Below are 57,187 nucleotides of genomic sequence, written 5' to 3'. Positions count from 1 at the left end.
CGTCGTCGCACAGGCCGGCCACTACGCCCATGTCGTGCGTGATCAGAATGATCGCCGTGCCGCGTTCGCGGTTCAGTTCGCGCAACAGTTCGATGATCTGCGCCTGCACGGTCACGTCGAGCGCGGTGGTGGGTTCGTCGGCAATCAGGATTTCGGGTTCGGAAAGCAAGGCCATTGCGATCATCACGCGTTGCCGCATGCCGCCGGAAAATTCGTGCGGATACATGTTGATGCGGCGCGCGGCATCCGGAATGCGCACTGATTCCAGCGTTTCGATCGCGCGGCGGCGCGCTTCGCGGCGCGACATCTTGCGGTGCAGTTCGAGCGTCTCGGTCATCTGCCGCTCGATCGTCAGGAACGGATTGAGCGAGGTCATCGGGTCCTGAAAGATCATGCCGATGCGGTCGCCGCGAATCCGGTTCAGCGCCGCTTCGTTCATGGCCAGCAGGTTTTCGCCGCGATAGGTCGCGCTGCCCGACACCTTGCCGTTGCCGGCGAGCAGCCCCAGTAATGCCATCACGGTCTGACTTTTCCCGGAACCCGATTCGCCGACAATGCCGAGCGTGCGGCCCGCTTCCAGCGAAAACGACACGCGTTGCACCGCGTCGACGGGTGCGCCTTCGCGGCGTGTAAAGCGCACGCTGAGGTCTTTGACTTCGAGTAGCGGCATGTCAACGGTCCTTCGGATCGAATGCATCGCGCAAACCGTCGCCGACGAAATTCACGCAATACAGCGTCACGCACAACATCACGGCGGGACACAGCAGCAGCCAGGGCATGGATTCGAGCTTCTGCGCGCCGTCCTGAATCAGCACGCCCCAGCTCGTCATCGGCTCCTGTACGCCGAGGCCGAGAAACGACAGCACCGATTCCGTCAGCACGATGTTCGGCACCGTCACGCTCGCGTACACCACGACCACGCCGAACAGATTCGGCACGATGTGACGCGCGATGATCGAACGCGAACTCACGCCGATCGCCTTCGCGGCGTCGATGAATTCGCGCGAGCGCAGCGACAGTGTCTGGCCGCGCACCACGCGCGCCATGTCGAGCCACGAGAACGCGCTGATGGTGAGCACGACCAGGTAGAACGCGCGGCCGAACATGGTCATCATCAGGATCGCGATCAGCATGTAGGGAATCGCGTACATCATGTCGACGATGCGCATCATCACCGCGTCGACGCGTCCGCCCAGATAACCGGCGGTCGCGCCGTACGCGACGCCGATCAGCCCCGACACGAGCGTGCCGAGCAGGCCGACCTCGAGCGAAACGCGGCCGCCTTGCAGCGTGCGCGCGAGCAGATCGCGGCCGAGCTCGTCGGTGCCGAACCAGTGCATGTTCTGCAAGGTGGGCGGCAGGCTGATCGCGCTCCAGTCGCTATCGATCGGATTGTTCGGCAGAAACCACGGGCCGGCTACGCAGGCGATCACGATCAGCATCAGCATCACGAAGCCGGCAAACGCGGCGCGGTTGCGCACGAAGCGCCACGCGGCGGTGGCGAGCGGGCCGCGCGAGCGCGGCGCTCTGGCGATGGCCGCGAGCGGGTCGAGCGCCGCGGCAGTCGATTGAATTGAGCGGGGCATGGATCAGTACCGGATGCGCGGATCGAGCCACGCGTACGCGAGGTCGACCAGCAGATTGAACAGCACGGCGATTGCGGTTGTCAGCACGACGAGGCCGAGCACGAGGGTGTAATCGCGATTGATCGCGCCGTTGACGACCAGCTGGCCGAGACCCGGCAGCGCGAACACCGATTCGGTGACGACCGCCGCGGTGATCGACGAGATGCAGATCGAGCCGAGCAGCGAGACGACCGGCATCAGCGCGGGTTTCATTGCGTGGCGCAGGACGATCGTGCGGCCCGGCAGGCCTTTGGCGCGCGCCGTGCGGATGAAGTTGCCCGACAGCACTTCGATCATGCTGCCGCGCATCACGCGGGCAATCGCGGCGACGTTGATGATGGTGAGCAGCACGATAGGCAGCACGCGATAGCGCCATTCGCCTTCGCCCCAGCCGCCGGCCGGCAGCCAGCCGTGTCCCGCGGACGTTTTCAGCAGGATCGCGAAGATCCACACCAGCACCGGACCCAGCACGAACGGCGGCACCACGTTGCCGATATTGCCGAGCACCATCACGAAGTGATCGGCGAAGCGGTCGCGCCGCACCGCGGCCACGGTGCCGAGCGCGACGCCGATCACGAGCGCGATCGGCACCGATACGCCGCCCACGCCGAGGCTCACCGGCAGCGCTTTCCACACGAGGTCGTTGACGGACCAGTCGGCGTAGCGGAACGACGGCCCGAGGTCGCCGTGCAGCAGTGAGCCGAGGTAGTGGAGATACTGCAGCCACAACGGTTCGTCGAGGTGATACCTGGCGTTGAGGTTCGCGAGCACGGCCGCCGAGAGTTGCTTCTCGGTGTCGAACGGGCCGCCCGGGGTGAGATGCAGCAGCAGATAGCACGCGGTGATCACGGCGAGAATGGTCGGGATCGCCCAAAGCGTGCGGCGCAGCGTATAGGCCAGCATGACGGTGCTCCCGCGCTCAGTGCTTGATCAGATACATGTCTTGCGTGGCGCGCTGGTCGACGTAGTTGGTCGACGTGTAGCCGCCCACGTACGGCTTCACCAGACGGTCCGCCGAGTACTGGAAGAGCGGCACCAGCGGATAGTCGTTCATCGCCAGATCGTGCGCCTGCGTGAGCAGGGCGGTGCGCTTCGCGTCGTCGAGTTGCTGGTTGGCCTGATCGACCAGTTTGTCCACTTGCGGGTTGCAGTAGCGCTGATCGTTCTGCACGCTATTGCAGCGGATCAGATCGAAATACGACATGGCGTCGTTATAGTCGACGAACCAGCCGTCGCGCGAGGCCTGCACCTTGCCGTCGTGGCGCTGCTTGAGCAGCACCTTGTATTCGACGTTCTCCAGTTTCGCGTTCACGCCGAGCTTGGTGCGCCATTCGGAGGTGGCGAAGAGCGCGACCTTCTTGTGCAGGTCGTTGGTGTTGTAGGTCAGCGTGAACGTGAGCGGCTTGGTCTCCGAATAACCGGCCTGCTTCAGCAGATCGCGGGCGTAGTCCACGCGTTTGGGCATCGGCCAGGTGGACCAGTCGGGCTTGAAGACGGCCGCGCCTTGCGTGCCTTTGGAAATCAGCCCATACATGGGCAGTTCGCCGTCCGCGGTAAGGCGCTGGGTCAGCAGGTCGCGGTCGAGCACCATCGAGAGGGCCTGGCGCACGCGCTTGTCCTTGAACAGTGGGTCTTCGTTATTCAGGCTGTAGTAGTAAGTGGCGATCTGCAGGCCGGTTTTCAGTTCGGAGCCGAACTGCCTGCTCACCTGCGCATAGATGCCGGAGGGGACCGAATACGTGTAGTCGAACTGGCCGGCCTGATACATACGCATGGCCGTTTCGTCGTTTTCGATCGGCAGGTAGGTCACTTTCGTGATCACGACCTTGCCGGCGTTCCAGTACGTCTTGCTCTTCGTGCCCACCAGCCGGTTGCTCGGCTGCCAGTCCGTCAGCGTGTAAGGCCCGTTGCCGATGAAGTTGCCCGGCCGCGTCCACTCGCCGCCGAACTTCGTCACGACGTCGCGGTTGACCGGCGCCATTGTCGGCATGGCGGCCAGTTGCGGGAAGAAGGCGGCGGGCACTTCGGTGGTGACTTCCAGCGTGTACGGGTCGACGGCGCGCGCGGCGAGGCTCGCGAGCGGCGCCTTGCCGGCGAGAATCGCCTTGGCGTTCTTCACGAATTCGACCAGCACGGTGTACTTCGAGCCGGTTTTCGGATCGAGCACGCGCTGCCATGCGTAGATGAAGTCCGCGGCCGTGACCGGCTGACCGTTGCTCCAGCGCGCATCGTGGCGCAGCTTGAACACCCACGTGTCGGGCCCGGTGCGCGTCCACGATTGCGCGACGCCCGGCACCACCGCGCCGGCCGCGTCGATGCGCGTCAGGCCTTCGAACAGATCGAGCGCGATCGTATTGCCGGTCCACGATTCGATATGCGCGGGGTCGAGCGATTCGGTTTCAGCCGGCACCTGCCGGGTGATTTCCTGGCTCGCGGCGAGTGTGACGCCAGCGGGTACGTTGACGGCAAAAGCGGACGGGGCAAACGTGAGGACGAGCGCGGTCAGCGCCGTCGCGTAGACGAACGGGGTTTTCATCGATTGAGATCGCAGGAAAGGTCGAGAGAGAAACGCACTGGCGCCGGGGCGCCGGTCTAGCTGCGTTGCTCGGGCCAGGGCGGCCCTTGTTGCTCGTGTTGGTAGCGCGACATGCAGGATTCCTTACATTGCGTAATGCAGGCAATCCCTGGCCGGCTCGACCGGATAAGGTGCCTGCTCTTCAGAACAGTCTTGGTGTGCCCACCCAGACGACCACCGACTCGATGCGCGCGGTGTTCACCCAGCTGTGCGGTACCGTCGATTCGTAATGCGCGCTGTCTCCCGCGTGCAACACGAACGTCTTGCCTTCCAGTGTCAACGACACTTCGCCGTCGATCACATACATAAACTCTTCTCCGGCATGCGTGGTGACTTCGGAGCGCTTCTGCCCGGGCGGCATCCTCACCAGGATCGCTTCGAGCTGACGGCCGCCCGTCACGTTGGTCAGCCGCGCAAACAGATTGGCCGAATCCGCAAAACCGAAAAACCTCAACTGATCGCCGCGGCTCACACAGCGTTCCTCGCTGGGTGTGTCGACGAAATACTGCACCGTGACCCCGAGTGCGTTTGCGATCCCCGCCAACGACGTGATGGACGGCGACGCGAGGCCGCGCTCCACCTGCGACAGAAACGGCTTGGAAATACCCGCCGCGGTTGCCGTGTCATCCAGCGTGCGCTTGAGGCGTTGCCGCAGCGCGCGGATCTTGCTGCCGATTTCTAGTGCCGGATTGCTCTTTTGAATTGTCGTGACCATAGCAGGAGGAAATTAGCCCGTCAAAATTTGTTTGATATATGTAAATATGTTTTGATTGCGGTCTGGACGGGGCAGCAGGTCTAATCTGCGCCGGGCGATGCAGGCGACCGCAATTCGAGATAACACTCTATGTTGCCAGAATCGAAACTAAACCCAGCCAAAATGACCGTTTATTTCGGAAAACGGCAGAGCAAATGCGGAAATGTCCGCAGTATGCATCGCGGTAAACGCATCTATGCAATTTGGATATCAGCAGGGTTAAAAGCATGACACTACAGACTATTTCCGGCCGCGGGCGCGAGTGCGGCAAAAACCCGGGTGCGTCCACGCCGACGCCCAGGCGCGACGCCGCAACCATTTGAACAAGAGGTACATGATGAATTCATCCAATCCGCCGGGTGCGCGCGTGTCGCAGACCCGTTCGTTTTCGACGGTCTTTCTGATCGAGATGTGGGAGCGCTTCGGCTACTACGGCATGGCCGCGCTGCTGGTCCTGTTCATGATCGACAAGCTGCAGTTCAGCGACAGCCATGCCACCCTCACGTGGGGCGCATTCACGGCGCTGGTGTATGCGTCGCCTTCGATCGGCGGCTGGATCGGCGACAGGATTCTCGGCGCGCGCCGCACCATGATCTTCGGCGCCGGCGTGCTGTCCGCCGGCTATTTCATGCTGGCGCTGCCGAACGACCAGCTTGCCTACATGTACGCGTCGCTCGGCGTGATCGTGGTGGGCAACGGCCTCTTCAAGGCCAATGCCGCGAATCTCGTGCGCCGTATCTATGAAGGCGACGACGCGCGCATCGACAGCGCGTTCACGATCTACTACATGGCGGTCAACATCGGCTCGACCGTGTCGATGCTCGCCACGCCGTGGATCAAGGACCATTGGGGCTGGCACACGGCGTTCGCCGTCTGCTGCGCGGGGATGCTGCTGTCGATGCTGAACTACGTCGTCATGTTCCGCACGCTCGCGCATATCGGCTCCGCGCCGGACGCCGAACCGGTGCGCTGGAAGCGCGTCGGCGCGGTCGCGCTGGGCGGCCTCGCGCTCGGCGCGGCGACCATGTTCGTGCTGCAGCACAAGGCGATCGCGGTGGCCTGCGTGTACACGGCGGGCGTCGCGATTCTGGCGATCTTCGGCTACATGCTGGTGAAGTGCGAACGTTCGGAGCGCTCGGGTCTGGTCGCCGCGCTGATCCTGACCGCGCAGGTGATCCTGTTCTTCGTGTTCTACGTGCAGATGTCGACCTCGCTCACGCTGTTCGCGCTGCGCAATGTCGATCCGCGTTTCATCCTGTTCGGCCAGACGTGGTTCACGTGGAGCGCCGCGCAGTTCCAGGCGCTCAACCCGATCTGGATCATGTTGCTGAGCCCGGTGCTCGCGCTGCTTTATACGAAGCTGGCGAAGAGCGGCAAGGACGTGCCTGTAGCGGTGAAATACGCATTCGGTTTCGCGGTGGTGGCGGCCGGCTTCTTCGTCTACGCGGCGAGCGGAAATTATGCGGTGAACGGGCGCGTATCGTCGTGGTTCATGGTGGGCGGCTACGGCCTGTATTCGCTCGGCGAATTGCTGGTGAGCGGTCTCGGGCTCGCCATGATCGCGCGCTACGTACCAGCGCGCATGAGCGGTTTCATGATGGGCGCGTACTTCGTCGCGACCGGCGTGTCGCAATATCTGGGCAGCGTGGTCGCGAATTTCGCGCAGATGCCGGCGGGCGACATGGATCCGCTCGAATCGCTGCCGCTCTATACGAGGCTGTTCACCGGTTTGGGCTGGCTGGCGGCGGTAGGCGCGCTGGTGGCCGTCCTGCTGTTGCCTTTGATGCGCAAGCTGTCGCGCGAACATCAGCGTTGCAGCGACGCAGCACGCGAGAGCGCGCGGCAAACCGCGGCACTCAATGGCGTGGTAGCGGAGTGATCCGCTGCAACGCCGGTTGCGGCGCGAAGGCGCCGCCGAACGGCGTGAGCCGCGCCTCCTCGTCGATGACCCCGCCGACCGCGGCGACAGGGGTAAGCTTACGATCGACAGTGGTCTTCCGAAACAACCGTTTGCCGGACACTCGAGGTAGTCACCCGGATGGAAATCCATATCGCGGTCGAAGGGCATCACGATCTCTCTGGACAGATCTATCGGCAGTTGCGCGCGGGCATCCTCGAAGGGCGGCTTGCCGGCGGCACGCGCCTGCCGTCCACGCGCGATCTCGCCACGCAACTGGGTGTTTCGCGCAAGACCACGCTCGACGTATTCGAGCGGCTGCTCTCTGAAGGCTATCTCAGCGCCCGCGCCGGCTCGGGCACTTTCGTCGCCGATGGCCTGGAACGTTTGCCGGTGGAGCGCTCCCCGCATGCGCGGGCGGTGGAGTCGTCGCGCGAGCGGCTCAGGGCGAAGGCCGCCGCGCGCGCCCAGCCGCTGTGGGAAGAAATGCCCGAGCGCCTCGCGTTGCCGCGGCCTTCGGCGCTGTTGCCGCAGGACTTCATAGGCGGCGCGACGGACAAGACGTTGTTTCCCTTCGAGGTCTGGCGCCGCTGCGTGAATCGTGCGTTGCGCGCGCAATCGCGCGGCCCCGGCGCGTATCGCGATGCGGCCGGCGAGCAGGAGTTGCGCCTCGCGATCTCGCGCTATCTGGCCTTCAATCGCGCCGTGGCGAGCAACTGGGAAGACGTGATCGTGACGCAGGGCGCACAGCACGCGCTCGATCTGCTGGCGCGCATCAGCTTGCGCGCCGGCGAAGTCGCGGCGATCGAGGACCCCGGTTATTCGCCCGCCCACGCGTGCCTGAAGGCCACCGGCGCGCGCGTGGTGCCCGTGCCGGTGGATGCGCAAGGCCTGATCGTCAGCAAGCTGCCGGACAAGGCGCGGCTCGTCTACGTGACGCCTTCGCACCAGTTTCCGCTCGGCATGCCGATGAGTCTGGAGCGCCGCGTCGAATTGCTCGAATGGGCGCAGAAACGCGGCGCGGTCATCATCGAGGACGACTACGACTGCGAGTACCGCTTCGAAGGCCGGGCGATGGAACCTCTGAAAAGCCTCGACCGCGCCGGCCTCGTGGCGTACGTGGGCACGTTTTCAAAGACGATCTTTCCCGAACTGCGAGTCGGCTACGTGGTGCCGCCGGCTTCGCTCTATGGTCCGCTGCTCAAGGCGCGCCAGATTACCGACTGGCACGGCTGCACGCTCACGCAAACCGCGCTCGCGTCTTTCATGCTCAACGGCGATTTCGCCAAGCACCTGCGGCGCATGCACAAGACCTATGCGGCGCGCCGCGCGATGCTGCTCGACCATCTGCATGGCGGCCTTGCGCCCTGGTTCGAACCGATCGTGCCCACGGCCGGCATCCATATGGCGGCGCATCTGAAAGCGCCGCTGACCGAGCAGGCCGTGGTGAGCGCGGCGCGTGAAGCATCGATCGGCTTATATGGGCTCGCGGCTTTTCATCTGCGCGTGAAGGCGCGGCCGGGTCTGATCTTCGGCTACGGCAATATCGCGGTCGAACAGATCGACGCCGCGCTCACGAAGCTCGCCGGCATCCTGCCGCGGCTCGCGCAGTAACACGCAAGGCACGCTCGGGCATCTGCTGTTGCGCGGACTGCCGCGCCTCGCGCGCGACGCAAGCGAGTACCTGGCTCACGTGAAGGAATGCGAACACGATCTGAAGCACGTCGCCGGCAGTAACCGCGCGTTGGAACGAGCCCGCGATTTTCTGCCGCAGGGCGAGATTGGTCGCCCCTTGCAGTGCTTTTCGCTGCACGGGGCGTGTTTTTCCGCTGCGCGAAAGAGGACGGCGAGGGCGCCGCGGCGTCTTTTTTGCGATGATCGGACGAGCCGGCGCCTGTTCTGCGGCGCAGAAAGTGCCGTTATTCATGCGTCGAAATGACTTGTAACGTACGTTACGCGTTGGTGTTGCCGGACCCCTCGACGCACGTTTACCCGCTAAAACAAGCATCAAAATGTGTTGTGCAGTCTGCGCCGCGCAACAAACCTTCGCCGTTATACATAAAAGAGTCGCGCAAATCGTATCAGCGCTTGTAGAATCCGGCGTTGAAGCGTGCGCATACCGTGAACGCTTCGTGCAATTCACTGACCACAACAGGTAGGAGAAACATGCCGACTTCCGCAAAAAAGGTGGCCAAGAAGGCTGCTGCCCCGGTACCGACCAAGAAGGTTGCTGCAAAGAAAGTTCCTGCGAAGAAAGCCGTCGCAGCTAAGAAGGTCGCCGTGAAGGCGTCCAGCGCTCCGTCGCCGATCAAGGACACCTTCACGAAGGCCTCGCTGGCTGCACACGTCGCTGAACGCGCCGCTGTGGAACCGAAGACCGCCAAGGCCGTTCTGGCCGCGCTCGAAGACACGATCCTCGGCGCAGTGCATAAGAAGGGCGCTGGCGAATTCACGCTGTCGGGTCTTCTGAAGATCGTCGTGCAAGCTGTGCCGGCGAAGAAGAAGCGCTTCGGCAAAGACCCGTTCTCGGGTGAAGAGCGTTGGTTCCCGGCCAAGCCGGCTAGCGTGCGCATCAAGGCACGTCCGCTGAAGAAGCTGAAAGACGCTGCTGCAGGCTGATCACGTTTCATGCGTCGGCGTTGTTTCTAACAATCGCTGACGTTTGAAATGCCCCGCAGGGAGTACCCTTCGGGGGCGATCCGCAGTGCACGTTGCCTGAATCCCCGTGGGTGCAAATCCACGGGGATTTTTCATGCGCGTTCATGGCGTGTTGCGAATGCGGGCGCGGTCATGAAAACTTTCCTCGCGCGCACCGCGGTGCTGCGTATGCACCGTACTAGCGCATCATGGGCCGCCGCAGTACGATGACAGCGGAGCCTTGCCGGCCGGGATGCGCTGTTCGCGTGCATGCACCGAGTTCAGTGCGCGAAAAGCTCAATGGCATAGCGCTTGCTTGATCGATTGTCGAACACCGAATGCGCAGCGCATTCGCCTTCTATCCGACAACAAGAGCGGGGCGTGACATGCGATGCTATGACGAGATGCGTCATCATGACGATGCCGTGCGGCCACACTACGCGCGCTTTGAGCGGTGGCTGGTGAAGCAGGGCAACGAGGCGATCGCACGCAAGCGTGCGGAAGCCGACCTGCTGTTTCGCCGGGTCGGCATTACCTTTGCGGTGAACGGCGACCTGTCCGGCACCGAGCGGCTCATCCCATTCGACCTGATTCCGCGCATCATTCCGCGCAGCGAATGGCAGACGCTGGAGGCCGGCTTGCGCCAGCGGGTGCAGGCGCTCAATCTGTTTATCCACGACGTCTATCACGATCGCAACATCGTGCGCGCCGGTATCGTGCCGGCCGAGCAGGTCTATACCAACGCGCAATACCGGCCTGAAATGCAGGGCGTGAATGTGCCGCTTGGTGTTTACGCGCATATCGCCGGTGTGGACGTAGTGCGCGCGGGCGACGAAGGCAAGTTCTACGTGCTCGAAGACAACCTGCGCGTGCCGTCGGGCGTGTCCTACATGCTCGAAAACCGCAAGATGATGATGCGGCTGTTCCCCGAACTGTTCGTGCAGAACCGCATTGCGCCGGTCGCGCATTATCCCGATCTGCTGCTCGATACGCTGCGCTCGGTCGCGCCCGAAGGCGTCGACGATCCGGTCGTGGTGGTGCTTACGCCGGGCATGTACAACTCCGCGTATTTCGAGCACACGTTCCTCGCGCAGCAGATGGGCGTGGAACTGGTGGAAGGCAAGGATCTGTTCGTCGACGACAACTATGTGTTCATGCGCACCACGCAGGGACCGAAGCGCGTCGACGTGATCTATCGCCGCGTCGACGACGATTTTCTCGACCCGCTCGCTTTCCGCAACGACTCGGCGCTCGGCGTGCCGGGTCTCTTGACCGCGTATCGCGCCGGCCGCGTGGCGCTCGCGAACGCAATGGGCACCGGCATCGCCGACGACAAATCGATCTACCCGTACGTGCCGGAAATGATCGAGTTTTATCTCGGCGAGAAGCCGATCCTCAACAACGTGCCCACGTTCCAGTGCCGCAAGCCCGACGATCTGGCGTACACGCTCGCGCATCTGCCGGAACTGGTGGTCAAGGAAGTGCACGGCGCGGGCGGCTACGGCATGCTGGTCGGACCGGCTTCGACGAAGGCCGAAATCGAAGCCTTCCGCGAGCGTCTGATCGCGCGTCCGGGCGGGTATATCGCGCAGCCCACGCTGGCGCTCTCGGCGTGTCCGACGTTCGTTGAAAGCGGCGTCGCGCCGCGCCATATCGACCTGCGGCCGTTCGTGCTGTCCGGCAAGACCGTCACGATGGTCGCCGGCGGCCTCACGCGCGTGGCGTTGCAGGAAGGCTCGCTCGTCGTCAATTCGTCGCAGGGAGGCGGGACCAAAGATACGTGGATGGTCGACTGACGCGGTTGCCGCTGCGGTTGCAAATGCTTCACGCAACCGCGCCTGCAACCCAACGCGCCGGGGCGGCACGTGATACGCAACACGCGCGCCACCGGCGCATACGGATAACCAGCGCGGGCCTTTTACTTCGACGAAGGCCTCGCGTCATCAGATACGGAACGCCGTCATGCTAAGCCGAACCGCCGATCACCTTTTCTGGATGGCCCGCTACATGGAGCGCGCGGAGAATACCGCCCGCATGCTCGATATCAACCTGAAGGCGCTGCTATTGCCGCAGACGCCCGAACAGGAAGCGCGCGCACAACGCTCGGTGCTGCGCATTTCCGAACTCGAAACCGCGTTCGCGCAGCGCTACGACGAACCGACCCGCGAACACGTGCTCGATTTCATGGTGGCGGACGCGACCAATCCGTCGAGCATTCACTCGTGTTTGCAGGCCGCGCGCGAAAACGCCCGCGCGGTGCGCGGTACCTTGACGACCGAGTGGTGGGAAACCATCAACGATACCTGGCTCGAATTCAACGAGCGCATTGCCACCGGACAGGCGGCGAACAATCCCGGCGCGCTGTTCGAATGGGTGAAGTTCCGCTCGCACCTCTCGCGTGGCGTGACGATCGGCACCGCGCTGCAGGACGACGCGTTCTTCTTCACGCAACTCGGCACGTATCTGGAGCGCGCCGACAACACCGCGCGGATTCTCGACGTGCGCTTTGCCGACGTCGAACCGAATTCACGCGACGCCGCGCGCCAGCTCGAAGATTTTTACTACTGGACCTCGATTCTGAGCTCGGTGTCGGCGCTGGAAATCTATCGCAAGGTGTATCGCGACGTCGTCACGCCCGCACGCGTGGTCGAACTGATGATCCTCAATCCGCAGATGCCGCGTTCGCTGCTGGCGTCGCTCGAAGGCGTGTGCGCGAATCTGGCGATGCTGCGCACCTCGGGTTCGAACCAGTGCGAGCGGTTTGCCGGCAAGCTGCGCGCCGAACTCGTGTATTCCGACATCCGGCAGATTTTCGAAGCCGGCCTGCACGCCTATCTGACGCAGTTCCTCGCTCGTGTGTTCGAGCTGGGCAATCTGGTTGCGCGCACCTATCTGATGCTGCCAGTCGCCTGACGGAGTTTCTTATGTACCTGACGATCCGCCACGACACGTCCTATCGCTACGAAGCGACTGTCCATTATTCGATCCAGCAACTGCGTCTGACGCCGTCGAGCGGCGCCTCGCAGGTGGTGCGGCGCTGGAGCATCGACGCGCCGGGCAAGCTCGACGCAACCTTCGACGCTTACGGCAACGTGCTGCACACACTGGTCATCAACAAGCCGCACAGCGAGATCCGCCTGCATGTGGCCGGCGAGGTGGACACGATCCCGCTGATCGACGGCTATCTGCCCGACCCCATCGGGCCGATTCCGCTAGAGCACTTCACCTGTTCGACGCGGCTTACCGAGGCCGATGCCGCGGTCCGCGAACTGGCCGAATCGGTGCCGAACCTGGCGAGCTCGGCGAACCTGATCGCGCTGTCCGAACAGATCGTGCAGCGCGTGAAGTACAACCCGGGCGTCACCGAAGTCACCAGCACGGCCGCCCAGGCGCTCGCGCTCGGCAACGGTGTGTGCCAGGACCATGCGCATCTGATGCTCGCGTGCTGCCGCGCGCGGGGCATTCCGGCGCGTTACGTGAGCGGCTATATCGAGCCGGGCGACGTGCCGCACGCTGCCAGCCACGCGTGGGTGGACGTATGGCTGGAGGGCACGGGCTGGATTTCCATCGACGTCACGCACGCCGCGTTCGCCAGTGAAATCTACTGCCGTCTCGCCGTCGCGCGGGACTATGAATCCGCCGCGCCGGTGCGCGGCCGGCGTATCGGCGGGCTGGAAGAACAGCTGAAGGTGTCCGTGATGGTCAGTGCGCAACAGCCGCAATAGCTGCGGGAAGAGGGCGACGGTTCGCAGCGGCCCGCTGGAGGCGCTAGTGAGCGCCAGCGCTCACAACCCATTCAGATTGGACCCGCAAAGGCCGTAATACGGAATAGGGACGCATGCGCGCGGCATTACAATAGCGCCACTCAGTGGTTTTTTTGCAGGTACCTTTCCTTATGACTTACTGTGTCGCGATGTCCGTCGACGACGGTCTCGTGTTCCTCTCGGACACGCGCACCAATGCGGGCGTCGATCACATCAGCACCGCGCGCAAGATGTCGGTGTTCGAGCAGCCGGGCGAGCGCATGCTCGTCCTGCTGGGCGCCGGCAATCTGTCGCTCACCCAGGCGGTGCTGCACGAGCTGTCGGAACCCGCGGATCCGTCCCAACCCACGCTCTGGAGCGCGCCCACAATGGCCGACGCGGCCCGCGTGATCGGCCGCGCGGTGCGTTGCGTGCATCAGCGCGAGGCTGAAGCGTTGCAGGAATTCGGCGTCGACTTCAATTGCAGCTTCATTCTCGGCGGGCAGATCGCGGGCAACCGGCCGCGCCTGTTCATGATCTACGCGGCGGGCAATTTCATCGAGGCGTCGGCGGTGAACCCGTATTTCCAGATCGGCGAGGCGAAGTACGGCAAGCCGATCATCGACCGCGTGCTCACGCCGTCCACGCCGCTCGACGAAGCCGCCAAGTGCGCGCTGGTCTCTATGGACTCCACGCTGCGCTCGAACCTGTCGGTCGGGTTGCCGCTAGATCTGCTGGTCTATCAGAAGGATGCGCTGCGCGTCACGCGCTTCGTCTCGATCGATCACGACAACGCGTACTTCGAGATGATTCACCGTACCTGGGGCGAGCGGCTGCGCCAGGTGTTCGGCGAGATTCCCGACCCGGACTGGCAGGATTCGCCTAACGTGCCGCTGCTGCAGCGCGAGCGGGCACTGGTGCTGTATCGTGCTCCGGTCGGCGCGGATGGCATCGAGCATGAACTCGACGCGAGGCCCGCGCAAACGCTGGCGCAGGCGGAGCGGGGGAAATCGCAGCGCAAGTAGCTGTGCCGGCCAGGGCGTCAGGCCGCCCCTTCCGTGATGAAGACGCAGCCGTAAGCAACCGACAGGCAACCGCAGCACAACAAGGTCGTCAGGAGCCCAAACCGGGTTGCTGGCGGCCTTTTTTTGCGTCATCCAATGGCAATGGATCGGCCGCGTCTGGCGAGCGAAGCGCCTGCGAGTGGCAGCGCGCTGCCCGGACGCGGGGCGCGGGCATCGCAGAAGCCCGGACGAAAAAAAACCAGCCACAGGCTTCTCGCCCGTGGCTGGTCTTCAACTGCGTGTTGCTTCAGCAGTCCGTCAAGTCAGATTAGAACTTGTGGCGGATGCCCAGGCTGACCAGTTCTTGCGAGCTGGAAGCCGAGTTGTAGCCGTACGAACCGATTGCTGCGCCTGCGTTGACCAGCGTGCCGTCTGCACCGCGTTGCTGGCCGCTTGCGTGCTGATAGGCGCCAATCAGGTAGATGTCCGTGCGCTTCGACAGGTTGTAGTCGCCGCCCAGGGAAACCTGGTGATACGTTGCGCTCGAATCGCCGCTAGCCTTGGTGTAGATGTAGCCCACGCCAACCAGCATTGCCGGCGTTGCCTGGTAACCCAGGTATGCGCCGCCGATGTTGTACTTCTCGGTCGAACCGAAGCCCGAGAACGCGTCCGGCTTGTACTGCGCATTGCTGTAGCGCAGGTTGGCCGTGAACGGGCCTGCAACATACTGCACAGCGACCGAAGCGATACCGATCGACTTGGCTGCCGCGTAGGCGCCGTTGACCTGGTTGTCGAACGTGCCGTCCGACGTGCTGCCGTTCCAGCCCGTTGCGCCTGCTGCCGTGCGGCTAGCCAGCGTGTTGCCGTTGTCTGCGCGGAAGTAGCCGGCAGCCACGCTGAACGGACCCGTTGCGTACGTTGCAGCGCCCGACCACGTTTGGCCCGAACCCGTCTGGCCAGCCACGCCGCCCAGAGCGTACATGCCTTCGAACTGGAAGCCGCCCCACACCGGCGAGGTGTACTTGATGGCGTTGTTCGTGCGCGAGGAGTTGTCGTTGTTGTCGACGTCGCCCGGCGTGGCGAAGGTCGAACCGAAGTAGTTGTCAGCCGTCAGCGGCTGAACCAGGTCGACCAGCGGATCGTATTGACGACCCAGCGTGAACGTACCCCATTGATCGCCCGTCAGGCCGACGTAGGCTTGGCGACCGAACATCTTGCCGCCCTGACCCAGCTTGCCGGTGTTGAGGTCAAAGCCGTTTTCCAACTGGAAGATAGCCTTCAGGCCGCCGCCGAGATCTTCGGTGCCCTTCAAGCCCCAACGATCGCCTTGCAGGTTGCCGCCGACCAGACCGACCTGATTCGAGTTCTTGCCGGTAGAGTCGACCGTGTTGTGGGCGAACTGAACCGATTCATCGATCAAGCCGTACAGGGTAACGCTGCTTTGAGCATGGGCGACGCTAGTGACGCCGAGGAGCGCCAGCGAGAGGGTAGACAGTGCGATTCGTTTCATCCATTTCTCCACGCAGATGATTAGTTTGTTGTTGCGGGAAGGAGAATAGCGCAGAGGTCTATCGGCTAGAACTGGAAAAAAAAGACTGTCTCCAAAAACTGACAACCGACGCAAAGCCTTGTATTTAAAGCGCGTTAACGATTATTCCTGTTTCAGCAACATTTATTCCCTCGCTACGCATTATTGTTGTTTTGTTGACAGTGACGACTGTCGCACCTTCACTTTCGACACTTTCTTGAAGGCGCTTCGTAATCAAGTCGTCTAGCTTTTTTGGCCGTTTTGCAGGAGTTGCATAAAAATCGCGATGCGTTTTGCTTGACGCAGCCGCTGGACAGCTTGCTCATGCTGTGGTCACGCGGGTCCATCCTGGTGCATCGGCGCAGCCAGACGGGTCCCCTTGAAACGCGAGGCGTCAGGAATCGGGCTTACTGTCGGTGTCGCGGGCATTGTGGGCATTGCGGCGCGCCACGGTCGCCGCGGCCAGCCCGGCAGCCGCCGCCAGCAGCACCGAAGGCCACGGGTGGCGCCGCACGTAGCGATCTGCCGCCACGGCTTTGCGGCTTGCCTCGATCAGCGTGTCGGCGGCGATGCGGGTTGCTTGCGCTTCGGCCGAGACGACGCTGCGGGCGAGTTTGACCGCCGTCGCTCGCGCCGACGCTGTGTTGCCGGATTGCTCCCGCAAAGCCGCCGCCGCCGCGCCGCCCTGCGCGCTTGCCGTTGCGTCGCGCCCGGTGGCGGTGAGCGCGCTGTCGCTCGCAGCCGTGAGCGCCGGTGCGACCATGTGCGGCGCGGCGTCCGCGCCGACCGTCGATGCCGCCAGCACCGACGCGAGCTTGGCGCGGCTGCCGGGCGGCGTGTCGTCCTGCATGCCCCAGCCTCCGCGCGGGTCATGTATACGCCCGCGCGCTGCCGAAAACTCCGCGCCGAGCAGCAGTACGGCGGCCGAGAAGTACAGCCACATCAGCAGCACGGCGAGCGAGCCGGCCGCGCCGAACGAACTGGCCATCCCGGCGTGCGCGATATAAAGGGCGAACAGCTTCTTGCCCGCCGAGAACAGCACGGCGGCGACAATCCCGCCGACAAAGGCATCGAGCCAGCGCACGCGAGCGTCCGGCAGAAACTTGAGCAGGCCGGCGAACGCACAGGCCAGCACGAGCAAGCCGACGCCGAGTTGCAACAGGTTGCCGATCACGACATACGGCGAGTCGCCCCAGAGCCATTTGCCGACGAAGGTGATGATCGTATCGAGTACCAGCGAAACGATCAGCAGGAACGCGACGCCGAGCACCAGGCCGAACGAGATCAGGCGCACGCGCACCAGCGCGATCACGCTCGACGACCGCGGCCCCGTATACGGCCACACTATATTGAGTGCGCTATTGAGCGAGGAGAAAGTGGCCGAAGCGCCGATCGCCAGCATCGAGAACGAAATGATCGCCGCGATGCCGCCGGCGCTGCCGCTGTGATGGGCGTTCTCGACGATGGTCTGCACGCCCGCGGCGGCCTGGTCGCCGAGCAACCCGTGAATGTGGTCGAACAACTCGCCGCGCGCGGCTTCCGCGCCGAAGACCCAGCCGGCCACGGCGATCACCATGACCAGTGTGGGCGCGAGAGAAAACGCGGCATAGAAGGCGATGCTCGCGGCCATTGCCGCGCAGCGGTCTTCGGCAAACTGTCTGAAGGCGCCGATGGCCCAATTGGCCTGCTTGCGGGCCGCCAGTTGCAGGTTTTCGGCGGAAAGCGTGTCCATGTCCATGATCGTGTTTCTCGAGAGGGGCTGACGCCGTGCGGGCAAGGCGATTGTGCGGGCGAACCGCGGGGTGAAGCCATCGACGCAGCCTTGACGCAGTCTTCGCATGAAAGCTTTCGCAAACCTTGTGCCTGTCACTATAACAAGCGAGACCGGGGCGCGCGGCGCCCGCGCACCCCGGCTTGGGTGTGCCGTTAGAATGCCGGGGGATCCTCATACACTTTTTGCCCGCCATGCACTCGCACGAACTCATACAGCAGTTGGATGTCATTCCGACGGAACAATTGCCCGCCCATTTGCCCGCGCATGTCGTCGGGCAGTTGCCGGCGCAAGGCGTGACGGTTTTCTCCGTCTCCGGCGACGCTTCGGATACCGCCGAATTCAGCGCGCGTTACGGTTTCGGTCTGGAAGACTGCGCGAACACCATCGTGATCCGCTACAGGAAGGAGGGCGCCGAGCATTACGCGGCGCTGGTCTCGCTGGGTTCGCTGCGCCTCGACATCAACGGCGCGGTGAAGGCGGCCCTGGGCGCGCAACGGCTTTCGTTCGCGAAGCGGGAAGCGGCCGTGGAGCATAGCGGCATGGAGTTCGGCGGAATCACCGCCTTCGGCTTGCCGGCCGACTGGCGCATTCTCGTCGACGCGGCCGTCATGGCGCGGCCCCAGATCGTCATGGGCGCGGGCGTGCGAGCCGCCAAGCTGCTGCTGGCGCCGGACGTGTTGCGTCAGTGGCCGCGCTGCGAGGTCGCCTCGCTCACGTTGCCGTCCGAGTGACGCATCGCCCGGGCTGAGTGCGCAAAATCCGCTTGCGAGAAGGCTCCGCCATGTCGGCCGCGCCGTGAGCCGCGCCGGCCAGGCCCATGCGCTGTCCGGGCGCCTGCGACTGATCGCGCCGGGCCCTGAAGTTTTTTCCCGTTCCGCCGTTAATCCTGAAGATGGACATGAACCGCCTGGGCGCCCGCCCTGGCGGCGCGTCGACGACAAGTACAAAGGGATACGGAGATGGAACGGTTTCGCCTGAAGGTGCGGCTCTGGCTCGCGCTGGCAGTAATGTGCATGGGTATTCTGGCAATTGGCCTATGGGGTGCGTTCAAGACACGCGACACGATGATCGCCGATCGCCAGGCCGAACTGAAGAGCGTGGTCAGCGTCGCGTATAGCGTGCTGGATCGCTATAACGGCCTGGTCGCCTCGGGCGCCATGCCGCTCGCCGACGCGCAGCGCACGGCGATGGCCGATCTGCGCGCCATGCGCTACAACGGCGCCGGTGGCTACCTCGTGATCGAGGACGCGCAGGCCCGCGTTCTCATGCACGGCGTTCGGGCCGACCTGGAAGGCAAGGACATGAGCGGCTTCACCGACCCGCAAGGGCGCCACGTGTTCAAGGACGGCTCCGATCTCGCCGAGCGCGAAGGCGAAGGCTTCATCCATTTGCAGTTTCCGAAGCCCGGCTCCAATGAAATGGCGCCGAAGATCAACTTCGTGCGGCTGTACAAACCGTGGGACTGGACGATCGTCACCGGCGTGTTCACCGACGATATCGACGCCGCGTTTTACACGACGCTCATCCAGTACGTGGGCGCCGCGCTGATGCTGTGTGTGGTGGTGTCGCTCGTGATCGGCGTGATCCTGCGCAGCATTCTGCGGCAACTCGGCGGCGAACCGGCGTACGCGGCGCAGATCGCTGCCCGCATTGCCGACGGCGAACTCGACCTGATCGTGGAAACGAAGGCGGGCGACGAAACCAGCCTGCTCGCGGCGATGCGGCGCATGCAGCAGCGCCTCGCGCAGGCGATCGCGCAGATTCGCGGCGGCGCGACGCTGATCTCGACGGTATCGAACGAAATTGCCGCCGGCAACGCGGACCTGTCGCGCCGCACCGAACAGCAGGCCACGGCGCTCGGCGAAACCGCGTCGAGCATGGAGCAGATCACCGCGACCGTGAAGCAGAACGCCGACAACGCGAGGCAGGCCAGCCAGCTGGCGCATAACGCGTCCGAAACGGCGGCGCGCGGCGGCGAAGTGGTCGGCCAGGTGGTCGAGACGATGCGCGGCATTTCGCAGTCGTCGCACCGGATCGGCGACATCATCGGGGTGATCGAAGGCATTGCGTTCCAGACCAACATTCTCGCCTTGAACGCGGCAGTCGAAGCGGCGCGCGCCGGCGAGGAAGGACGCGGCTTCGCGGTGGTGGCGGGCGAAGTGCGCAGCCTCGCGCAACGCAGCGCGGCGGCGGCCAAGGAGATCAAGACGCTGATCGAGGAGTCCGCGGCGCAGATCGAAGGCGGCTCGCAGTATGTGAGCCGCGCCGGCGAAACCATGCAGGAAGTCGTGCAGGCGGTGCGCCGCGTGACGGACATCATGGGCGAGATCAGCGCGGCTTCGGTGGAGCAAAGCTCGGGCATCGAGCAGGTCAACATCGCGGTGGCGAGCATGGATCAGACCACCCAGCAGAACGCGGCACTGGTGGAAGAGGCGAGCGCCTCGGCGGATGTGCTGAAAGCGCAGACCGGCCAGCTCAGCGCGGCGATTGCTGTGTTCACGCTGCCGGAAGGCCGCTGACCCGCGGCACGTCGCTGCGCGAAGCGCGCGGGCCGCAATGAACGAAGCGCGCATGCCGCGCAGCCGGCCGGGCGGCTGCGCGGCATCGAGCGAACGCTCAGATCATCAGGCGCGAGACTTTGGTGCCTTCGAGCGATACGCCGGCCATCAGACCGCCGTTCGTCAGGACAAAGGCTTCGACCGGACTGGTGGCGGTGGAGGTGTCGACCGCGCCGTTCGCGCCGACCTTCAGCACCGCGACGGTCGCGTCCGCTCCGGCTGCCCACCCCTGGCTGCCGAGGAATTTATCGAGCGCCTCTTGCGTCATGAAGAGGAATACGAGGGCCTTGGATTGCGCGCCGATCTGCAAACCGAACGAGCCCGCCACGGTGCTGTAATAGCCCGCCGTGCGGCCGGCCACGCGCAACGCGCCTTCGCCGTACTGGCCGCCGACCCAGAAGCCCGCCGAGATCACGGACGGGAACACCAGAACGCCGCGTGCTTTTGCCACCAGTTCGCGCGAACCGCTGACGTTCGCGTAGAGACGCGAGAGCGTGGAATCGACTCCCGCATTGATCGTGTCGCGCTTGCCGGCGTTGGCTGAAGACGACGCGCTCGAAGATGGCGACGTGGTCGTGCAGCCGGCGAGGCCAAGGCCCGCCGTGGCGAGGGCGGCGCTGGTGGTCATGATGAATTGTCGTCTGCGCATGTTGTTTTCCTTGTGCGTTATTAAGTTATGAAGGCTGCGTTTCTCGTTTCCAGGCGAGCAATCGTACCGTGACGCAGGTGAACCGTGCGTCGATTGCTAACCAGCATTTGGCGTGCCTGGCCCCCGCGGCTGCGTGCGTATCGGCGGGCCGGGCCCGCCGGCGCGGGAACGGGCGCGCGGATCTCGCACCGTTCCCGTGCTTTTATGACTACACCGACGGCCGGATGTTCTGGTTGCAGCGGAACAGGTTGCGCGGATCGTAGCGGTTTTTTACAGCGACCAGCCGTTCGTAGTTTGGCCCGTAGGCGTCGGCGACGCGGCCGCCTTCTTCCTGCGTCATGAAGTTGACGTAGACGCTGCCCAGCGCGAAGGGTGCCGCCGCGTCGAAGAACGCGCGAGCCCATGCGATGCAGCGCTCGTCGTCGCTTGCGTCGTCCCACCGGCCGTGCACGTTCATCGCGTACAGCGTGTCGCGGCTCGAGTACGCGGTGGCTTCCACGGGCACGCGCTGCGTTTGCGCGCCGATCTGTCCGAAGAAAATCTCGCATTGCGGTGACGGCAGCTTATCGATCGCGCTGAGCAGCGCGTCGATGAGCCCGTCCTGGATCTCGCCCAGGTTGTGCGATTTCCAGTAATTGCGCGCGCCTGGCGTGAGTAGCGGGTCGAACGCCTGCTGCCACGCGACAAACGGCATCGGGCCCAGATGTTCACCAACCGGCGTGCCGAATGCCCGTACGAATTCCACCGCGGACGGCCCGTTTTCGATGGGCCCTGTATAGCACATCGCGAACACGATCACCGGTTTGCCGTGCACTTCGGGCGGCAGGAACGGCAGCGGCGGCGCGAGCCGCAGCACGGCCCACACACTCAGTTCCTCCGGCATGGCGGCGTTCGCCGCGCGGTATTTGAGCAGGGCGTCCCGCGCCTGCGCGAGCGGCAGGACGACGAGGCCGCCATATACCAGCGGTCCGACCGGATGCAGAGCGAACTCGAATCGCGTGACGACGCCGAAATTGCCGCCGCCGCCGCGAATCGCCCAGAACAGATCTTCGTGCGAGTCGGCGCTCGTGTTGAGGAGTTCGCCCTCGGCGGTCACGACATCGGCGGAGACCAGATTGTCTATCGTCATGCCATATCTGCGGCTCAGCCAGCCAAAGCCGCCGCCGAGCGTCAGGCCCGCGACGCCGGTAGTCGAATTGATGCCGAGCGGAGTGGCAAGACCGAATGCCTGCGCTTCATGGTCGAAATCGTGCAGCGTTGCGCCCGGTTCGACATAGGCGCGCCGTGCCGCGGGATCGATATGCACTGATTTCATCTGCGACAGATCGAGCACTACGCCGTCGTCGCACAATGCGCTGCCCCCAATGTTGTGGCCGCCGCCGCGAATCGCCAGCGGCAGGCCGTTGTCGCGCGCGAAAGCCACGCCCTGGCGCACGTCGGCTGCGCCCGCGCAACGCAAAATGATTGCCGGATGCCGGTCGATCATCGCGTTCCAGATACTGCGTGCCTGCTCGAAGCTGGCGTCGCCGGGCAGCAGAACCTGTCCCCGGACGGCGGTTTTCAATTCGTCGACGGCGTTGCTGGACACATTGACCATGGTTCATCTCCTGAGATAGTGGAACACGCTCGCAGAACACTATTCAGCTGACCAGAGCAAATCGGAAGTGTCCTGAAAGGTTGTTTTGCGTCCAGTAAACGAGCCTGCTTCGCGAAGTCAAACAGAGGTAAACCCGCGTTTTTTACCGGCTGTGCGCGAGAGCTCGCGCGACAGGCATCCGCGGGCCGGGCCGGTGACGATGACTCGTCCAGCTGCCGCGGATGGTGGAAATGCTTCGGAAAAAGACCCCGCCAGGAAGTGTTGGTTATGCCGCGGTGTGGTGGTTGCGCAGCGACACTTCGAGGTTTGACTCGCGCCGGCGTGCGCGAGTCGATATGTGACTGGACGCGTTTGCTATTGGGATGGTGGGTCGCGGCTGCGCGCGTGATTGTTTGCCTGAAGCGGCGGTGCACGGTTCTCGTCTTTTGTTGCGAGACTCGTTTTTTTGCTCTTGTGATAGCTCGCGACTGCGCTCGTTTATTGACTCGACGTTTTTGTGTCTTACTGAATCACCAAGGAGCGATGATTCAGAGTAGCAACTCCTGAGTTGCGCTGTCTGTGTGATTGCGCTCACTCCCATCCCGACAGTCGCTTTTTTATGTTCGGAGAAACACATGGCGTTTCCTTTTCGCTATGTGACGGCAACGACGATATCAACATGATGCATCCCACGAGGTTTTGACGTCATTGCAGATTTAATAGTTTGGAGTGCGTATCTAAAGGGAGTATTTTCCGGATTTTGAAGAAACGGTAATTGACGATCTCTGACAGTTCGGGTGTGCAATTAATCGCTAAAGACGCTGGCGATGTCGCATTGCGTGGGCTAGCGCACGGTCACTGAATGGCGCTACGCATAACTTCAGTGTCCATCAGGCCCAGCTGTGTCCATTTAAAAATCAGTTCGTGCACAGCCAATCGTTTTTCTCGAATCACGTTGAATCGGACCGGGGTTTTCCGCGAGAGAAATGCCGGACGTCATGCGGTTTTGCGTGACGCGCGGCAAAGACGACTGGGTGTTGAAGTTTCATTTTTAACAGTGAACAGAGAGTCACTTGTTATCCAGGCCGGTCTTTCAGGGCATATAGTTAGGAGAATGAAATGAAAAAGAGAAACGGGGACGCGCTGGCGTTGGGGACGCGCCGGGCGGTATTTGCAGTTGCCGTGAGTTTGTATGCGGCGATGGCGGGTGCGCAAACGAATCAGGCGCCGTCTGCGGCGCCGTCGGTCAGTCCATCGAGGATGATGGTTGCGCAAGCGCTGCCGATTGATTGTCCGTCGTTCGACGCGCCTGGCTGCAAGCGGGAGAGCGATGACCTGGTGACGGCCGGCGGAATTGGAGTTGCTGCGGCTGCGGGTGGGTTGGGATCGTTATCGGCTGGGGGATCGGAAAGCGGCAGCGGCAACGGGACTTCGTCGACCGGGGCGGCCGCCGCGGGTAGCGGCGGCGGGAATAGTGGGACGAACTCCGGCTCGGCGGGACTTGGTGCCGGAAGTACGGGCAATGGTGGCGATGGGAAGGGAGGCGCGGGAGCGGGTAGTGGTGGCGGGACTGGTGGTGGTGGGACTGGCGGTGGCGGGACTGGTGGTGGTGGGACTGGTGGTGGCGGGACTGGTGGTGGTGGGACTGCCGGTGGTGGGACTGGTGGTGGCGGGACTGGTGGTGGGACTGGTGGTGGGACTGGTGGTGGTGGGACTGGCGGTGGCGGGACTGGCGGTGGTGGGACTGGTGGTGGTGGAACCGGCGGTGGAGGGGACGGCGGGAATGGCGGCGGGACCGGTGGCGACGGCGGTCATGGTAATGGCGGCCACGGCGATGGCGGTCACGGCGACGGTGGCCACGGCGGTCATGGTGACGGTGGCCACGGCGACGGCGGTCATGGTGACGGCGGCCACGGCGATGGCGGTCATGGTGACGGCGGTCACGGTGACGGTGGCCACGGCGACGGCGGTCATGGTGACGGCGGCCACGGCGACGGCGGTCATGGTGACGGTGGCCACGGCGACGGCGGTCATGGTGACGGCGGCCACGGCGATGGCGGTCATGGTGACGGCGGCCACGGCGACGGCGGTCATGGTGACGGTGGTCACGGCGACGGCGGTCATGGTGACGGTGGTCACGGCGACGGCGGTCATGGTGACGGCGGCCACGGTGATGGCGGTCACGGCGACGGTGGCCACGGCAATGGTGGCCACGGCGACGGCGGCAAGGGCGGAAACGGCCCTGGCGCAGGCGGCTTCGGCAACGGCGGCCACGGCGATGGTGGTCATGGCGACGGTGGCAAGGGCGGAAACGGCCCTGGCGCAGGCGGCTTCGGCAGCGGCGGCCACGGCGATGGCGGTCACGGAGACGGCGGCAAGGGCGGAAGCGGTCCGGGCGCAGGCGGTTCCGGCAACGGCGGCTTCGGCAACTCCGGCAACGGCGGCCACGGCGACGGTGGCAAGGGCGGAAACGGCCCTGGCGCAGGCGGCTTCGGCAGCGGCGGCCACGGCGATGGTGGCCACGGAGACGGCGGCAAGGGCGGAAACGGTCCGGGCGCAGGCGGTTCCGGCAACGGCGGCTTCGGCAACTCCGGCAACGGCGGCCACGGCGACGGTGGCAAGGGCGGAAACGGCCCTGGCGCAGGCGGCTTCGGCAGCGGCGGTCACGGCGATGGCGGTCACGGAGACGGCGGCAAGGGCGGAAGCGGTCCGGGCGCAGGCGGTTCCGGCAACGGCGGCTTCGGCAACTCCGGCAACGGTGGCCACGGAGACGGCGGCAAGGGCGGAAGCGGTCCGGGCGCAGGCGGTTCCGGTAACGGCGGCTTCGGCAGCTCCGGCAACGGTGGCCACGGCGGCGGTTTCGGTGGCGGTTTTGGCTCAGGCCACGGTGGCGGCTTCGGCGGCGGCTTTGGCTCAGGTGGCCACGGCGGCGGCTTTGGCTCAGGTGGCCACGGCGGCGGTTTCGGCTCAGGTGGCCACGGCGGCGGTTTCGGCTCAGGTGGCCACGGCGGCGGTTTCGGCTCAGGCGGCCACGGCGGCGGCTATGGCGGAGGTCACGGCGGCGGCAACGGCGGTGGTGGTGGTGGCGGCGGTGGCGGGGGCGGCCACTAACAGGCCAACTTTCCCCCATCGCAGGGAGGCCGGCAGACCGGCCTCCCTTCCGATGCCAGGCGGAGCGAGCGAACGAACACCGTCCGCTCGCTCCAGCCACCAACCTCCACGAGCCACAATCTCAACAAACTCAACAAACCAGAACCCAACCCCTCATCGCGCCACTTCGATCACCCTTTCCTGCACCACCAGAAAAACCTTCTCATCGGCCACACGGCCATCCTCACGCGCCCCACCCGTAAAGCTCCCGAACGCAGGCAACACGCCACAGTTCACACCGAACCTGAAACACGGAACCCGTACCGAATCGTTGCGCGTCGCAATCCGATACACGGGATGCACGTGCCCCGCGAGCGCATACGCACCCTCGACCGTCTGAGGGTGATGACACAACGCCCACGGCCCGAGCCGCCAGGGCTCATCGACATACTCGACGCCGAGCGTCGCGGGCAGCGGTCCTGCATGCACATCGTGATTCCCTTCGACGAGCACCACCCGCAACCCGGCATGCCGCGCGCGCCAGACATGCAAAGCTTCGAGCGTCTCCGTGGCATGCGCCTCGCGCGCATGCAGCAGATCGCCGAGAAATACGAGCAGGGTCGGCTCGAACTGGGCGATCAGAATATCCAGGCGCATCACGTTGTCGGCGGTCGAACCGATCGGCACCGGAATGCCGCGCGCGCGAAACACCGCGTCCTTGCCGAAATGCACATCGGCGACGAGCAGACAACGCAGCGCCGGATCGAAAGCCGCGCGCAAGCTCGATAGCACGAGAGAATGTCTGGCGATCTCAACCTGCAACGACCCCGGCTTCATGTGCGGGCCGCCTTCTCGAGTTCGGCCAGCATCCGCTCGACGCGGTCCGCGAGTTTCTCCGTACTGACCTTCTCCCGCAAGCGTCCGACGATCAACGGAAACGCAAACGGCGTCGGTTTTTTCGGGCGCATGACCACCAGGCGGCTCGTGTTCATGTGTTCGAGCGCGGTGCGAATGCGCCGGGCGTCGAGTTCCTGCAGCAACACTTCGTCATCGGCCTGGTTGAGCAACAGATTGCCGCTATCGTGATTGCGAAAGATCTCGTAGAAGAGGCCGCTCGACGCTTGCAACTGCCGCGCGCTTTTCTGCTGCCCGGGATGCCCCTGGAATACCAATCCCGACACGCGCGCAATCTCGCGAAAGCGCCGCATGGAGAGCTCTGACGAATTGAGGCTCGCGAGAATGTCGTGATCCAGTTCTTCGGGAGAGAGCAAACCGCTTTCGAGCTTCTCTGCCCAATCGAATGGTTGCGCGGACAACAGTTCGAAGCCGTAGTCGTTCATCGAAATGGAAAAGGTGCCGGGCTGCTCGCGTGCGACGCGCCATGCGAGCAACGCGCCCAAACCGATATGCGCTGTGCGCCCCGCAAACGGATAGCAAAAGAAATGATGGCCTTCGCGCGTTTTCACCAACTCCACGACCAGTACGCCCGGTTCGGGCAATGCCGACCACTTCTGCTGCAATTCGAGCAGCGGCCGCACGGCGCGCATTTCCGGTTCGTCGTAGATGCCGGCGGCGGCGCGCGCGAGCATCGTGAGCGTGGCGTCGGCGAGTTCGGAAGACAGCGGCATACGGCTGCCGGCCCATTGCGGCATGGCTCCGCGCGACGACGTGGCGCGCCGCACCCACGCGGTCATATCCTGCACGCGGATCAATTCGAGGGCGCGCCCGCCGAACGTAAAGATATCGCCGGGCTTGAGCCGCGAAATAAACGATTCCTCGATGGCGCCAATCCGGCCGCCCGAGAGATAGGCGACATTCAGGGTACCGTTGGCGACGATCGTGCCGATGTTGTTGCGGTGCCTTCGCACCAGATCCTCGCGCGGCACGTGGTACAGCCCATCGCTTTCGCGCGCCACGCGATGATAGTCGGGGTAGGCGCGCAACGCCGTGCCGCCGCCTTCCACGAAGCCGAGCGCCCAATCGAACTCGGCCTGCGTCAACTGCCGGTAAGCATAGGTACTGCGAATCTCGCCGTACAGTTCGCGCGCATCGAACCCGCCGCCGATCGCCACGGTAACGAGATGCTGCACCAGCACGTCGAACGGTTTCTCCGGTGTTTCGCGGCCTTCTATCTGACGCTTCGCGACAGCCTCGCGCGCGGCGGCCGCTTCCACCAGTTCGAGCGCATGCGTCGGCACGATCGTCACTCGCGAAGGGCGTCCCGGCGCGTGGCCCGAACGGCCCGCGCGCTGCATCAAACGTGCGACGCCCTTCGGCGAACCGATCTGAAACACGCGCTCCACCGGCAGAAAATCGACGCCCAGATCGAGGCTCGATGTGCATACAACCACTTTCAGCAAGCCGCTCTTGAGGCCGCGCTCGACCCATTCGCGCACTTCCTGATCGAGCGAGCCGTGATGCAGCGCGATCAGACCGGCCCATTCGGGCCGCGCTTCGAGCAGCGCCTGATACCACACCTCGCATTGCGAACGTGTGTTGGTAAACACGAGCGAAGTCCGAGCTTCGCCGATCGCCTCGGCGACTGCGCCGACCTGGCGCATGCCCACATGACCGCCCCACGGAAACCGCTCGATGGTCTCGGGTATGACCGTATCGACGATCAGCGCTTTGGGCAGCGCGCCATGCACGTTTGCGCGTGGCGTCTTCACGGGGGCGAGCAATACATCGGCGGCGAAGGGCAGATTGCCGAGCGTCGCCGACAACCCCCATACCTGCAATTCAGGCCGCCAATGCGCGAGACGCGCAAGCGCGAGTTGCGTTTGCGTGCCGCGCTTGTTGCCGAGCAACTCATGCCATTCGTCGACGACCACCAGTCGCACGTGCGCAAGCACGTCGCGTGCATCGGAGCGCGTCAGCATGAGCGAAAGACTTTCCGGTGTCGTGACGAGCGCCGACGGCATGCGCCGGTTTTGCCGTGCGCGTTCGGCGGACGACGTATCGCCGGTGCGCAACCCGACGCTCCACGGCACGGCCAGTTCTGCCGCCGAAGTTTGCAAGGCGCGCGCGGTGTCCGCAGCGAGCGCGCGCATCGGCGTGATCCACAGCACGGTGAGCGGTTCGGGCTGGGCGCGGGTCGCACGCGGGCGGCCAGGCGGCGTCGGCGTTGTCACGAAGGCGGCCAGCGCGCCGAACCAGACAGCCCAGGTTTTACCTGCGCCGGTCGTGGCGTGCAGCAAACCACTCGCGCCACGGCCGATTTCTCGCCAGACCTCGTGTTGAAACTCGAATGGCTGCCAGCGGCGCGTCTCGAACCATGCCGCGAGTCTGTCGGCGAAGGGGCGGCGCGCGGCCGTTTCGTCGATGGCGAAAGGCAGCGGCTCGAAGGCCGGTTCGCGTGCGTCGAGCCGCGCCTGCTGTTCGCGGCTGCGCGGAATCCGGCGCGGCCGGGGAGCGCGCCGACGCTCGGGCGGCGCAGAGGGAGCGGGGACCTCGCTCTCGTCGGAATCAGCCGGCTTGGTCATCGGAAGCGCTCTTTAGCATTGGATTCGCGTGTCGGCGAACGGCTCGAAGGGATCTCCTGTGTGGACCGCCAAACCGGGCCGGTGGTTCACAACAGAATCTTCGCAGTTATGTACGCGGTTCCGCTCGTGTTCGAATGCGGAGGTCCCGCGCACTGAATCTGGCGTTGAAAAAGCAGGTGAGCGCAACTGCGGACGCGTGCCGACGATCACCAACGCGGCGGTCGTGCTGGTGCGTTGGATGCGATCCGTTACAATGAGCCGCACTACCCATCTGGAGACTCGCTTTGAAATCTATCGTTGCATTGGTCGCAGCAGCTCTTCTGTCTTCAACGGCGCTGTCTTCAACGGCGATGGCTGCCGCGCCCACCACCGAAAAACTGCCTTCCGGTGTCGTGGTTGAACATCTGACCCAAGGTACCGGCGCCCAACCTGCCGCCGAAGATGTCGTCAAGGTCAACTACCGCGGCACGCTGGCCAACGGTACCGAGTTCGATAGCTCGGCGAAACACGGCGGCCCGGCCACGTTCCCGCTGAACCGCGTGATTCCGTGCTGGACGCAAGGCGTGCAGAAGATGAAAGTGGGCGGCAAGGCCAAACTGACCTGCCCGGCTGCGACTGCTTACGGCGATCGCAACGTCGGCGTGATTCCGCCGAACAGTGACCTGACGTTCGAGGTCGAACTGGTCGGCATCGTCAAATAAGCCGGCACGGCGTGAACTGAGACTGAGCCCCGCTCCGGATATCGCAGCGGGGCTTTTCTTTGCCGGGCACTGCGTCTGCCCGCTTCTGGGGGCACTGTGATGAAACACGAAAACAATGCCGTGCCGGTGGCCACCATCGGTTTCACCGGTAAGACTGCGCAGGAGTTTTTCGATTTGCTGAAAAACGCTGAGGTGCGGACGGTTCTCGACATCCGCCTGAGCAACACGTCGCAACTTGCCGGCTTCGCGAAGAAACAGGATCTGCCTTTCTTTCTCGACAAGTTGTGCGGCGCAGCTTATCGGGAGATGCCCGAACTGGCTCCCGAGCCGGACTTGTTCAAGCGCTATAAGGCCAAGGAACTGACGTGGGACGATTTCGCGGACGCTTATATCGAGCTGATCGCCCAGCGCCGGGTGGAAAGCAGTCTGGACGTCGATCTATTCCGTTCGGCCTGCCTGCTTTGCAGTGAACATTTACCACACCGCTGCCACCGGCGGCTGGCGCTCGAGTACCTGAACTCGCGCTGGAACAGCCGCCTGAAAATTACCCACCTGTCGTGACCGCCGGCCCGATGGCGGTACTTTCGCGCAGCGGCAGAAGGCCGGGTTTCACTCGGACGGCGCGAAAAGCATCGAGATATAAACGATGGTGGATATGACCGTAATGCCGACCCCGACGAAAACTTTGGTGCGGTTGAATTCCAGGCCGCCGTTAATTGCCACGCAGATGCCGACGACGGACGCCAATGTGCCGATCGTGGCCAGCAATACGTGAACCTTGCTGCGTATCAGCTTGCGGCGTTCCGGACTTGCACCTTCTTTCCAGTTTTCGAGTTTCACGGGAATTATCCTTTGAGTTAGCGTGTAGTGGTCCGAATGCCTGGGCCCGGAGTGATGCCGGCCGGTGTGCCTTTCGCATTACGAATGTTCCAATGGCACAAAGCATAACTGAGTCGCCAGGCCGTGCAAATAACAAACACGAGAAAATCCAGCGCCTGATTGTCACAAGTGTATTTAGTGGCGAGGCGCGCATAAGGGCGCCCACGAATCATGAATGGCGCGACTTTTTTAAAGTTTCAGTGCGCCGGGTCGTCTACTATCTACTCATGCGCCGACGCGACGCCTACCTCGCCGCGCAGTCAGGAAGATCCCGTCGTCATTCGCCGCGCGTTGAGGAGCGCCTGCCATGAATATCGACTTCCACTACGGTGTGGTCTATATCGCCGCCCGCGTGGCCGGAATGCCGGCGGGCGACGCGCTCACCGTGGCGCATGCCTGTCAGTACGTCGACGATGCGACGACCGCGGGCATATTGCGCTTCAAGGGTGGCGAGACCTTTGAACGCTTTGCCACGGCGCACAAGTTATTCGACTACGCCACCACGGAGGACGACCAGAACCGTCTGGTATGGACGCCCTTTCATTTTCTGCCGGCGGCCGAAGGCGAGACCTTGCACGAAAAGGCCGTGTGCCGGCCGGATAGCGCCGTCGCGCGTGAGGTGGTGCGGCGGGCGATCCTGCACCGGGACACCGAGACCGGACTGCATCGGCTGGGTGTGACGCTTCATACGTACGTCGATACATGGGCGCATCAAGGATTCGCCGGTATCGAAAGTCCGTGGAATCGGGTTCATCTGCTGGAGGCGCAAGACTGTACGCGCAAAGGCTGGTTCGCCAAACTCAAACTCGCCAGCGAGCATCTGATCGAACACATCGAGGAAGATATTCTGACCGTCGCGCTACCCGTCGGTCATGGCGCCGCGTTGCACTATCCTGACCAGCCGTGGGCGAAATGGCATTACATCGACGGTAGGAACGAATTCATCCAGCGACATAATCTGCCGGAATTCGTGCAGGCGGCCGAGATGGCGTGTCGGGCGGTGCGTGGCTATCTGGAGGGGCGGCAAGATTTCGAGAACCAGCCCGGCATGCCGGACGACGTCACAGAGGTGCTCACCGACCTGCTCAATACCAATCGCCACGAAGACGACAACGAGCGCTTGCGGCACATTTGCCGCGTTTTGAAGGCTGGCGGTATTCCGGGTTTGAAAGAGTCGATTCCGGAATACGTGCCCAAAGGGCCTGGCTCCTGGAAGTACCTGGCTACCGGTTTGAAGTTCGGCGACGACACCGGAGACAAGCCCGTGTGGACCGAAGCCTTTGAGAAAAGCGATTACAGGTTATTTCACGACGCGGTCAAGCAGCATCGCTTCGTGACCACACAGGAAATTCTACCGACGCACGGATTGCGGATTGCCTGAACCAACCAGCTTTCATCTGAAAGTGCGGTGCTATTGAGGTGTTCTAACATGGCGCTATTCGGCGTCACTTCATTGACTCAGGTTCACCCTTACGGATTGCCGGGAGCTTTGCTGCTGAGTGCGGCACGGCGGGATTCGTCACGCGGGGTTGCGGCGGGAAGGGTGAGGCAACATACCTGAACAGTAAAAAATGTACTGCTACTCTTTGAATCTTCAAATGCTTACCTATAGTAGAAGCGGCTAATGCCGCGATGCACTGCGGCCAATCAGCCCGGCGGGACGCTGTTGCCGACCCGTGTGGCCTTCATGCGCATTAGAAGAGAAGGGGGGAATGGCATAGGAAAAGACAGGAAAAGTGTGGCAATGGAGTAAAGAACCAGAAAAGTTCGTACTCCACCGGATGCATGATCGACTCGGACTCGTGTATTTATAGCCACGCCGAACTGCCTTTCTCGCGTCATTCGTGGCATAGTTCGATCGATTACCACATAAGGAGCAATCAAATGCCCACTTTAGAGCAAATTCAGGCAAAGCTTCGAAAGCTTCAGGCGCAAGCTGACGTTCTTATTGCCAGGAAAGCACAAGCGGCTGTCGACCAGATTCGCGACCTGATGCTTAAACATGGCCTCACTACTGCGGATATCGAAGCGCGCGCAAAGGCAAGACGTGCCGCCCGAGGTTTGAACGGCCATGCTGGTAATGGCAAGGCGAAAGCCGCGGGCGCCGGCAAGGCGATTGCAAAGTACCGCGACCATAAAACCGGTGCGACCTGGACGGGTCATGGCCGCGCGCCGGGTTGGATTGCCGGCGTGAAAGACCGCACTCAATTCCTGATCGAAGGCGCGAGCGAACTGAAGTCGGCGGCAAAGGCTGCTCTTACTCATGCGAAAGCGAGTAAAGGTCAGCCGAAAGGCGCGCAACCGCCCAAGTACATCAATCCGAAAACGGGCGCTACGTGGAGTGGCCGCGGTCCGGCGCCGGCATGGCTTGCCACGGTCAAGGACCGCACCAGATTCCTGATCGATGGCGCGTCGGCAACGGTGGCCGATGCCGGTCAGCAGGCCGCAAAGAAGGCCGGCAAAGTGAAGTCGGCGGCTAGCGGCGTAGCAGGCAGGAAAGCTGCAGCCCGAAAGGTCGTCGCAAAGAAAGCGGTAACGGCCAAAAAGACGGCTGCAAAGAAAGCCACCGCGGCAAGCGTGAAAGTAGCGGCAAAGAAAAGCGCGGCAAAGAAAAGCGCGGCAAAGCCGGCCGCGAAGAAAACTGCCGCGACCAAAGCGGCAAGGAAAGCGCCGGTTCGCAAGAGCGCAGCCACAAGCAAAGCCGCCGCGACAGGTGCTGCGGCAACGCCGCAAGCCTCGGCCGCGCCAGCCAGCGCATGAGCGTAACGGAGTCGTGAAGTAGATGACCAGCACGCTCGAATCACGCCAGCAGGAAGACCAGGTCGTCCTGCTGGACGGCATTCCTCGTCCGGCAGAAGATGCCGCTGAACCGTTCATTGTTGCCAGTGACCGCCGGGTTATTGTCGCTTATCCGATTGCGGAATCCGACTTTGAACGGTTCGGACCATTCGATGCCGAGGACGATCCTTTCTGCACGGTGCTATTTCCGGACGCGGTGTTTCATCGCCTGGGTCCGCCCGGCGACGGCGATCTCGACATTCATCCGCTCGCTTCGCAAGGACTGATGGGTTACTCGGTTCACGAAGTCATCCATTCGTCGCTTGCTGGCGAGCTTGCCGAGGTTGCATCGGTAGGGCCTGCAAAGCGCCATTTCGTCATTACGTTTCAGGCGTCCACGTTCGAGTGCGTGGCGTCGGACTATACCGTGGTCGGTGTCTACGGCGCGGGTGAAATTGCCAGCCGGGAAGCATTCGCGCTGGTCAGGTAATGACGCCGAGTAGCAAGGCGCGGGCCTGCAACGGGCACGCGCAATGCGTCCTGCGTTCGTCGTAAAGGCCGGACCGGGATCCGGGTTTCCGTCAAACCGCAGGGCGCGCATGCGGCGCGTCTCGCCGAATAGCATCGAGGCCACGCATGCTGGCAATTCCCATTACCGCCTTCGCCACGCTCGTCATCATATTGGTGATTGCCAATTTATCGAGCGGTGAGAAGAAGATCGAACATAAGATCGAACGCCTCTATGCGAGCGACGATCCGCAATTCCTTCGCTCAATGGGTTTGTTGCTCGGGCCGCCGGTCATCTCGGGCAATCGCTTCGAGATGCTGCTCAATGGCGACCGTATTTTTCCTTCCATGCTGGAGGGCATCCGCAGCGCGCGTCAAACCATCACGTTTGAAACCTTCATTTACTGGTCCGGCGAAATTGGCGAACAGATTGCACAGGCGCTCGCGGATAAAGCGCGCGAAGGTGTCGCGGTGCATGTACTGCTCGACTGGGTCGGTTCGTCGAAAATGGACAAGCGCTATCTGAGTCTGCTTCGCGACGCGGGCGTGGAGGTGATTCAGTATCACAAGCCTCACTGGACCGGCCTTGGCCGCATGAACGACCGCACGCACCGCAAACTGCTGGTGATAGACGGGCGTATTGGCTTCACGGGTGGTGTGGGTATTGCGCCGGAGTGGACCGGTCACGCGGAAAATGAAAAGCATTGGCGCGACACGCATTTCCGTGTGGCGGGTCCGGTGGTCGGCCATATGCAGGCCGTGTTCATGGACAACTGGGTCAAGGCTACCGGCAATGTGCTGCACGGTCCCGCCTATTTCCCCGATATCGAGCCAATGGGCGACGGGCTCGCGCATATGTTCAGCAGTTCGCCTTCGGGCGGCAGCGACGATATGCAATTGATGTATCTGATGGCGATTACGGCGGCCACGCACTCCATTCATCTGGCGAGCGCCTATTTCGTTCCCGACAAGCTCACTATCAACGCCATTGTCGAAGCGGCGAAGCGCGGCGTGAAAGTGCGGATCATCACGCCCGGAAAACGCATCGATACACACACCGTGCGCGAAGCATCGCGCGCGTGCTGGGGCGATCTGCTGAAAGCGGGCGTGGAAATGTTCGAATATCAGCCGACCATGTTTCACTGCAAATTGCTGGTGGTGGACGAATACCTGGTGTCGGTCGGCTCCACCAATTTCGACAGCCGTTCATTCAAGCTCAACGACGAAGCGAATCTGAACATTTATGACCGCGACTTCGCGAAGCAGCAGACCGCCATTTTCGCCGACGATTTAACGAAGTCGCAGCAGGTGACGCTCGAAGCATGGACACATCGCCCGTTCACTGAAAAGCTGATCGAAAAGTTCGTGCCGCTGCTGGATACGCAGTTATAACGAAGCAATACAAGCGCTAATTGCCCGGATTCAGCACCGGTTTATCCGGGTCCGCAAGCGTCCTGTACGGGAGTTGTGCCGCATGCGGATCGTTCGTCGTGTCGTCGATCACGCGCTCGACGTCCGCGGTTTTTGCGAGCTCGGTGAAAAAGCCCTGCTTGTCGAAACCCGGTGCGACGCAGCCTTGTACATAAATGAAGCGGCGTTGCAGCGTCAGCCACAGCGTCGACTGTTCGCGCCAATGCGTGGCGAAATTGATGTTGGTGAGGCGCCGCTGCACGGCGTCGGCGATTTCCACGTCGTACAGGTACGCATTCGACAAACGGCAGCGGCCTTCCACCCAACAGCTATTGCCGCGCTCGATGCGGTAATGGCTGTCGTCGAGCCATTCCTGCTCCGTTTCGAGCGGGCCCAAAGGCACAGGACAGCCGCTAACCGCGTTGGAGATCTGAAAGAACGGATCGTGGCCGCGATTCAGACGCGGCGGTTCGGCATGCGCGCCAGTGGCGGCGAATCCGAAGCCGAAACCGAAACTGAAACCCATCAGCAGACCCGCTAGCCGCGCCTGGATCGCGTGTTTCATCCTGATCAACTCCGGGTGTTGGGTGTGCGCCGGTTCTCGACCGCGAACTTGATCAGCTCGGCCTGACCTTCAATATCGAGCTTGCGTTTCAGATTCAACCGGTGCGTTTCCACGGTACGCACGGAGAGGTCATTGCGTTGAGCAATCTGCTTGCTCGACAGGCCTTCGGCGAGCGCGTCGAGAATGTCGCGCTCGCGTGGCGTGAGCCGTTCGACCGGCGATTGCGTCGCGGAGGCCTGAATCAGACGTGCCCCCAATCCCGCGCTGAAAAACGACTTGCCTTCCAGCACGGCGCCGATTGCCTGAATGATTTCGGTGGCCGGCGAGTCCTTGAGCACGTAGCCGCTGGCGCCCGCGCGGACCGCCTGGGTCACGTACTCGAGATTGTCGTGCATGGACAGCATGAGAACGCGAATCGCCGGAAAGCGTTCGTGAAACATGCCGGCCAGCGCGATGCCGTTCATCCCGTTCATGCCGACGTCCATCAGCACGAGATGGGGCTCCGCGCTCGCGGCGAGGGCGAGCGCTTCCTGCGCATTGGCGGCTTCGCCGACTACTTCGAGGTTGCGCACTGCTTCGAGCCGCGCGCGCAGACCGTCGCGTACGAGCGGATGGTCGTCGACGAGAATCAGGCGGGCAATAGCGGGTGAGGTGTCGTTCATGATCAGGTTTCCTGCAAGGCCGGCCATGTCGGCTCGGTCGATCCCAGCGGCACGCGTGCGGTGACGAGGGTGTGGCCGGCTTGTGAGCTGAGCGACAGTGTGCCGCCCAGCGCTTCGAGCCGTTCGCGCATATTGCGTAGTCCCACGCCCGAGCGCCGGCCGACGAAGGCATGCGCCACGTCGAAGCCGCGCCCGTTGTCCGCGATGCTCAGCGTGACGGCCTCGCTCGACACTTCCAGTGTGAGTGCCGCGCTCGACGCCTGCGCGTGACGTACGATATTCGTCAGCGCCTCCTGGGCGATCCGGAACAGCACGGTATTGACCGTGTCCGGCAACACCGCCGCATGGGTGTGGGCGATCTGTGTAAAGCCGATCGCGATGCCGGACTGCTCGCTGAGTTCGCGCGTGAGTTGTTCCAGCGCGGCCGCCGCACCGAGGTCGTCCAGCATCGACGGACGCAGCGCGTGAGAAATGCGCCGCACTTCGCGCAAGGTGTCGCCGAGCCGCGTGAGGCTGGTGGTGAGCGCGGCTTCGGCCGCGGGCACGCGCACTTCGCTGCGCTCGAAGCGCGCCAGCGCGGATTCGAGCAGCAGCTTGACGGACACCATCATCTGGCTGATGCCGTCGTGCAGTTCACGCGACAGGCGCGCCCGTTCGTTTTCCTGCGACTCCACCACCTGCTGCGCAAGCCGTTTCAGTTTGGCGTCCGCGCTGCGATATTCGGTCACGTTGAGCACGAGCGCGCACAGCGCGATCACGGCGAGTCCGGCCACGGCGATCGCGTCGATCCATTTCATCGTACGATCGATGTTGGCCGCCGCGCGTTCGTCGATATGCGCGAGCGTGCTGTCCACGTCGTCGAGATAGATGCCGGTGCCGATCATCCAGCCCCAGCGTTCCAGCGGCACCACGTAGCCGAGTTTCGACGCCACCTTGCCCGTGGACGGACGATGCCACAGGTAGCGCACATAGCCGCCGCCATGCGAGGCCGCGGCGAGCAGTTGTTGGATGGTCAGCGCGCCTTGCGCATCGCGCAGCGCCCAAAGGTCGCGCCCCACGAGGTCGGGCTCGCGCGGATGCATCAGCGAACGGCCATGCATGTCATACACGAAGAAGTAGCCGTCCTCGCCGAAGTCCATCTTCTTCAGAGTCTCGAGCGCGCGCGTACGCAGCATTGCGTCGTCGCGCGCATTGTCCTGGCCGGCGTTGTAGAGCGGCGCGATCGCGGTGGTGGCAAGCTCCACGTAATGCTTGAGCTCTATTTCCTTGCTGGCCATGTACGCGGCCTGGGTGGTCGCGTGCTGCGTCTCGGCGAGCGCCGTGGCTTCCCGGCGCACCCCGGTTTCGATGCTGGCGATGGCGGCCAGAAAGGGCACGATGGCCAGCAGGACAATCTTTGCTTTGAGTTTCATCGTTGAAAAAACGGCCGACGGGCTACGTAGTATTACGTAGCCGGCTTACGTAGTTGCGCGCTTGTAAGGACGCTTACGAAGGCGAATACTACATCCCCGCGGCGTAGTGCGCCTTGTGGGCGGTTGCGCCTGCCGCCGCGCGCTTGCGCGGCGCAAAGAGCACATTCCGGTTTTGCCGACTAATATCAGGTAACCGGTTTCCGCGTGCCGGACCACGAATCGTGGCACGCGGCTTCAATAATAGACTTAGGAGAAGTTTGTGGAGACCTCCCAACCTGCCGGCCGTTCATGGCTATGGCTGATCCTGCTGATCCCGTATATCGCGTTGTTGTGGCTGCCGTTTTATAACGACACGCGTCCTTCGTTCGCCGGCTTTCCGTTCTTCTACTGGTATCAGTTCTTGTGGGTGCCGTTGACCTCGCTACTGATTTACGTCGTGTACCGAGGTGTGAAATGAGCGATCTGAATCCTGTGAATCCGGTTGCGATGACCGTCTTTATCGCGTTCTTCGTTCTCGTCACCGTGATCGGCTTCTTTGCCGCGCGCTGGAAACGGGGCGATCTCACGCAGTTGCACGAATGGGGCCTCGGTGGCCGCCAGTTCGGCACGGTCATTTCGTGGTTCCTCGTGGGCGGCGACTTCTATACCGCTTATACGGTGATTGCGGTGCCCGCGCTGGTCTATTCGGTGGGTGCGTATGGCTTCTTTGCGTTGCCGTACACGATCATCGTCTATCCGTTCGTGTTCGCGGTAATGCCGAAACTGTGGAAGATCGCGCACGCGAAAAACCACATCACGGCAGCGGACTACGTGCAGGGCGAATATGGCGGCAAGTGGTTTCCGGCAGCGGTCGCCGTGACCGGCATTATCGCGACGATGCCGTATATCGCGCTGCAACTGGTGGGCATGCAGGTGGTGATCAAGGGGCTCGGCGTGACCGGCGAAATGCCGCTGATCGTCGCCTTCGTGATTCTCGCGCTCTATACCTACGCGAGCGGCCTGCGCGCGCCGGCCATGATCGCGTTCGTGAAGGACATCATGATCTACATCGTCGTGATCGCGGCGGTGTGGCTGATTCCGGCCAAACTCGGCGGCTATGCGCATGTGTTCGACGCGGCCGATACGTATTTCAAGGCCAAGGGTGGCGCGACCGGCATCATACTGAAGCCGACGCAGTTCACCGCGTATGCGTCGCTCGCATTGGGCTCGGCGCTGGCGGCGTTCATGTATCCGCATACGATGACCGCGGTGCTGTCGTCCTCCTCGGCGAATACGGTGCGCAAGAACGCGATCTTCCTGCCGGCGTACACGCTGCTGCTGGGTCTGATCGCGTTGCTCGGCTATATGGCGATCGCGGCCGGCGTGCATGTGAAGTCGGCCTCGGACATGGTGCCGGCGCTGTTCAACACGCTGTTCCCGTCGTGGTTCGTCGGCTTTGCGGCGGCGGCGATTGCGATCAGCGCGCTGGTGCCGGCGGCCATCATGTCGATCGGCGCGGCCAATCTGTTCACGCGCAATTTGTGGCGTCCGCTCGTTTCGCCGAATATCTCGCCTGAAGGCGAGGCCTCCACGGCGAAGATCGTTTCGCTCGTCGTGAAGTTCGGCGCGCTGCTGTTCATCGTGTTCCTGCCGACGCAATACGCGATCGACCTGCAACTGCTGGGCGGCGTGTGGATTCTGCAGATCTTCCCGGCAATCGTGTTCTCGCTGTACACACGTCGTTTGAACACGCCGGGTCTGTTCCTCGGCTGGCTGGTCGGGATTGTGATCGGCAGCGGGCTGGCGATTTCCCAAGGCCTCAAGCCGGTGTTCGCGCTGCATCTCGGCGATGCGGTCTATCCGGTGTATATCGGCCTGATCGCGCTGGTGGCCAATATCGTCGTGAGTTTTGTCGTGTCGGTTCTGTCGCCGCGCAGAGTGGTGGCTACTGCCTGACGGATTGACGGTCTGGTAGAAGAACGCCGCGAACTTCGCTGTTCGCGGCGTTTTTTATTGTGGGCGCCGTTCGGTCGTGCAAAGGCGCTCAGGTGTTTCACGCGTCGGCCCAACGGCGTAGCAGATTGTGATAGATGCCGGTGAGGCTGACCACGGTGGCATCGTTCGAACCTTTCTCGGCGGCGAGGCGCTGCACGTCGTTGTCGAGTTGAAACAGCGTTGCGCGCTCGCCGTCGTCGCGCACCATGCTTTGAATCCAGAAGAACGACGCGACCCGCACGCCGCGCGTGACCGGGCTCACGTGGTGCAGGCTCGAAGCGGGGTAGAGCACCATGTCGCCGGCGGGCAACCTGGCGCGATGTACGCCGTAGGTGTCTTCGATACAGAGCTCACCGCCTTCATAAGTGTCCGGTTCCGCAAGAAAAAGCGTGGCGGACAGATCGCTGCGAATGCGGAAGTCGGTGCCGCGCAACTGGCGGATCGCATTGTCCACGTGTGTGGCGAAACCGTCACCGCCCGCGTAGCGGTTAAAGAGCGGCGGGAAAACTTTCAGCGGCAATGCGGCGGAAAAGAAGCGCGGATTGCGGCCGAGCGCGTCCTGAATCGCATCGCCAACGGCGCGCGCGGCGGCCGAGCCTTCGGGCAGTTGCTGGTTGCGCTTGGCCTGCGCCGACTGTTCGCCGGAAGTCACGTTGCCGTCGATCCATTGCGCCGCGTCCAGCACCTCGCGACATTGCGCGACCTGCTGTTTGCTGAGCACGCCTTGCAGATGCAGCATCATGCGCGTGACTCCCGAGCCGGGCGCGTCGCGGCGTCGATGTCGCGGGCCAGCGCGCGAAACGCGCTCACCGGCGAGGCGGCGAGCCACGTGTGCATCTTCGCGACGAACGCCACGGTTGCCGTATGCGGCACGCGCCGCAACCAGTACAGCGCGTTGTCGATTTCGCCGCGTTCGGCCAGCAGCCGCGCATAGTTGAACTGGCCGCGAAAATCGCCGCCTTCCGCCGCGCGGCGGTAATAGTCGAGCGCGATGGCGGCGTCGGCCTCGACTGCCCAGCCGTCCTCGTAAAAGCTGCCGATGAAGTTGATGGACTTCACGTGGCCGAGTTCGGCCGCGTGCCTGAACCACTGCAATGCCTGCGCGCGATCGCATTCGACACCGTTGCCGAGCGCCAACGCCGACGCATAGTTGTACATGCCCCAATCGAGCCCGGCTTGCGCGGCGAGCCGATACCAGTACACCGCGACGGGTGCGCAGGCGGCAACGCCCCAGCCATGTTCGTAGCAGCGGCCGAGCATGTTCATCGCCATAGGATGATCGCGGCGTGCCGCGTGGCGAAACCATGTCACGGCTTCTTCGGCATTGCGTTCGACGCCGTGGCCGTCGAGCAGATACTGGCCGTACGCGGCCTGTGCTTCGACAATGCCGTTGTGCGCCGCCGCCGCGACCCACGCGGCGGCTTGCACGGGCGGCCCGGCGAGAATCGCGGCGAACTCGTCGTGCGACACGCTCGCCAGCGCTTTCAAGGTCACCTGTTCCATCCGGCGCTGCTCAGTAGTGAGCGTTCAGCGTCAGGAACGCGGAGCGTCCCGCCGCGATCGACGCATAGTGAGCCGGATACGCCTGATCGTAGTAAGTCCGGTTGAAGATGTTCTGCACGTTCAGTTGCAGATCGACCTTCTTGTTGATCCGGTACGCCGCCATTCCGTCGAAGCGCCAGTAGGACGGTACCGCGCGCAGGTTCGCCGTGTCGCCGTACACCTGCGACATGTAGAACGCGCCGCCGCCGATGGTGAATTTCGGCAGCACGTCGTAGTTGGTCCACAGGCTGATGCTGTTCTTCGGCGTGTTCGGGAACTGGTGGCCGTTGTCCGACGTGGTCCTGCCGTTGTCGCGCAACTCGCTTTTCATATACGTGTAGCCGCCGAATACCTGCCACTTGTTCGTCAACTGGCCGGCCACGCCGAATTCGAAACCTTGCACACGCTTGTTGCCGACCATCGCGTACTCGTTGTTCGGCAACGTGACGCGCGCATTGGTCGTGTCGATCTGGAACAGTGCTCCGGTCAGCGAGAGCTTGTTGTTCAGCACATTCCACTTGGTGCCGAGTTCAACGCTGCGATTCTTTTCCGGCGAGAGCTGGTCGGCGTTCGCGCCGACACCGCCACGGCCGGGCGTGAGCGACTGCGTTTCGCTGCCCTGGCCGAGCAGCGCACCGGCCGGCGTCGACGAAGTCGCGATCGATGCATAAATGCTGCCGTTCGAGGCCGGTTTGAAGACGAGACCGAACTGGTAGTTAAATAACGTGTCGTCGCGCGAGACGCTGTTGCCGCCGTTGGCCTTCGTGTTGCGGAAGTCGGTCGAGTAATCGTCGACGCGCAGGCCAACGTTGGCTTGCCAACGTTGGGTCAGCTCCATCGTATCGAATGCATACAGCGATTTGGTGACCGTGCGCTGTCTGCTCGGGTCATTCGTCTGGTTCACCGCACCCGCCCACGGGTCGTTCGGATTCGGCGTCCACAAACTCGTGCAGTTATAGCCCGACGCCGCGCCGATACCTTTGGTCCTGCAGATCGCGCCGGTTGCCGCGGCCACGGTGTAGGAGTCGTTCATGCTGGTTTCGCGCGAGAGTTCGAGGCCGGTGGTGAAGCTGTGCTTCAGGAAACCCGTCTTGAACTCGCCGAACAGTTCGGTCTGGTTCGCCAGACTGTAGACGTCGCTGGCACGCGTGTTCGCGCGGCGCCACACCATGCCGTTCACCACGTTGCCCTGGCTGTCGTCCGGCTGGGTCCAGATGTAGTCCTGGGTCGACTTCGTATAGCGCGTGGTGTTGCGGATCGTCAGATCGCTGTTGATGTCGTGCTCGATGCGCAGCGTGCCGACGTCCGAGGTCGTCTTGCGGAAATCGCGGTCGATCAGGCCGTAGAAGTTGTGACGGTCCACGTCGGCGGGATAGATCGTGCCGACGTTGGCCGGCTTGTTGGTGGTCGTGTAGAAGTACGGAATACCGCTGTCGGGCAGGTCGTCCGTCGTGAGGTGGTAGTAGCTCGCCGTCACGCGGGTCGGCGTGCCGAGGCCGTAAGTGAACGACGGCGCAATGCCCCAGCGTTCGTTGTTGACGGCGTCGCGGCCGGCTACGTCGTTGTTGTGGCTCATCACGTTCAGGCGGAATGCCGCGTGATCGGCCATCTGCCAGTTGCCGTCGGCGGTGAAGCGGCGGTAGCGGTCGGTGCCGAGGCCCGCGCTGCCGTCGGCGGAGTTGCCCAGATGCGGGGTCTTGGTGATCAGGTTGATGCTGCCGCCCGCGCCGCCGCGCCCGCCGTATGCGCCGTCCGAGCCCTTGGTCACTTCGATGCTCTCGATGTTGAACACTTCGCGGGTCGTGGCGCCGATGTCGCGCATGCCGTCGACAAAGGTACTGCCCTGCGCGTCGTAGCCGCGAATGAAGGGCCGGTCGCCGAGCGGGTTGCCGCCTTCGCCGGCACCGAACGTGATGCCCGGCACGGTGCGCAGTGCTTCGGTCAGCGTCGATGCGCCGGTGCTCTGGATCAGCTCCTGCGGGATCACGGTCACCGACTTCGGCGTATCGAGCAGCGGCGCGGTGAATTTCACCGAAGCCGAATGATCCGTCTTGAAGCCGTGGTCCGCTTGGCCCTGTACGGCGATCGGCTCGAGCCGGCCTTCCTTGTCGGGTGGCGCCGTGCCCGCCGTGCTTTGTGCGAAGGCAGGGCCGGCAGCCAACATGCTGCACAACGCAGTGCTGATTTTGCTGAGCTTCGGTTCGTCGGACCGCAACTTCATTTTTTGTTCCCCGTCGAGTGGTTGACCGGGAAGGCATCGCATTCCTTACCCGGGCGTTTCGAATTTATTACAAAGTGTTTTCGACGAGCATTCTATGCAATCTGGCTGTAATTGAGAAGCGTTCGCAATTAAAATTTTGAGATATCTGGAAGCCGGCAGGGTCGGAGAAAGGAGTGTTCGCCGCAAGATCTCAAGATTTGGGCGACGTAAGCTGCAAGTTGGCGGCTGTAACGGAAGACTTTAGACCAGTATTTCGACTGAATGCGTGGCGCGCAGCGTGTCCGGCGTTCGGGCCCAGGATTCGTCGCGAATCGTTTCGATCAGGCAATCGATGAAGCAACTCGCCGCCGCATCCGTGGGCTCACCGGCGCGCGTGATGATCCCGACTGTCGAATCGTCGAGCTGTTCCCGAACGGGAATCGCGCACAGGCCGTCGCGAGCCGCGCACAACTCGATGAGCGGCCACGGAAAGATGCTCACCATGTCCATGCGCTTGAGCAGCGGCAGGGCGACCGTCAACGAGTGAAGAAAGTGAATACTGCGCGGCGCGCGCAGGCCGTGCCGCACGAACATCCTGTATGGCGCCTGTCCTTCTGTTTCGGAGTCCAGTGCAACGAGCCAGTCGAGATCGAGCAGATCGGTCAGCGACCGGCTGTCCGCACGCGGATGATCCTGCCGTGCGACGATCGCGAGGCTCGAAGAAAACAGCGGCCGGTAGTTGAACTCGCAGCCGGCCGTTCCCGGCGATTGCCTGCCGACGAAGATGTCGAGGCTGCCGTCGCGCAATCGCGGGTTGGCGATGGCGAGCAAGCCTTCGAATACCTCCAGCTGGATATCCGGCATCCTTTCGCGAAAGCGCGCAGCCGCCTCCGGAAGAAACGTCATCGCCACCCATGCCGTCACGGCAATGGAGAGGCGTCCGCGGGGATCGCCGCGCATCGCGTCGACAGCTTGATGGGCACGCGTCATTTGCGCGACGATAAGCCGCGCATGAGCCAGCAGTGTCTGGCCACTCGCCGTCATTGTCACGCCTGATGAGGTACGCGCGACGAGCTGCATTCGCACGGCTTCTTCCAGATACTGAAGACTCTGAGTGACCGCCGCGGGCGAGGAATTGAGCAGCCTCGCGGCCCCGCGAACGCTGCCCGCGTCTGCGATGGCAACAAGCGCACGTAACTGATGAATTTTCATTTTGATTGAGTGGTTCGTGCGGCATGCGGCAGCGTGTTCACCTCTGCTTTACGCGTTCACCCGCACAAGCCGTTTTCGCGCAGGCGACGCCGGGATATCGTGACAGCACTATCACAACTTCCAGCCCCCGAGGTGTTTCACATCATGCCGCTCGCCGAAGTCTCCATGCTCCTGTTCCATCTGTCAATTCGCGATGCGGATCAAAAGATGTTCGCTCATGCATAGTGGTTGGAGCGGTGGACACTGAAGCGGTCGTCCGATGCATTTCCGGCTATCTTCCCCGGTTGAAGTATCAAGCACAGGAGTGCAAAGATGACTCTCCCTGCGACTATTGCGCGCATGAAAGTGAGTGGACGGGATTCAGTCTCCCGCTTGCCTCACGACGAAGCCGCACTGCCTGTGCGTCACGGCTCGAATCCTGTTCAGCCGAACGCCGTTCATCACTCGGGCTATGCGTTGGTGCTCGATTCGCTCACGCGTTTGCACAATCGCGTCTATATTGCCGAGTGCCTTCAGCAGTTGCTGAAATCGCCGCGCGCCGCGCGCGTTGGGGTACTGTTCATCGACCTCGACGGCTTCAGCAAGATCAACGACATCGGTGGCTACGATCTCGGCGACAGCATTCTGCGCGACGCCGCGAGCCGGCTCGCCGGCCTGATGGATCAGCAAGGCCTGCTGGGACGCATCGGTAGCGACGGATTCCTCATCGTCGCCGACGACCACGGCAATCCGCTGACGCTCGTCGCATTCGCGCAGCGCATCCTCGACCTGTTTGCCGTGCCGTTCGAGGTTGCCGGCGCTGAGTATTACCTGGGCGTGTCGATCGGCATGGCCCGCTCTGTTCATGACACTCGCGACGCCTCCGCGCTGATTCGCGACGCCGGCTCCGCCATGCGTCGCGCGAAGCAGAGCGGCCGCGCGGAATTTTTCAACAAAGACATGCAAGACCAGTTGCAACGCCGCTTCAGGATCGAAACGTTATTGCGCCACGCGCGCGCCGCCGGCGAACTGAAGCTCGTTTATCAGCCGATAGTGGACAGCGCTTCGGGCGAGACGGTGGGCGCCGAAGCGCTGCTGCGCTGGACCAGCGGCGAATTGGGCGACGTCGCGCCCGCCGAGTTCATACCGGTTGCCGAGGAGGCGGGCCTGATGGAAAGCATCGGCGACTGGGTGCTGGAACAGGCCTGCGCCCAGGCCGGTCAATGGCGTTGGAGTTTTGCGCCGCATGTGGCTGTCTCCGTGAACATTTCGCCGCTGCAGTTCAACGAACATCTCGTGCGGCACGTTGCCGCGTGCCTCGAACGCAGCGGGCTCGACGCATCGGCGCTGCAACTGGAAATCACCGAGCGTGGGCTGATGCCGGACGAGCCGGCTGTGTCGGCGACCGTGGCGGCGCTTGTGAAACTCGGCGTCAGGCTCTCTATCGACGACTTCGGTACGGGCTATGCGTCGCTGTCGTATCTGAAACGCTTCGCCTTGCACAATCTGAAGATCGATCGCTCTTTCATTCAGAGCCTGCCGCACGATCGCGAGTCGGTTGCGATCACGCATGCCGTGGTGACAATGGCGCACGCCCTCGGCATGACGGCGACAGCCGAGGGCGTGGAAACGCGCGAGCAGGCAACGGCTCTCTTCGAGATGGGTTGCGACATGTTGCAGGGCTACCTGTTCAGCCGCCCCGCCAGTCCGGCTGAATTCGCCGACGCGTTGTCGGACGCGGACCTCGGCAATAAATGGTGCGCCGTGCCGCAAAGCAATCCTTAGCGATCCACACGCTGCTGCCATTGCGCTGGATAGCGATCGCCCGCCACTTCGATAGGCCGCAGCGCGGCTTCGATCGCGCTCAGGTCATCGGCCGACAGTTCGAGCGCGGCCGCGCCGACGTTTTCCTGCAGGCGATGCAGTTTGGTCGTCCCCGGAATCGGCACGATCCACGGCTTCTGGGCGAGCAGCCAGGCAAGCGCGATCTGCGCACGCGTGGCGCCCTTCGAGTCGGCGAGCCGGCCCAGCACTTCGACGAGGCCCGCATTGGCCTTGCGGTTTTCTTCGGAGAAGCGCGGCACGAGGTTGCGGAAGTCGGTTGCGTCGAAGGTGGTGTCCGCGTCGATCGCGCCGGTCAGAAAGCCCTTGCCGAGCGGGCTGAACGGCACGAAGCCGATACCCAGTTCTTCCAGGGTGGGCAGCACCTTGTGTTCAGGCTCGCGCCACCACAACGAATATTCGCTTTGCAACGCGGCCACCGGTTGCACCGCGTGTGCCCGGCGGATCGACAGCTCGCCCGCTTCGGACAAACCGAAGTGCTTCACCTTGCCTTCCCGGATCAGGTCCTTGACCGTGCCCGCGACATCTTCGATCGGCACGTTCGGATCGACGCGATGCTGGTAGAACAGGTCGATACGATCGGTCTTGAGGCGTTTCAACGAAGCGTCGGCCACGGCACGGATATTCTCGGGCCGGCTGTCGGTCGGTTTCTTCGTGTCGCCGTCCTGAAAGCCGAACTTGCTGGCGATCACGACGTGGTCACGAAACGGCGCCACGGCTTCGCCGACCAGTTCCTCGTTGACGAACGGCCCGTAGCACTCGGCGGTGTCGAAGAAGGTCACACCCTGCTCGTAAGCGGCCCGAATCAGTTGGATGCCGGCGGCTTTCTCCGTGGCGGGACCGTAGCCGAAGCTCAAGCCCATGCACCCGAGACCGATTGCCGACACTTCGAGACCGCCGTTGCCCAGTTTGCGTTTTTGCACGTCCTTTCTCCTTTGCGGATGCCGCGCGTGCCGCTCCGCCAGTAGAGGCGGACGCGTCGCGCGATGTTCATCGGCCTCAAGCTTAGGCTGATGTGCTCCGCTCAACAATACGGCTAGAATGGCAAGGGGTTATGAGGGGAATTCATCTATGCTGCGCGCCGGCCTGTCCGAACTCACTGCTTTCGTCGCGATTGCCCACCAGCGCAGCTTCAGCGCGGCGGCGCGCACGCTGGGCGTTTCGCCATCGGCGCTCAGCCATGCCATGCGTGGACTCGAGGCGCGTCTCGACGTGCGGCTCTTCAACCGCACGACCCGCTCGGTGGCATTGACCGAAGCGGGCGAACAGCTTCTGCGGCGCGTCGGCCCGGCGATCGCCGATCTCGAAGACGCCGTGAACGAAGCAGCTTCCGCGCGCAATCGCCCGTCGGGCTCGATCCGCATCAGCGCGTCCGAATCTGCGGCGAGACCGCTGGTTCAGCACGTGCTGCCCGGTTTCCTCGCGACCTATCCTGACATTCACGTGGAATTCGTCGTGGATACGCGGCTCGTGGATATCGTGGCCGACGGTTTCGACGCGGGCATCCGGGTCTTGCAGGACGTGCCGCGCGACATGATCGCCACGCGATTCGGCCCGGACATGCGGTTTATCGCGGTGGCTTCACCGGATTACGTGGCGCGCAACGGAAAGCCGAAGGCGCCGCACGATCTCGCGCGGCACCGCTGTATCCGCTTCCGTTTCGAGAGCGGCGCGCTCTACCGTTGGGACCTCGAATATCGCGGCAAAGGCGCCAGCGTCGACGTCGACGGTCCCATGACGCTCGGCAATCTGAACCTGATGGTCGAGGCGGCGCTGGCCGGCATCGGCATTGCCTGGGTGTCGGACCAGTTGGCGGCGGAGTATCTGGCTTCGGGCCGGCTCGTGCAGTTGCTTGCCGAATGGAGTCCTTCGTTTCCTGGACTGTGCCTCTATTACCCCGCCAATCGCCATCCGCCGACGGCGCTCCGGCTGTTCGCGCAGTCAGTGCGGGAGTGGGCGAAAGGCGAGGCTCGCGATTAGAACCGTTCCACGCTGAACGGCCGCGGGTCCACCACGGTGGCTTCGCCGGTCATCATTTCGGCAATCAGGCGGCCGGTTATCGGACCCAGCGTCAGCCCATGATGGGCGTGGCCGAATGCGAACCACAAGCCGTCGTGCTTTTGCGCGGGCCCGATGATCGGCATCATGTCCGGCGTGCAAGGGCGCCGGCCCATCCAGGGTTCGTCGTCCAGACGTTCGCCCAGCGGAAACAGCGTGCGGGCAATCGGTTCGACGGCGGCGAGTTGCGCCGGCGTTTTCGGCGCGTCGAGATCGGCGATCTCGGCGCCCGTCGTCAGGCGGATGCCGCGCGCCATCGGAGCCAGCACGTAGCCGCTCTCCGCATCGAGCACCGGGTGATGCAAACGGGCCGCCCCCTGCGGCGCGTAGTGCATGTGATATCCGCGCTTGACCGCCAGCGGCAGGCGATAACCCAATCGCGCAGTTGCCCGATCCGACCACGGCCCCAGTGCCACGACCGCGGATGAAGCCGAGATCGTTCCCGCATCCGTATCGACCTGCCAGCCGTCGCGAAGGGTGTCCGCGTCGCCGGTGAAAAACCGGCCGCCCAGCGCCTCGAAATACTTCGCATACGCGGTGACGAGCGCGTTGGGGTCGCTCACGGAATCGGATTGCGGATAGCGCACCCCGCCGAGGAGCGTCTTGTCGAGATCGGGTTCGAGCTGCTGCAGGCGCGCGGCGTCGAGCGCTTCGAACTCGATGTCGTATTCCCGATGCCACCGTTCGGCAACGCGCGTCTCGTCGTCCCGAACCGCTTCCGTGCGAAACACTTTCATCCAGCCGATCGGGCGCAGCAGCGCGCTCGCGCCGGCGTCGGCGGCGAGCGCGCGGTGCTCGCTCACGCAATGCTCGATCAGTGTGGCGTACGACTTCGCAATGGCGGCGTGTCTCGCCGGGTGAGAGTTGCGCCAGTATTGCCACAGGAACGGCGCGGTCCTGAAGATGGCGTCCGCATGGTAGCGAACGTCCGGCGACTGGTTGAGCGCGTAGCGAAGCAACGTGCCGAACCCGCGCGGAAATGCATACGGATAAACGCCCTCGCGCTGGATCAGCCCGGCATTGCCGAACGACGTCTCATTGCCGGGCAGCTTGCGATCGACCAGCGCGACCTGGCGGCCGCGTTTCTGCAGATGCACGGCAATGCACACGCCGACAATGCCCGCCCCGAGCACAACGGTATCGAATTTCATTCTATTTACGTGCCTCGCTTGAAGTCACTTTGTTCGAAGATTTCCGCGATCCAGTCGACAAACGTTCGGGTCGCGCCGCTTGCATTTCGACCATGCGGATACATGATCGAGACCGGCACCGCCGAAGATCGCGCGGTTGCCAGCACTTCTTTCAGACGTCCTGATTTCAGATAGGGCAGCGCGACGAACTCCGAGAGCTGGATGAGTCCGAGTCCTTCCAGTCCGCACTGCAGATAGGCCTCTGTTTCATTCACCGCGAAGCGGCTTTGCATGGCAATCGCGAGGTCTTCGCCCTGCACATGGAAGCGCCAGTCGAGCGGGCGGCCGGTCGCGTTCGAGATGTAGTTGACGGCGTGGTGATCGTTGAGCGCACTGACGGTTGCGGGCTCGCCATGCGCTTTCAGATAACGCGGCGAGGCGCAGGTGATCCAGCTCAGCTCGCCCAGCCGCTGGGCCGTCAGGCTCGAATCCGCCAGTTCGCCGGTGCGGATCACGCAATCGATGCCGTCGTAGATCAGATCCGCGGGCCGGTCGCTCAGACCCAGCACGAGCTCGATGCCGGGAAAGCGCTGGGCGAATTCGTGCAGCCTCGGCAATACCATTGCGCGGCCGATGACTCCCGGCATATCGGCGCGCACACGTCCGCGCGGGCTCGCAGTGTCGGCGGACAACTCGCCTTCCACTCGTGCGATCTCCGCGAGAATCGCCCGGCAGGACATGTAATACCGCTCGCCCGCGTCCGTCAGACTCAGCGTGCGGGTACTGCGGCGGAGCAGCGTGGTCCCCAGCTCCCGTTCGAGACTTTTGATGGTCGTGGTGACCGACGAACGAGGCAGCGAAAGTGTCTCCGCAGCCTTGCTGAAGCTCTGAGCCTCGACGATGCGTACGAAGGTCGCCATCGCTTGAAGTTTGTCCATGAACGGGCACCTGTCCGGGTTCGCGCAGCGCCGTCCACAGGCGCGTTGAGGCGGGCGTTCATCTTACATGGAGTCGTCCGGATGGCAGGTCGAAGCCGGCTGGTTCGGCGCGGACGCTTTCTCAATTCCGTGCGGGCGAACAATGCCGGCGACTCGCGCGCCTAGACTCCGGAACGTCCGGCTGACTCCTGCGTTCGGCGTTCTGTGTGACGCCACTGCGCAGCGTCTTGCCGGTGACGGCGGATCGCACGGGCGAACGCCACTCACACTGTTCCGAACTTCCAGAAGGTCCCACCCATGTCGCACACTCAATCCATTCTCGTTCTCGGCGCCGGTGAACTCGGCATGGCCGTCTTGCGCAATCTCGCGCGCCGGGCCGCATCGGTGCCGGGCGTGTCGGTCGCGGTTCTGCTGCGCCCTTCCACCCTGCAATCGCACGATGCCGCGCGGCGGAAGGACTTCGCCGAACTGCGCGCGCTTGCCATCGAACTCGTGCCGGGCGACCTGGCCGCGCAGTCCGACGCATCGCTTGCCGCGCTGTTCCGGCGCTTCGACACGGTCATCTCCTGCACCGGGTTTGTCGGCGGCAAGGGCGTGCAGCTCAAGATCGCCCGTGCCGTGCTAGAGGCCGGCGTCGCGCGTTATTTCCCGTGGCAATTCGGCGTGGACTATGACGTCATCGGCCGGGGCAGCGCGCAGGATCTGTTCGACGAACAGCTCGACGTCCGCGACCTGCTGCGCGCGCAAGACCGGACCGAATGGGTGATCGTGTCGACCGGCATGTTCACGAGTTTTCTGTTCGAACCGTCCTTCGGCGTGGTCGACCTGGAACAGAACGCCGTGCATGCGCTCGGCAGTTGGGACAACGCGGTGACGGTCACCACGGCTGACGACATCGGCATGCTGACCGCGGAGATCGTGTTCGCAGAACCGCGCATTGCCAACGAGGTGGTGTTCGTCGCCGGCGACACGGTGACCTATCGCCAGGTGGCGGATTGCGTCGATGCGATGCTTGGGCGGAAGACCCGCCGCGCCGAATGGAGCGTGCCGCGATTGAAAACCGAACTGGCCGGTGAGCCCGACAGTTCGCTCAGAAAGTACCGCGTGGTGTTCGCCGAAGGCGCGGGCGTGTCATGGAGCGTGGATCGCACGTTCAACGCGCAGCGCGGCCTGGCCGTGTGCAGCATGGAGCAATGGATGCGCGAGCACCTTCTGACGAGCGAAGGCGTGTCGCTCCAACAATGATTGCGCAACCGGTCGGAGCATCGGGCTGGAAGGGCCGCCTGGCGGGGCATCTGCGACGTTGAAACGCACCTCGCGCGCGGCCCGCGCAGCGGGCGGCGACCGCCGCGGTCCCGTCAGCGTGTAAACTGCTGACTTTTTGTCTCCGGTGGTATGTTGCAAGCCCCCCAGCGCACCGCGCTCAGCGGCCCGGCGCTCATTCGCTTACTGGCGCGCCTGGCGGATGTCGATGTTCCCGAATCCCGGCAATCGCTCTCGGACCGGCTCAGCCAATGGCTCGGCTGGACCGACGCCATTGCGCTGTCCTCGGCGCTGAACGGCAATCCGCCCGCCGTCGCCGCTGGCGCGCGAACCTTCGGCAGCGCCGAAGAGGCGGATTACGTCCGCGCGCGCAGCTCGCTGGCGAAAACCATCACGGGCGATAGCGTGTTCGCGGTCGCGAGGCGGCACGGCTCCGTGCACGCGTCCTCGCAGAGTGTGCCCACGGAGCCGGCAGCCGACTACGCCGTTTTTCGGCAGCGCTATCTCGCCATCCAGCAGTCGATGGAAACGGGCATCGGCAATCTGCGCGGCCGCCTGCGCGCCATGCTGGCGGCCAGAACGCCCAACATGGCGCGGCTCGCGGTGGTGGACGCGGTGATGGAGCGCGCGCTGAGCGAGCGCGAGCGCAGTCTGCTGGCCGGCGTGCCCGCGCTGCTCGCCGGGCACTTCGAGCGCTTGCGCGCCGCTGAACAGGCGGCGCTGGCCGCTGCCGAGGCCGCAGGCGACGCCGATGCCGACGCCACAAGCGACGCAGCGGCGCCCACGCCCGGCGCATGGCTGAATCTGTTCCGCAAGGATATGCAGAGCGTGTTGCTTGCCGAACTGGAGATTCGTTTACAACCGGTCGAAGGGTTGCTCGCCGCCCTTCGCGCCAGCTAACTGGGACACTATGTCCAGATATCGTATTGATCTCGTTGTGTTTCTGGCAGGTCTGGCCGCTGTGTGCTGGATCGCCGCCGGCTACCTTGGTTCGAACCCGCTGGCGCTGGCCGTCACCTTATTGATCGGCGTTTGCTACCTGGCGGGCGCGCTCGAATTACATCGCTACCGCGAGGCCACCGGCACGTTGACGCGCGCCGTCGCGGGGCTGTCCGCGCCGCCGCCGGCTCTCGGCGCGTGGCTCGATTCTTTGCATCCCAGCCTGCGCAACGCGGTGCGCCTGCGTGTGGAGGGCGAGCGCGTGGCCTTGCCGGGGCCGGCGCTGACGCCTTACCTCGTCGGTTTGCTGGTATTGCTAGGCATGCTGGGCACGCTGCTCGGCATGGTGGCGACCTTGCGCGGCACCGGCATGGCGCTGGAAAGTGCGACCGACCTGCAGGCGATCCGCGCCTCGCTGGCCGCGCCGGTCAAGGGCCTGGGCTTTGCGTTCGGCACCTCGATTGCGGGCGTGGCGAGTTCCGCCATGCTGGGCCTGTTGTCCGCGCTATACCGGCGCGAGCGTCTGCAGACGGCGCAAATGCTCGACGTGAAGATCGCGACGAGCTTGCGCATCTACTCGCAGACGCATCAGCGCGAAGAGGCCTTCAGGCTGCTGCAGCGTCAGACCGAGGTGATGCCCACGCTGGTCGACCGGTTGCAGACGATGATGGCGGCCATCGAGCAGCAGAGCCTCGCGTTGAACGAGCGGCAGATCGCCAGTCAGGAGGCTTTTCACGGCAGAGCCGAGGCCGCCTACACGCGCCTCGCCAGTTCGGTCGAGCAGTCGTTGAAGACGAGCGTGGCCGACAGCACGCGCGCTGCCGGCGCGGCATTGCAGCCGGTCATGCAAGCCACGATGGCCGGCCTCGCGCGCGAAACCGCCGCATTGCACGACACCGTCACGCAAGCCGTGCAGCGGCAACTGGACGGGCTGTCGAGTGGCTTCGAAGCGAGCACCACGACCGTGGCGGACATCTGGAACAAGGCGCTGGCGGAACATCGGCGTTCGAGCGAGGAACTGGCGCAGCACCTGCGCGCGTCGCTGGATCGTTTCACCGGCACTTTCGAACAACGTTCGGCCGGTTTGCTGGACGGCGTCGCCGCACGGCTGGAAAGCGCGGCGGGTGGCGTATCGCAGGCCTGGAACGAGGCGCTGTCGCGCCAGCAAAGCGTCGGCGAGAAGCTTGCGGCGAGCAACCAGCAAGCCTTGGCGGCGGCTGCCGCGACCTTCGAGCAGCACGCGGCGTCTTTGCTGCGCGGCGTGGGACAGTCGCATGCGGACTTGCAGACCGCGTTGGCCTCGAAGGACGAACAGCGGCTCGCAGCATGGACCGAAGCGCTCGGCGCGATGGCCGCGACGTTGAGCAAGGAGTGGGAGCAGGCGGGCGCGCGCACGGCGAGCCGTCAGCAGGAAATCTGCGAGACGCTGGCGCAAACCGCACGCGATATTTCGGCTCAGACCCAGGCGCACGCCAGCAGCACCATCGCCGAGATCGGTCAACTCGTGCAAGCGGCCTCGGAAGCGCCCAAGGCCGCCGCCGAAGTCGTCGCCGAACTGCGCCAGAAGCTCTCCGACAGCATGGTCCGCGACACCGCGATGCTGCAGGAACGCAGCCGTCTGCTCGAAACGCTGGAAACCCTGCTCGACGCGGTCAATCATGCGTCCACGGAACAGCGCACGGCCGTCGACGCGCTCGTCGCCACCTCGGCGGATTTGCTGGAACGTGTGGGGACACGCTTCACCGACCGGATCGAACTCGAAACCGGCAAGCTGGGCTCGGTTGCCGCGCAGGTCACCGGCAGCGCCGTCGAAGTGGCGAGTCTCGGCGAAGCGTTCGGGGCCGCCGTGCAAGTGTTCGGCGAATCGAACGACAAGCTGGTCGCGCACCTGCAGCGTATCGAAACCGCGCTCGACAAATCCCTCGCACGCAGCGACGAGCAGCTCGCGTATTACGTGGCGCAGGCGCGGGAAGTCATCGACCTGAGCGTGATGTCGCAGAAGCAGATCGTCGAAGACCTGCAGCAGCTCGCCGGCCGGCGCGCGTCGGCGGGAGCTGAAGCGGCATGAGCGAGGACATCGACGGCGGCGTGGAGCAGGTCGCGCCGATCTGGCCGGTTTTCGGCGACCTGATGTCGGTGCTGCTGGGCGCGTTCGTGCTGATCCTCGTGGGCGTGATCGGCGTGCAACTGGAGTTGTCGAGCAAACTGGAGCAGGAGGTCAAGCAGCGCCAGTTGGAGACGCAGCGCCGCAAGACGCTGGAGCAGGCGCTGGCGGGGCCGCTCGCGGCCGGGCGCGTGACGCTGGTGAATGGGCGCATCGGTATTAGCGGCAATGTGCTGTTCGCGTTGAACTCGGATCAATTGCAGCCGCAAGGCCGGGATCTGCTGAAGAGTCTGGCCGGGCCGCTGTCCGCGTATCTGCGCGCCAATGACGAAATCCTGATGGTGAGCGGCTTTACAGACGACCAGCGCCTGCGTGAAGGCAATCGCCGTTTTGCCGACAACTGGGAATTGTCGGCGCAACGCGCGTTGACGGTGACGCGCGCGTTGATCGACGACGGCGTGCCCGCGTCGTCGCTCTTTGCGGCAGCGTTCGGCTCCGGGCAGCCCGTGAGTTCGAATGCGGACGAGCAGGGGCGCGCCAGAAACCGGCGCGTGGAAATCGCGCCGGTCCCGCGGCCATCGACCTCCACGGTGAAGCCTCGTGAGTAACGGCGCGAGCGATCCGGTCAGCGCAGCCCGCGCGACGCTCGGCGCCTGGCGCGAGCGCGGCGCCGATCGTCTGGATCCTGTCCGCTTTCATTTCATCGAGGCGCTGGCGCGGCGCGCGGCCGGCCATAGCGGCGAGGCGCGACGTATTCTGGATGACCGGTTGGCCGGTTTGCTGGAAGCCTATGCCGGGCAGATTGAACGCGCGACATCCGCGATTGCCGACACGGACACGGACACGGACACGGACACCGACGCTGACGCGCACACCGCGGCGCCGGCAAACGGGCCGCTGCATGAAACGCTGAAGAGCCTGGTCGACTCCATCGCGAGCCAACCCGCACTCGCGACGACCGGCTTGCCGCGATCCGCCTCGTATCCGGAACTGGCGGAGCTCGATTACTTCAGGGAAGTCTGGTCCAAAGTCCGTACCGAGAAGCAGATGCGGCAGTCGCTGGAACAGGTGCCTGGGAATGCCGGTCCGCTCAATTCGAGCAGCCTCGTGCACCGGGCGCTCTCGCTCATGCGTGAAATCTCGCCGGGTTATCTGAAGCAGTTTCTATCCTATGCCGACGCCTTGTCGTGGATGGAGCAGATCAACGGTGGCGCGGCGCCTTCGGGTAAAGACGTGCCGCGCGCCGGCAATACCGGCAGGAGCAATCGCGGCAAAGCACGCTAGCGTCATATGCGCCGGGATACTTCCGGCGCTTCGTTCAGCTTCTTTCATCATGGTCGATGCTGCTCAGTCGAAATCGAATACGTCGAAAATCGAGCGCTTCTTCTTTTGCATCCGGTAGCCCGTTCGATGATCGTCGTAGCCGCGGTGACTGTCGTACGAGTGGTCCCGATCCCGGTGGCCCTCACGGCTTGCGCGCGTGGCGGCCGGCGCATCGAGATTCGCGGTGTCCTGCGCGATCAGCTTGTCGAGTTCGCCACGATCGAGCCACACGCCGCGGCAGTCCGGGCAGTAGTCGATTTCGATCGAGCGTCGCTCGGTCATCAGCAGGTCGGTGGTCTTGCATACAGGGCATTTCATGGTGTCGCTCCTCAAGAGTACAAAGGCATCGAACGCTCGGTCCGGCGAGCCGCCCGATCCGGAAAAAACTTCTGCCGCTATCGGTCATTGCCCGGTGCCGAGCGCGCGCTTCGATTTCGCGCGGCGCACCAGCATGTTCATCGCCTCGACGAACCCGGAGAACGCCATCGCCACATAGATGTACGTCTTCGGCACGTGCGAGCCAAAACCTTCCGCAATCAGCGTCATGCCGATCACGAGCAGGAAACTCAGCGCGAGCGTGACGATGGTCGGATTGCGATCGATGAAGCGCGACAGCGGGCGCGCTGCGAACAGCATGACCAGCACCGCGCTGATCACCGCGATGAACATGATTGGCATATGGTCCGTCATGCCGACCGCCGTGATGATGCTGTCGACCGAAAACACGATATCGAGCAACAGGATCTGGCCGATTGCACCCGCCACGGTCAACTGGACGGTGCTGGCTGTTTTGTCGCGTTCTTCTTCGGCATGGACCACGTGATGGTGAATCTCACGTGTCGCCTTCCAGACGAGGAACAGGCCGCCCGAGAGCAGG

General features: G+C 63.5%; 49 protein-coding genes (2 of these 49 only partly in view). 24 read left to right on the top strand and 25 right to left on the bottom strand.

Translation table 11 applies throughout. The annotated features are described in order from the left end of the window. The 5 genes from BXE_RS33140 to BXE_RS33120 form a co-directional block, all read right to left on the bottom strand. Positions 1-670, bottom strand: the 5' portion of a protein-coding gene (locus BXE_RS33140) for an ABC transporter ATP-binding protein (protein WP_011492496.1). Its footprint begins 329 nt before the window's first position; the window shows 670 of its 999 coding nt (coding positions 1-670); the start codon lies at positions 668-670; its stop codon lies off the left edge, out of view. Between the two features lies 1 nt (position 671). Continuing rightward, positions 672-1,586: an ABC transporter permease gene (locus BXE_RS33135; protein ID WP_011492495.1), complete on the bottom strand. Its 915-nt coding sequence runs from the start codon at positions 1,584-1,586 to the stop codon at positions 672-674. A 3-nt stretch (positions 1,587-1,589) separates the two neighbouring features. Beyond that, positions 1,590-2,528, bottom strand: coding sequence for an ABC transporter permease subunit (locus tag BXE_RS33130; protein ID WP_011492494.1), 939 nt, complete (start codon positions 2,526-2,528; stop codon positions 1,590-1,592). Positions 2,529-2,544: 16 nt separating this feature from the next. Beyond that, positions 2,545-4,161 carry a peptide ABC transporter substrate-binding protein gene (locus tag BXE_RS33125; RefSeq protein ID WP_011492493.1) on the bottom strand — a complete coding sequence of 539 codons (1,617 nt, stop codon included), beginning with the start codon at positions 4,159-4,161 and terminating at the stop codon, positions 2,545-2,547. Positions 4,162-4,342: 181 nt separating this feature from the next. Then, positions 4,343-4,915 carry a cupin domain-containing protein gene (locus tag BXE_RS33120; RefSeq protein WP_007177972.1) on the bottom strand — a complete coding sequence of 191 codons (573 nt, stop codon included), beginning with the start codon at positions 4,913-4,915 and terminating at the stop codon, positions 4,343-4,345. Positions 4,916-5,291: 376 nt separating this feature from the next. Here BXE_RS33120 and BXE_RS33115 point away from each other — a divergent pair, with 376 nt between their 5' ends. From BXE_RS33115 to BXE_RS33080, 7 genes are all read left to right on the top strand, one after another. After that, a complete protein-coding gene (locus BXE_RS33115; protein ID WP_011492492.1) occupies positions 5,292-6,833 on the top strand; it encodes a peptide MFS transporter in 1,542 nt (513 codons plus the stop codon). A gap of 159 nt (positions 6,834-6,992) precedes the next feature. Further along, a complete protein-coding gene (locus BXE_RS33110; protein WP_011492491.1) occupies positions 6,993-8,465 on the top strand; it encodes a PLP-dependent aminotransferase family protein in 1,473 nt (490 codons plus the stop codon). Positions 8,466-9,017: 552 nt separating this feature from the next. Further along, positions 9,018-9,470 carry an HU family DNA-binding protein gene (locus tag BXE_RS33100; protein WP_007177969.1) on the top strand — a complete coding sequence of 151 codons (453 nt, stop codon included), beginning with the start codon at positions 9,018-9,020 and terminating at the stop codon, positions 9,468-9,470. A gap of 404 nt (positions 9,471-9,874) precedes the next feature. Then, the gene (locus BXE_RS33095; protein WP_011492489.1) at positions 9,875-11,284 is read left to right on the top strand and encodes a circularly permuted type 2 ATP-grasp protein; all 1,410 of its coding nucleotides are present in this window, start codon (positions 9,875-9,877) and stop codon (positions 11,282-11,284) included. 166 nt (positions 11,285-11,450) lie between these two features. Beyond that, entirely contained in the window at positions 11,451-12,401 is a 951-nt protein-coding gene (locus tag BXE_RS33090) for an alpha-E domain-containing protein (protein ID WP_011492488.1), read from the top strand. Positions 12,402-12,412: 11 nt separating this feature from the next. Further along, positions 12,413-13,213, top strand: a complete 801-nt coding sequence (locus tag BXE_RS33085; RefSeq protein WP_011492487.1) for a transglutaminase family protein — start codon at positions 12,413-12,415, stop codon at positions 13,211-13,213. Positions 13,214-13,383: 170 nt separating this feature from the next. Then, positions 13,384-14,256, top strand: coding sequence for a proteasome-type protease (locus BXE_RS33080; protein WP_011492486.1), 873 nt, complete (start codon positions 13,384-13,386; stop codon positions 14,254-14,256). Between the two features lie 307 nt (positions 14,257-14,563). On the opposite strand, the gene BXE_RS33075 is transcribed toward BXE_RS33080, so the two are convergent. Both BXE_RS33075 and BXE_RS33070 read right to left on the bottom strand, forming a co-directional pair. Further along, on the bottom strand, positions 14,564-15,745 hold the full coding sequence (locus tag BXE_RS33075; RefSeq protein ID WP_011492484.1) for a porin: 1,182 nt from the start codon (positions 15,743-15,745) through the stop codon (positions 14,564-14,566). A 412-nt stretch (positions 15,746-16,157) separates the two neighbouring features. Beyond that, entirely contained in the window at positions 16,158-17,501 is a 1,344-nt protein-coding gene (locus BXE_RS33070) for a YihY/virulence factor BrkB family protein (protein ID WP_040124500.1), read from the bottom strand. 227 nt (positions 17,502-17,728) lie between these two features. Between BXE_RS33070 and BXE_RS33065 the strand changes: the two genes are divergently transcribed. Further along, positions 17,729-18,268, top strand: a complete 540-nt coding sequence (locus BXE_RS33065; RefSeq protein WP_011492482.1) for a YbaK/EbsC family protein — start codon at positions 17,729-17,731, stop codon at positions 18,266-18,268. Positions 18,269-18,496: 228 nt separating this feature from the next. Next, entirely contained in the window at positions 18,497-20,056 is a 1,560-nt protein-coding gene (locus BXE_RS33060; RefSeq protein ID WP_011492481.1) for a methyl-accepting chemotaxis protein, read from the top strand. 97 nt (positions 20,057-20,153) lie between these two features. Here the strand turns inward: BXE_RS33060 and BXE_RS33055 are convergent, their stop codons facing one another. The 5 genes from BXE_RS33055 to BXE_RS33035 all read right to left on the bottom strand — a co-directional run bounded on the left by BXE_RS33055 (position 20,154) and on the right by BXE_RS33035 (position 28,892). Continuing rightward, entirely contained in the window at positions 20,154-20,744 is a 591-nt protein-coding gene (locus BXE_RS33055; protein ID WP_011492480.1) for a BPSL1445 family SYLF domain-containing lipoprotein, read from the bottom strand. A gap of 208 nt (positions 20,745-20,952) precedes the next feature. Beyond that, positions 20,953-22,341, bottom strand: a complete 1,389-nt coding sequence (locus BXE_RS33050) for an FAD-binding oxidoreductase (protein ID WP_011492479.1) — start codon at positions 22,339-22,341, stop codon at positions 20,953-20,955. Between the two features lie 1,368 nt (positions 22,342-23,709). Continuing rightward, positions 23,710-25,170 carry a hypothetical protein gene (locus BXE_RS47950; protein WP_049782305.1) on the bottom strand — a complete coding sequence of 487 codons (1,461 nt, stop codon included), beginning with the start codon at positions 25,168-25,170 and terminating at the stop codon, positions 23,710-23,712. A gap of 414 nt (positions 25,171-25,584) precedes the next feature. Then, positions 25,585-26,247: a ligase-associated DNA damage response endonuclease PdeM gene (pdeM, locus tag BXE_RS33040; RefSeq protein ID WP_011492475.1), complete on the bottom strand. Its 663-nt coding sequence runs from the start codon at positions 26,245-26,247 to the stop codon at positions 25,585-25,587. Beyond that, positions 26,244-28,892, bottom strand: coding sequence for a ligase-associated DNA damage response DEXH box helicase (locus BXE_RS33035; RefSeq protein ID WP_011492474.1), 2,649 nt, complete (start codon positions 28,890-28,892; stop codon positions 26,244-26,246). Before BXE_RS33035 ends, pdeM begins: the two co-directional genes overlap by 4 nt. Positions 28,893-29,176: 284 nt before the next feature. On the opposite strand from BXE_RS33035, the gene BXE_RS33030 reads away from it, so the two are divergent. Both BXE_RS33030 and BXE_RS33025 read left to right on the top strand, forming a co-directional pair. Further along, the gene (locus tag BXE_RS33030) at positions 29,177-29,593 is read left to right on the top strand and encodes an FKBP-type peptidyl-prolyl cis-trans isomerase (protein WP_040124503.1); all 417 of its coding nucleotides are present in this window, start codon (positions 29,177-29,179) and stop codon (positions 29,591-29,593) included. A 99-nt stretch (positions 29,594-29,692) separates the two neighbouring features. Then, positions 29,693-30,154, top strand: coding sequence for a DUF488 domain-containing protein (locus tag BXE_RS33025; protein WP_011492471.1), 462 nt, complete (start codon positions 29,693-29,695; stop codon positions 30,152-30,154). A gap of 48 nt (positions 30,155-30,202) precedes the next feature. Here BXE_RS33025 and BXE_RS33020 read toward each other — a convergent pair whose 3' ends face one another. Next, complete coding sequence (locus tag BXE_RS33020) at positions 30,203-30,433, bottom strand: hypothetical protein (protein ID WP_007177952.1); 231 nt, start codon at positions 30,431-30,433, stop codon at positions 30,203-30,205. Between the two features lie 346 nt (positions 30,434-30,779). On the opposite strand from BXE_RS33020, the gene BXE_RS33015 reads away from it, so the two are divergent. From BXE_RS33015 to cls, 4 genes are all read left to right on the top strand, one after another. Beyond that, a complete protein-coding gene (locus tag BXE_RS33015) occupies positions 30,780-31,853 on the top strand; it encodes a DUF6765 family protein (RefSeq protein WP_011492470.1) in 1,074 nt (357 codons plus the stop codon). A gap of 503 nt (positions 31,854-32,356) precedes the next feature. Then, positions 32,357-33,232 carry an H-NS family nucleoid-associated regulatory protein gene (locus BXE_RS33010; protein ID WP_040124506.1) on the top strand — a complete coding sequence of 292 codons (876 nt, stop codon included), beginning with the start codon at positions 32,357-32,359 and terminating at the stop codon, positions 33,230-33,232. Positions 33,233-33,254: 22 nt separating this feature from the next. Then, the gene (locus BXE_RS33005; protein ID WP_011492468.1) at positions 33,255-33,740 is read left to right on the top strand and encodes a hypothetical protein; all 486 of its coding nucleotides are present in this window, start codon (positions 33,255-33,257) and stop codon (positions 33,738-33,740) included. 146 nt (positions 33,741-33,886) lie between these two features. Further along, complete coding sequence (cls, locus tag BXE_RS33000) at positions 33,887-35,149, top strand: cardiolipin synthase (protein WP_011492467.1); 1,263 nt, start codon at positions 33,887-33,889, stop codon at positions 35,147-35,149. Between the two features lie 16 nt (positions 35,150-35,165). On the opposite strand, the gene BXE_RS32995 is transcribed toward cls, so the two are convergent. The 3 genes from BXE_RS32995 to BXE_RS32985 are packed head-to-tail and all read right to left on the bottom strand — an operon-like array spanning position 35,166 to position 37,806. Further along, positions 35,166-35,732: a hypothetical protein gene (locus BXE_RS32995; RefSeq protein ID WP_011492466.1), complete on the bottom strand. Its 567-nt coding sequence runs from the start codon at positions 35,730-35,732 to the stop codon at positions 35,166-35,168. 5 nt (positions 35,733-35,737) lie between these two features. Next, positions 35,738-36,394 carry a response regulator gene (locus BXE_RS32990; protein ID WP_011492465.1) on the bottom strand — a complete coding sequence of 219 codons (657 nt, stop codon included), beginning with the start codon at positions 36,392-36,394 and terminating at the stop codon, positions 35,738-35,740. Positions 36,395-36,396: 2 nt separating this feature from the next. Then, entirely contained in the window at positions 36,397-37,806 is a 1,410-nt protein-coding gene (locus BXE_RS32985; RefSeq protein WP_011492464.1) for a cache domain-containing protein, read from the bottom strand. A 259-nt stretch (positions 37,807-38,065) separates the two neighbouring features. On the opposite strand from BXE_RS32985, the gene BXE_RS32980 reads away from it, so the two are divergent. Then, complete coding sequence (locus BXE_RS32980) at positions 38,066-38,263, top strand: DUF3311 domain-containing protein (protein ID WP_007177944.1); 198 nt, start codon at positions 38,066-38,068, stop codon at positions 38,261-38,263. Continuing rightward, the gene (mctP, locus tag BXE_RS32975) at positions 38,260-39,741 is read left to right on the top strand and encodes a monocarboxylate uptake permease MctP (RefSeq protein ID WP_011492463.1); all 1,482 of its coding nucleotides are present in this window, start codon (positions 38,260-38,262) and stop codon (positions 39,739-39,741) included. Before BXE_RS32980 ends, mctP begins: the two co-directional genes overlap by 4 nt. Positions 39,742-39,838: 97 nt before the next feature. Here the strand turns inward: mctP and BXE_RS32970 are convergent, their stop codons facing one another. The 4 genes from BXE_RS32970 to BXE_RS32955 form a co-directional block, all read right to left on the bottom strand. Continuing rightward, complete coding sequence (locus BXE_RS32970) at positions 39,839-40,522, bottom strand: Fe2+-dependent dioxygenase (RefSeq protein WP_011492462.1); 684 nt, start codon at positions 40,520-40,522, stop codon at positions 39,839-39,841. Next, entirely contained in the window at positions 40,519-41,283 is a 765-nt protein-coding gene (locus tag BXE_RS32965; RefSeq protein ID WP_011492461.1) for a tetratricopeptide repeat protein, read from the bottom strand. Before BXE_RS32965 ends, BXE_RS32970 begins: the two co-directional genes overlap by 4 nt. Before the next feature lie 10 nt (positions 41,284-41,293). Further along, on the bottom strand, positions 41,294-43,543 hold the full coding sequence (locus BXE_RS32960) for a TonB-dependent receptor (RefSeq protein WP_011492460.1): 2,250 nt from the start codon (positions 43,541-43,543) through the stop codon (positions 41,294-41,296). A gap of 240 nt (positions 43,544-43,783) precedes the next feature. After that, on the bottom strand, positions 43,784-44,734 hold the full coding sequence (locus BXE_RS32955; protein WP_011492459.1) for a LysR family transcriptional regulator: 951 nt from the start codon (positions 44,732-44,734) through the stop codon (positions 43,784-43,786). 312 nt (positions 44,735-45,046) lie between these two features. On the opposite strand from BXE_RS32955, the gene BXE_RS32950 reads away from it, so the two are divergent. Next, positions 45,047-46,498 carry a putative bifunctional diguanylate cyclase/phosphodiesterase gene (locus BXE_RS32950; RefSeq protein WP_040124510.1) on the top strand — a complete coding sequence of 484 codons (1,452 nt, stop codon included), beginning with the start codon at positions 45,047-45,049 and terminating at the stop codon, positions 46,496-46,498. Here the strand turns inward: BXE_RS32950 and BXE_RS32945 are convergent. Continuing rightward, positions 46,495-47,478: an aldo/keto reductase gene (locus tag BXE_RS32945; protein WP_011492457.1), complete on the bottom strand. Its 984-nt coding sequence runs from the start codon at positions 47,476-47,478 to the stop codon at positions 46,495-46,497. The genes BXE_RS32950 and BXE_RS32945 overlap by 4 nt on opposite strands. A 148-nt stretch (positions 47,479-47,626) precedes the next feature. Here BXE_RS32945 and BXE_RS32940 point away from each other — a divergent pair, with 148 nt between their 5' ends. Next, positions 47,627-48,535 carry a LysR family transcriptional regulator gene (locus BXE_RS32940; RefSeq protein WP_011492456.1) on the top strand — a complete coding sequence of 303 codons (909 nt, stop codon included), beginning with the start codon at positions 47,627-47,629 and terminating at the stop codon, positions 48,533-48,535. Here the strand turns inward: BXE_RS32940 and BXE_RS32935 are convergent. Together BXE_RS32935 and BXE_RS32930 are read right to left on the bottom strand one after the other, a co-directional pair. Further along, positions 48,532-49,764 carry an NAD(P)/FAD-dependent oxidoreductase gene (locus BXE_RS32935; protein WP_011492455.1) on the bottom strand — a complete coding sequence of 411 codons (1,233 nt, stop codon included), beginning with the start codon at positions 49,762-49,764 and terminating at the stop codon, positions 48,532-48,534. The genes BXE_RS32940 and BXE_RS32935 overlap by 4 nt on opposite strands. A 5-nt stretch (positions 49,765-49,769) precedes the next feature. Continuing rightward, positions 49,770-50,681, bottom strand: coding sequence for a LysR family transcriptional regulator (locus tag BXE_RS32930; RefSeq protein WP_011492454.1), 912 nt, complete (start codon positions 50,679-50,681; stop codon positions 49,770-49,772). A gap of 297 nt (positions 50,682-50,978) precedes the next feature. Between BXE_RS32930 and BXE_RS32925 the strand changes: the two genes are divergently transcribed. The 5 genes from BXE_RS32925 (at position 50,979) to BXE_RS32905 (ending at position 56,271) form a co-directional block, all read left to right on the top strand. Beyond that, positions 50,979-51,926, top strand: coding sequence for an aromatic alcohol reductase (locus tag BXE_RS32925; RefSeq protein WP_011492453.1), 948 nt, complete (start codon positions 50,979-50,981; stop codon positions 51,924-51,926). Between the two features lie 150 nt (positions 51,927-52,076). Further along, the gene (locus tag BXE_RS32920) at positions 52,077-52,844 is read left to right on the top strand and encodes a DUF3348 domain-containing protein (protein WP_011492452.1); all 768 of its coding nucleotides are present in this window, start codon (positions 52,077-52,079) and stop codon (positions 52,842-52,844) included. Between the two features lie 10 nt (positions 52,845-52,854). After that, complete coding sequence (locus BXE_RS32915) at positions 52,855-54,951, top strand: DUF802 domain-containing protein (RefSeq protein WP_011492451.1); 2,097 nt, start codon at positions 52,855-52,857, stop codon at positions 54,949-54,951. Beyond that, positions 54,948-55,595 carry an OmpA family protein gene (locus BXE_RS32910; RefSeq protein WP_011492450.1) on the top strand — a complete coding sequence of 216 codons (648 nt, stop codon included), beginning with the start codon at positions 54,948-54,950 and terminating at the stop codon, positions 55,593-55,595. The genes BXE_RS32915 and BXE_RS32910 overlap by 4 nt, the downstream gene beginning before the upstream one ends. Then, entirely contained in the window at positions 55,588-56,271 is a 684-nt protein-coding gene (locus tag BXE_RS32905; protein ID WP_011492449.1) for a DUF2894 domain-containing protein, read from the top strand. Before BXE_RS32910 ends, BXE_RS32905 begins: the two co-directional genes overlap by 8 nt. A 63-nt stretch (positions 56,272-56,334) precedes the next feature. Here BXE_RS32905 and BXE_RS32900 read toward each other — a convergent pair whose 3' ends face one another. Continuing rightward, a complete protein-coding gene (locus BXE_RS32900; RefSeq protein WP_011492448.1) occupies positions 56,335-56,628 on the bottom strand; it encodes a zf-TFIIB domain-containing protein in 294 nt (97 codons plus the stop codon). Positions 56,629-56,712: 84 nt separating this feature from the next. Then, on the bottom strand, positions 56,713-57,187 hold the 3' portion of the coding sequence (locus BXE_RS32895; RefSeq protein ID WP_011492447.1) for a TerC family protein. It continues 278 nt past the right edge of the window; 475 of the gene's 753 nt are visible here — the last part of the coding sequence; its start codon lies off the right edge, out of view; the stop codon is at positions 56,713-56,715.

It is taken from the genome of Paraburkholderia xenovorans LB400 (genome assembly GCF_000013645.1).
GTDB lineage: Bacteria > Pseudomonadota > Gammaproteobacteria > Burkholderiales > Burkholderiaceae > Paraburkholderia > Paraburkholderia xenovorans.
Note: the sequence above shows the minus strand (reverse complement) of the source record. Positions and strands in the feature narration are given on the sequence as shown.

Excerpts from the sequence above, each read along its gene's own strand:
- BXE_RS33135 (WP_011492495.1), bottom strand. The coding sequence starts at position 1,586 with ATGCCCCGCTCAATTCAATCGACTGCCGCGGCGCTCGACCCGCTCGCG.
- BXE_RS33130 (WP_011492494.1), bottom strand. The coding sequence starts at position 2,528 with ATGCTGGCCTATACGCTGCGCCGCACGCTTTGGGCGATCCCGACCATT.
- BXE_RS33125 (WP_011492493.1), bottom strand. The coding sequence starts at position 4,161 with ATGAAAACCCCGTTCGTCTACGCGACGGCGCTGACCGCGCTCGTCCTC.
- BXE_RS33120 (WP_007177972.1), bottom strand. The coding sequence starts at position 4,915 with ATGGTCACGACAATTCAAAAGAGCAATCCGGCACTAGAAATCGGCAGC.
- BXE_RS33115 (WP_011492492.1), top strand. The coding sequence starts at position 5,292 with ATGAATTCATCCAATCCGCCGGGTGCGCGCGTGTCGCAGACCCGTTCG.
- BXE_RS33110 (WP_011492491.1), top strand. The coding sequence starts at position 6,993 with ATGGAAATCCATATCGCGGTCGAAGGGCATCACGATCTCTCTGGACAG.
- BXE_RS33100 (WP_007177969.1), top strand. The coding sequence starts at position 9,018 with ATGCCGACTTCCGCAAAAAAGGTGGCCAAGAAGGCTGCTGCCCCGGTA.
- BXE_RS33095 (WP_011492489.1), top strand. The coding sequence starts at position 9,875 with ATGCGATGCTATGACGAGATGCGTCATCATGACGATGCCGTGCGGCCA.
- BXE_RS33090 (WP_011492488.1), top strand. The coding sequence starts at position 11,451 with ATGCTAAGCCGAACCGCCGATCACCTTTTCTGGATGGCCCGCTACATG.
- BXE_RS33085 (WP_011492487.1), top strand. The coding sequence starts at position 12,413 with ATGTACCTGACGATCCGCCACGACACGTCCTATCGCTACGAAGCGACT.
- BXE_RS33080 (WP_011492486.1), top strand. The coding sequence starts at position 13,384 with ATGACTTACTGTGTCGCGATGTCCGTCGACGACGGTCTCGTGTTCCTC.
- BXE_RS33075 (WP_011492484.1), bottom strand. The coding sequence starts at position 15,745 with ATGAAACGAATCGCACTGTCTACCCTCTCGCTGGCGCTCCTCGGCGTC.
- BXE_RS33070 (WP_040124500.1), bottom strand. The coding sequence starts at position 17,501 with ATGGACATGGACACGCTTTCCGCCGAAAACCTGCAACTGGCGGCCCGC.
- BXE_RS33065 (WP_011492482.1), top strand. The coding sequence starts at position 17,729 with ATGCACTCGCACGAACTCATACAGCAGTTGGATGTCATTCCGACGGAA.
- BXE_RS33060 (WP_011492481.1), top strand. The coding sequence starts at position 18,497 with ATGGAACGGTTTCGCCTGAAGGTGCGGCTCTGGCTCGCGCTGGCAGTA.
- BXE_RS33055 (WP_011492480.1), bottom strand. The coding sequence starts at position 20,744 with ATGCGCAGACGACAATTCATCATGACCACCAGCGCCGCCCTCGCCACG.
- BXE_RS33050 (WP_011492479.1), bottom strand. The coding sequence starts at position 22,341 with ATGGTCAATGTGTCCAGCAACGCCGTCGACGAATTGAAAACCGCCGTC.
- pdeM (WP_011492475.1), bottom strand. The coding sequence starts at position 26,247 with ATGAAGCCGGGGTCGTTGCAGGTTGAGATCGCCAGACATTCTCTCGTG.
- BXE_RS33035 (WP_011492474.1), bottom strand. The coding sequence starts at position 28,892 with ATGACCAAGCCGGCTGATTCCGACGAGAGCGAGGTCCCCGCTCCCTCT.
- BXE_RS33025 (WP_011492471.1), top strand. The coding sequence starts at position 29,693 with ATGAAACACGAAAACAATGCCGTGCCGGTGGCCACCATCGGTTTCACC.
- BXE_RS33015 (WP_011492470.1), top strand. The coding sequence starts at position 30,780 with ATGAATATCGACTTCCACTACGGTGTGGTCTATATCGCCGCCCGCGTG.
- BXE_RS33010 (WP_040124506.1), top strand. The coding sequence starts at position 32,357 with ATGCCCACTTTAGAGCAAATTCAGGCAAAGCTTCGAAAGCTTCAGGCG.
- BXE_RS33005 (WP_011492468.1), top strand. The coding sequence starts at position 33,255 with ATGACCAGCACGCTCGAATCACGCCAGCAGGAAGACCAGGTCGTCCTG.
- cls (WP_011492467.1), top strand. The coding sequence starts at position 33,887 with ATGCTGGCAATTCCCATTACCGCCTTCGCCACGCTCGTCATCATATTG.
- BXE_RS32995 (WP_011492466.1), bottom strand. The coding sequence starts at position 35,732 with ATGAAACACGCGATCCAGGCGCGGCTAGCGGGTCTGCTGATGGGTTTC.
- BXE_RS32990 (WP_011492465.1), bottom strand. The coding sequence starts at position 36,394 with ATGAACGACACCTCACCCGCTATTGCCCGCCTGATTCTCGTCGACGAC.
- BXE_RS32985 (WP_011492464.1), bottom strand. The coding sequence starts at position 37,806 with ATGAAACTCAAAGCAAAGATTGTCCTGCTGGCCATCGTGCCCTTTCTG.
- mctP (WP_011492463.1), top strand. The coding sequence starts at position 38,260 with ATGAGCGATCTGAATCCTGTGAATCCGGTTGCGATGACCGTCTTTATC.
- BXE_RS32970 (WP_011492462.1), bottom strand. The coding sequence starts at position 40,522 with ATGATGCTGCATCTGCAAGGCGTGCTCAGCAAACAGCAGGTCGCGCAA.
- BXE_RS32965 (WP_011492461.1), bottom strand. The coding sequence starts at position 41,283 with ATGGAACAGGTGACCTTGAAAGCGCTGGCGAGCGTGTCGCACGACGAG.
- BXE_RS32960 (WP_011492460.1), bottom strand. The coding sequence starts at position 43,543 with ATGAAGTTGCGGTCCGACGAACCGAAGCTCAGCAAAATCAGCACTGCG.
- BXE_RS32955 (WP_011492459.1), bottom strand. The coding sequence starts at position 44,734 with ATGAAAATTCATCAGTTACGTGCGCTTGTTGCCATCGCAGACGCGGGC.
- BXE_RS32950 (WP_040124510.1), top strand. The coding sequence starts at position 45,047 with ATGACTCTCCCTGCGACTATTGCGCGCATGAAAGTGAGTGGACGGGAT.
- BXE_RS32940 (WP_011492456.1), top strand. The coding sequence starts at position 47,627 with ATGCTGCGCGCCGGCCTGTCCGAACTCACTGCTTTCGTCGCGATTGCC.
- BXE_RS32935 (WP_011492455.1), bottom strand. The coding sequence starts at position 49,764 with ATGAAATTCGATACCGTTGTGCTCGGGGCGGGCATTGTCGGCGTGTGC.
- BXE_RS32930 (WP_011492454.1), bottom strand. The coding sequence starts at position 50,681 with ATGGACAAACTTCAAGCGATGGCGACCTTCGTACGCATCGTCGAGGCT.
- BXE_RS32925 (WP_011492453.1), top strand. The coding sequence starts at position 50,979 with ATGTCGCACACTCAATCCATTCTCGTTCTCGGCGCCGGTGAACTCGGC.
- BXE_RS32920 (WP_011492452.1), top strand. The coding sequence starts at position 52,077 with ATGTTGCAAGCCCCCCAGCGCACCGCGCTCAGCGGCCCGGCGCTCATT.
- BXE_RS32915 (WP_011492451.1), top strand. The coding sequence starts at position 52,855 with ATGTCCAGATATCGTATTGATCTCGTTGTGTTTCTGGCAGGTCTGGCC.
- BXE_RS32910 (WP_011492450.1), top strand. The coding sequence starts at position 54,948 with ATGAGCGAGGACATCGACGGCGGCGTGGAGCAGGTCGCGCCGATCTGG.
- BXE_RS32900 (WP_011492448.1), bottom strand. The coding sequence starts at position 56,628 with ATGAAATGCCCTGTATGCAAGACCACCGACCTGCTGATGACCGAGCGA.